The organism is Streptomyces phaeoluteigriseus (assembly GCF_001896135.2).
GTDB lineage: Bacteria > Actinomycetota > Actinomycetes > Streptomycetales > Streptomycetaceae > Streptomyces > Streptomyces phaeoluteigriseus.
The window spans coordinates 588,239-644,916 of sequence record NZ_MPOH02000009.1; the positions used below are offsets into that span (position 1 = coordinate 588,239).

Sequence of the window (56,678 nt, forward strand, 5' to 3'; positions counted from 1 at the left end):
CCCCCGAGCCCCTGCTTCCCCCGACCTCCTTCGCCCGCTTCACCCCTCCAGCTTCGCGACCGCCGCGGCCACCTGAGCCGACCGCCGCTCCGGGGACCGGGCGCGGAGCACGCCGAGCATGGCGAGATAGCGGTCGGTGCGGCCCAGGCGGTCGAAGGCGGCGCGGGCCCGCGGACTGCGCTCCAGGGCGGCCGCGAGTTCCGCTGGGACGGTGGCGTCCTGCTGCGAGGCGTACGCCGCCGCCCACCGGCCGTCGGCCTGTGCCGCCGTCACCTCGGCGAGACCGGCGGGCCGCATCCGCCCGGCCGCGGTCAGCTCCTCCACCCGGTGCACGTTGACCGCGGACCAGAGGCTGCCAGGCCTGCGCGGGGTGATCCGCTGGAGGAACGACGCCTCGTCGAGGCCCTTGCGCTGCCCGGTGATCCAGCCGTGGCACAGGGCCACGTCGTTGACCTCGGCTGCGGTGACGGACTCCACTCCGGAACCCTTCTTGGCGACCTGGACCCAGAGGCCGGGGTGGGGCGCCGGGTGCGCGGTGAGCCAGGAGTCCAGGGCGGCGGCGGTGGGGAACGCGAGGGGGGTGACGGGCTCGGTCATGGGGGCAGCATAGGAGCCTTCTAGGACAGCTTCCGTCCTAGAAGTCCCCGGGGTTCCGCCCGGTTCGGGGTCGTCGGATGTGGCCGAATCACACCCCTTGTGCGAAGGCTTACGGCGTTCTCATAATCCGACAACAGATTTGACCTGCCCATGCCAGCAAAAGGCACTTCTTTGTTGCTGTGGTTGTCATGCACGCGTCAATTCTGTGTTTCGGGCACCACCGGATCCCCACACACCCGACCCTCCGACACCGGGTCGACCCCCCACGGAAGGCACCACGTTGAAGAATCTCCTCACCGCGCTCAAGAGACTCGCGGCCGTCGGCGCCGCCGCCCTCGCGATCGCCAGCCTTCAGCCCGTCTCGTCCGCCCAGGCCGCCCCCTCGCCCGTCGTGGGCGGAACCCGCGCCGCGCAGGGCGAGTTCCCGTTCATGGTCCGGCTCTCGATGGGCTGCGGCGCGCGCTCTACACCCAGCAGATCGTGCTCACCGCCGCGCACTGCGTGGGCTCGACCGGCGCCAACACGAGCATCACCGCCACCGCCGGCGTCGTGGACCTCCAGTCCACCACCGGCCGCGTCCAGGTCCGCTCCACGTACGTGTACCGGGCCCCCGGCTACAACGGCAACGGCAAGGACTGGGCGCTCATCAAGCTCGCGCAGCCCATCAACCTGCCGACGCTGAAGATCGCCACCACCACGCAGTACAACACCGGCACCTTCACCGTGGCGGGCTGGGGTTCGGCCACCGAGGGCGGCTCCCAGCAGCGGTACATGCTGAAGGCGACCGTGCCGTTCGTCAGTGACGCAACCTGCCGTTCCTACAGCGGTTACAGCGGCCTGATCGCGAGCGACGAGATCTGCGCCGGATACGCGGCCGGTGGCGTCGACACCTGCCAGGGCGACTCGGGCGGCCCGATGTTCCGCCGGGACGCGGCCAACGCCTGGATCCAGGTCGGCATCGTCAGCTGGGGCATCGGCTGCGCCCGGCCCAACGCACCTGGCGTCTACAGCGAGGTCTCCACGTTCGCCCCGGCCATCGCCTCGGCGGCGGCCTCTCTCTGACCCGCGTCCGACCGACCCCTGCGCATCCCTTCGTACGACGTCCACGGCCGGCGCGTCATCGCCGGGCCCGTGCGCGTGCCGTACCTGTGCCCGCGGTCAGAAGCCTCCGCCGAAGTCCCCTCCGCCTCCGCCGCCGCCGAAGTCCCCTCCCCCGCCGCCGAAGTCGCCGAAGCTGCCGGTGTCGAAGTCCGCGCCGGACACGTCGCCGCCCTCGTAGCCGCCGCCGAAGTCGCCGTAGCCGCTGCCGTAGTCGGAGGCGTAGGCGGGGGTGGCCATCAGGCTGCCGAGCATGGTGCCGACGAGCAGGCCGGGCAGCAGGCCGCCGCCGAAGTAGCCGCCCGCCCAGGGACCGTAGGCCGGGCCCGCCTCCCAGTAGGGGCGGCGGCCGTAGTCGGTGTCGACCTCGCGGACCACGGGATCGCGGCCGTCCGCCAGGCGGGTGCGGTCCGCCGCGCAGACCGGGACCTCGCGGGTGGCGCCGCCGGGCGGGGTCCAGGTGGCGTCGGCGACGGAGGGCCCGTGGCGCGGGTCGAAGAAGCAGGGCGGGCGGCGTTCGGGCAGGGGTTGGCCGGTCCGGCGGGCGGCGAGCCGGGCCAGGGCGAAGCGGCCGTCCTCCAGGGTCTCGGTGACGGGGCGCACGTCCTCCGGTCTCGTCGCGTCGGCCATGGACGACTTGGCCTTCTCGTAGGCGTCGAGGGCGTGCTCGTAGTCGCCGCGCATCGCGTCGTCGGCGCCGGGTTCGGCCGGGTGGAAGTCGAGCCGGTCGAGTTCCTCACCGAAGGCGGTGATGTCCTCGTCGACGACGACCCGGAGCCGTTCGAGGGCGGCCCGCTGCTCGTCCGCGTGCCGCCTGCGGTTGCGTCGTACGAGCGTGTACGCGCCGGCGCCGCCCACTGCGACGAGGACGCCCGCGGTGACCAGGCCCGTCGTCGACACGCCGCCGCCCGAGGAGTCCCAGCCCGCGGGGGCCGAGCCGCCCATGTTGGCGACGGCCCGGTCGGTGAAGGCGTCGAGCTGGGCCGCCGGGTCGTTCTGGCCCTGGACGCTGCTGACGAGGTTGCGCACGGCCGCCGTCGGCAGGACGGAGGAGTCGGCGCGGGCGTCGAAGCGGTCGCCGAGGCGGACCGCGTAGAGGCCGGTCACGCCGGTGGCGGTGCGCAGGTCGCTGAAGAGGTTCTCGGTCGGGTGCCCGGCCGGGAGGACCGCGACGAAGACGGGCTTGTCGGCGTCCTCGATCTTCTTCCGCAGGGCTTGGGCGTCCGCCTGCGAGAACTCGGCGGACGCCGCAGGGTCGACGTAGACGGGGCTCTCGCGCAGGGCCGCGGCGATCGTCGACACACTGGTGTCGGCCGCGGCGCGCGGGGCACCCGCCACCACCAGGGTCAGGGCGGCGAGCGCCAGCGCGAGCAGCAGTCCGGCGAAGCCTCGGGTCGAAAGTGCGACCTTCATACTTCGAAGTTACCCCGAACAGGGGCAAAGTAGGGCAGCCGGAGTGGGATTATGCCTGCGGGACGACGACCGGGCCCCTGCGGGCATCTCGACGTGACGGACGATTCGGGGACTCCGGCGGCTCCGGCCTATTCGGCCGGGGTCACCCCCGCCCGCAGCAGTCCGTAGGTGTAGGCGTCCTCCAGGGCCTGCCAGGACGCGGCGATCACGTTCTCCGCGACACCCACCGTGGACCACTCGCCGCTGCCGTCGGTGGTGGAGATGAGGACGCGGGTCGTGGACTGGGTGCCGTGGACGCCCTCCAGGATGCGGACCTTGTAGTCCACCAGGTCGAGCTTGGCGAGCTGGGGGTAGATCTTCTCCAGGGCCACGCGGAGGGACCGGTCGAGGGCGTTGACCGGGCCGTTGCCCTCGGCGGTGGCGACGATGCGCTCGCCCTTGGCCCACAGTTTGACGGTGGCCTCGTTGGCGTGGCTGCCGTCGGGGCGGTCCTCGACGATGGCCCGCCAGGACTCGACGTCGAAGTACTTCAGGGGCCGGCCCTCGACCTCGGCGCGCAGCAGCAGCTCGAAGCTGGCGTCGGCCGCCTCGTAGGTGTAGCCCTTCAGCTCACGCTCCTTGACCCGGTCGACGACCCGGCCGACCAGTTCGCGGTCGCCGCCGAGGTCGATGCCGAGTTCCTTGCCCTTCAGCTCGACCGAGGCGCGGCCCGCCATGTCGGAGACCAGCATCCGCATGGTGTTGCCGACCAGCTCGGGGTCGATGTGCTGGTACAGGTCCGGGTCGACCTTGATCGCGGAGGCGTGCAGGCCGGCCTTGTGGGCGAAGGCGGAGACACCGACGTACGGCTGGTGCGTGGAGGGCGCGAGGTTGACGACCTCTGCGATGGCGTGCGAGATGCGGGTCATCTCGCGCAGCCGTCCCTCGGGCAGCACCTTCTTGCCGTACTTCAGCTCCAGGGCGGCGACGACCGGGAACAGGTTGGCGTTGCCGACGCGCTCGCCGTAGCCGTTGGCCGTGCACTGCACGTGGGTGGCGCCGGCGTCGACGGCGGCGAGGGTGTTGGCGACCGCGCAGCCGGTGTCGTCCTGGGTGTGGATGCCGAGGCGGGCACCGGTGTCGGCGAGGACGGTGGAGACGACGGCCTGGATCTGCGCGGGGAGCATGCCGCCGTTGGTGTCGCACAGGACGACGACGTCGGCGCCGGCCTCCGCGGCGGCGCGGACGACGGCCTTGGCGTACTCGGGGTTCGCGCGGTAGCCGTCGAAGAAGTGCTCGCAGTCGACGAAGACGCGGCGGCCCTGGCCCTTCAGGAAGGACACGGTGTCACTGACCATCGCCAGGTTCTCGTCGAGCGTGGTGCGCAGGGCCAGCTCCACATGCCGGTCGTGCGACTTGGCGACCAGCGTGATCACGTCGGCGCCCGCGTCGAGCAACGCCTTGACCTGGGGGTCCTCGGAGGCCTTGGCGCCGGCCCGGCGGGTGGCGCCGAAGGCGACGAGCTTGGCGTGCTGGAAGTCGAACTCCTGCCGCGCGCGGGCGAAGAACTCGGTGTCGCGCGGGTTGGCGCCGGGCCAGCCGCCCTCGATGAAGCCGACGCCGAACTCGTCCAGGTGCCGTGCGATCACGAGCTTGTCGGCGACCGTGAGGTTGATGCCCTCGCGCTGGGCGCCGTCGCGCAGGGTGGTGTCGAAGACGTGGAACGAGTCGTCGAGCTCGCTGGTTTCCGTCATGGTCTCAAGGCTCCTGTTTTGGATCTCGGTCTACCGGAATGACCGGCTCCACCGTCCCCCCATGGTCCCTCGCGCTTGTCTCCCGGCTGAAGGTGGGCCAGGAAAACGAAAAACCCCTCGCGGGTAGCGAGAGGTCTGCGCGCGGGTCGAGGACACGATGGCCGCCCGTACCTGGTCGTACGTGGCGGTCACTGCGGACCGGCGCGCCTGCTGCCAATAATCGTGGCGAACGAGAGCACGGGGGGAGTCTGACACAGGGCAGCCCGGCGGTCACCGACTGTCTCAGGATACGAGCAGGGCGTCCGTGACGAACTCCGTCACATGCCCGATGACCTGCTCGCGGTCGGCGCCGCGCAGCCCGACCGCCACATGGATGGAGAAGCCGTCGAGCAGGGCGCGCAGCCGGGCGGCGAACCGGTCGGGGTCGACCGGGCGGAACTCGCCGCGCGAGACGCCCTCGGCGAGCAGCGCCACCAGGTCGCGGTGCCAGGCACCCTCGATTGCCGCCTGCCGGTCGCGGGCGTCCGTGTCGGCGGCAGCGCTCTGCGAGCGGTTCCAGACCTCCAGCCACAGGGTCCAGTGCGGGTCGCGGTGGCCGGCGGGGACGTACAGGTCGACGTAGGCGTCCAGCCGCTCGCGGGCGGTTGCCGGGCCGGTCAGCAGTCGGCCGCGCTCGGCGCCGAGGCGGCCCTCGCTCCACTCCAGGGCCTGGAGGAGGAGTTCGTCCTTGGAGCGGAAGTAGTAGAGGAGGTGCCCGCTGCTCATCCCGACCTCGCGCCCGAGCGCCGCCATGGTGAGCTTCTCCAGGCCGCGCTCGGCGATCATCGCCATGGCGGCGGCGAGGACGTCCGCGCGGGGCGGGGCGTGCCTGCGCTCACGTGCCGCACCGGCCATCGGGCCACCCCACGTCCTCTAGGTCTTCGGCTGCTGTTGGGTGATGCAGTGGATGCCACCGCCACCGGCAAAGATCGTACGGGCGTCGACCAGCGTCACCGTGCGGTCCGGGAACAGCCGGCGGAAGATGCCCGCGGCGATCTCGTCGCGCGGGTCGTCGAAGCCGCACAGGACGACCCCGCCGTTGCAGAGGTAGTGGTTGATGTAGGAGTAGTCGGCCCAGTGGCCGTCGGCCTCCAGGACGGTGGGCGCCGGTACCTCGACGACCTCCAGGCGGCGGCCCCGCGCGTCGGTCCGCGCCTTCAGCAGGCCGATGACCTCCTTCGTCACCTCGTGGTCCGGGTGCGCCGGGTCCGGCTGGTGGTGGGCCACCACCACGCCGGGCCGGGCGAACGCGGCCACGATGTCCACATGGCCCAGGGTGCCGAAGCCGTGCGGGGGGTAGTCGCCGGTGAGGCCGCGGGGCAGCCAGATCGCCTTGCGGGTGCCGAGCTGGGCGTGGATCTCCGCCTCCACCTCCTCCTTCGACCAGTGCGGGTTGCGCTCGGGGCCGAGGTGCACGGTCTCCGTCAGCAGCACCGTCCCCTCGCCGTCGACGTGGATCGCCCCGCCCTCGTTGACCAGCCCCGAGGCGTACGTCTTCGCCCCCGCGAGGTCCGAGACGTACGCGGCGATCTTCGCGTCGTGCTCCCAGCGGGCCCAGTGCTGGGCGCCCCAGCCGTTGAACGTCCAGTCCACGGCGGCCAGTTCACGGCCGTTCGTGAGGAAGGTGGGGCCGATGTCACGCATCCACGCGTCGTCGAGTTCCCGTTCGACGGTGTCGACGCCCGCACCCAGCAGGTCCCTGGCCTTCGCCGACTGGCCCGGTCCGCACACCACCGTCACCGGCTCGAAGCGGCGGACCGTACGGGCCACCGACGCCCAGGCGGCGCGGGAGGCGGCGAGGTCCTCGGGATCGTCGAAGGTGGGGTTGGGGCCGGGCCACGCCATCCAGGTGCGCTCGTGCGGGGTCCATTCGGCCGGCATCCGGAAGCCGTCGGCGGCAGCCTTGCTCATCGGGGAGGTCCTTACAGGAAGTAGAGGCGGTTGAGGGAGACGGAATCGGCCGGCTCCGAGCGGACCGGCTCTCCGTCGAGAGTGACCAGGCCGGTCCGCTGGTCGACGTCCACCGCTCCGGTACGGGAGTTGAGCCGCAGGTCGGCGGGGCCGATACCGCGGGTGCCGCGGACGGCGACCCTGCGACGCCGGGTCGGCATCGTGTCGTTGCCCTGGTCCAGCGCGGCCCGCGCGACGAACGCCACCGAGAGGTCGGCGGGTGTGGCGCCGTACGCGCCGAACTGCGGTCCCAGGACGAGGGGTTCGCAGGTGTCGGTGGCCGCGTTGGGGTCGCCGACGACGCCGTACGCCGGGAAGCCCGACTTGAGGACGAGCTGCGGCTTGGCCCCGAAGTACTCGGGGCGCCACAGCACGATGTCGGCGAGCTTGCCGGTCTCGATGGAGCCGACCTCGTGCGACAGCCCGTGCGCGATGGCCGGGTTGATCGTCAGCTTGGCCATGTAGCGCAGGACGCGCTCGTTGTCGTGCTCGTCCGGGGCGCCGAACTCGGCCTTCATCTTCCCGGCCATGGCGAACGTACGGCGGACGGTCTCGCCGGCCCGGCCCATGCCCTGCGCGTCGGAGGAGGTGATGCCGATCGCGCCCAGGTCGTGCAGGACGTCCTCGGCGCCCATGGTTGCGGCGCGGATGCGGTCGCGGGCCATGGCGGCGTCGCCGGGCAGGTCGGTCTTCAGGTCGTGGACGGAGACGATCATGCCGTAGTGCTCGGCGACCGCGTCCCGGCCGAAGGGCAGGGTGGGGTTGGTGGAGGAGCCGATGACGTTGGCGACGCCCGCCATCTTCAGCACGTTCGGCACGTGTCCGCCGCCGCAGCCCTCGATGTGGAAGGCGTGGATCGTACGGCCCTCCAGCACGCGCAGGGTGTCCTCGACGGACAGGCACTCGTTCAGACCGTCGCTGTGCAGGGCGACCTGGACGTCGTGTTCCTCGGCCACCCGCAACGCCGTGTCCAGCGCCCGGGTGTGGGCGCCCATGTCCTCGTGCACCTTGAATCCGGACGCGCCGCCCTCGGCGAGCGCCTCCACCAGAGGGGCCGGAGAGGAGGACGAACCCCGGCCCAGGAAGCCGATGTTGACCGGCCAGGCGTCGAAGGCGTTGAACGCGTGCCGCAGGGCCCAGGGCGAGTTGACGCCGACGCCCCACACCGGCCCGAACTCCTGCCCGATGACCGTGGTCACGCCGGAGGCCAGCGAGGCCTCCATGATCCGCGGCGACAGCAGGTGGACATGCGTGTCGACGGCACCGGCGGTGGCGATCAACCCCTCGCCGGAGACGATCGAGGTCCCGGTGCCGACGACCACGTCGACCCCGTCGAGGGTGTCGGGGTTCCCGGCCCGCCCGATCGCGCGGATCCGGCCCTCGCGGATGCCGATGGACACCTTCCGGATGCCCTGCACGGCGTCGATCACGACGACATTGCTGATCACGACGTCACAGGTCTCGCGCACCGCCGCGGCCTTGAGATGCAGTCCGTCGCGGGCGGTCTTGCCGAACCCGGCGAGGAACTCGTCGCCGGGGCGCTGGGAGTCGGACTCGACACGGACGACCAGCCCCGAGTCACCGAGCCGGACACGGTCACCCGCGCGCGGCCCGTGCGTGGCGGCGTACTCGTACGGATTCACGGCGTGACTCCCTCGGTCTCGGCCGCCTCGGCCGCCTCGGCCGCCTCGGCCGCCTCGGCCCTGATTGCCCCGGTCCTGACTTCCTCGGTACCGGCCGCCCCGGTCCCGCCTGCCCGGGTCCCGGCTGCCTCGGTGCCGGCCGCCCCGGTCCCGGCCGCCCCGGTCCCGCCTGCCCGGGTCCCGCAGGCCGTGGCCCTGCGCAGGCTCCTCGCGTGCGCCCGGGGCGTCCAGGGGCCCGTCGACCAGTCCGGCGAAGCCGATCGCGATCCGGTCGCCCCCGATGGGGACCAGCCCCACCTCGCCGCGCTCACCCGGCCCGAAGCGGACGGAGGAACCGGCGGGGACGGCGAGCCGCATGCCGTAGGCGGCCGGGCGGTCGAAGTCGAGGCGGGGGTTGGCCTCGAAGAAGTGGAAGTGCGAGGTGACGGAGACGGGCACGGCCGCGGTGTTGGTGACCGTCAGCAGGACCGCCGCCGCCGGCTCGGCGTGTTCGGGCCCCGGCAGCAGCGCGCCGGGGGCCCCGGCGCCGAGACCGCCCCCGATCGGTTCGGAGACCACCGCGAGCCGGGATCCGTCCTCGAAGACGGCCTCGACGTGCACCTCGGTGACGATGTCGGCGACGCCCGGCAGCACGTCGTCGGGGCCGAGGACCGTACGGGCACGCTCGATCGCCTCGGCGAGCCGGGCGCCGTCGCGGGCGGCCTCACAGACGGTGTCCGCGATCAGCGCGGTCGCCTCCGGCACGTTCAGCCGCAGGCCCCGGGCACGGCGGGCGCGGGCCAGTTCGGCGGCACCGAACAGCAGCAGCCGGTCACGTTCCGTCGGGGTCAGTCGCACGCCTCGACACCTCCTCGCATCCCTGAAATTAGAGCGTCGCTCTAAACCAGATTAGCTGAATGCACCAGGGGCTGGAAGAGGTACAGGGCGGATACAGGGCATCTCACATAGAGTGTTGCTCTAAAACGAGGTCGGCACATGAAAGGGCCGCCCCGGACAGGCAGTCCGGGGCGGCCCTTTCGCGCGTCTGGTGCGGTCTAGCCGATCTCGTGCATCCAGCCGTGCCGGTCCTCGGCCGTCCCGCGCTGGATGTCGAGGAGCGCCTCGCGCAGCTTCAGGGTGACCGGGCCGGGCTCGCCGCCGGAGTGCTGCCACTCGCCCCCGGCGCGCTTGACGGTACCGACGGGGGTGATGACCGCGGCCGTACCGCAGGCGAAGACCTCCGTCAGGGTGCCGTCGGCGGCGTCGGCCTGCCACTGCTCGAGGGAGACGCGGCTCTCCTCCGACTCGAAGCCGAGGTCACGGGCGACCTGGAGGAGGGAGTCACGGGTGACGCCCTCCAGGATGGAGCCGGTCAGGGTGGGCGTGACGATCTTGTCGCCGTACACGAAGTACAGGTTCATGCCGCCGAGTTCCTCGATCCAGCGGTGCTCGACCGCGTCGAGGTAGCAGACCTGGTCGCAGCCCTTGGCGGCGGCCTCGGCCTGGGCGAGCAGGGAGGCCGCGTAGTTGCCGCCCGTCTTGGCGTCGCCCATGCCGCCGGGGACGGCGCGGACCCGGTCCTCGGAGACCCAGATGGAGACCGGCTTCACCCCGCCGGCGAAGTAGGCGCCGGCCGGGGAGGCGATGACGAGGAACAGGTACTCGTTGGCGGGCTTCACACCCAGGCCGACCTCGGTCGCGATCATGAAGGGGCGCAGGTAGAGGGACTCCTCGCCGCCGTGCGCGGGCACCCAGTCCTGGTCCTGGCGGATCAGCGCGTCGCAGGCCTCGACGAACGTCTCGACCGGCAGCTCGGGCATGGCGAGGCGACGGGCGGAGCGCTGGAAGCGCTTGGCGTTCTGGTCCGGGCGGAAGGTGGCCACGGAGCCGTCGGGGCGGCGGTACGCCTTGAGGCCCTCGAAGATCTCCTGGGCGTAGTGCAGGACGTTTGTCGCCGGGTCGAGCGGGATCGGCGCGTACGGGACGAGCTGGCCGTCGTGCCAGCCGCGGCCCTCGGTCCACTTGATCGTCACCATGTGGTCGGTGAAGTGGCGGCCGAACCCGGGGTTCGCCAGGATCGCCGTGCGCTCGGCGTCGGAGAGCGGGCCGGCGGAGGGCTTGAGCTCGATCGTGGGCGTCGTCATGAGTGGTTGTCCTTCACCGGTGTTGTAGTGACGGGCCGCTTTCGTTCCTGTACGCCCAGTGCTAGGACGTCCGAGCATTCCCTCACTCCGCGGCTCCGCGTTCGATTATCGCGCGGGATCGGCGGTGGAAGAAACAGGGTGAATGGCGGCCCGGGATCGATGGTGGCACCCGGCGGGGGACATGCGAAAGCCGCCGGGTGCGGATGCGACCCGGCGGCTTCGAATGGTTTCGAGGTGGCGCGGGCGTCAGCCGGCTACTCGTACGGCGAGCGCGTCGCCGATCTCGGTGGTGGAGCGGGCCGGCTTGCCCGTGCGCTCCGCGAGGTCGGCGGAGACCGCGTCCTCGATGCGGGCGGCCTCGGACTCGTGGCCGAGGTGGCGCAGCAGGAGGGCGACGGACAGGACCGTGGCGGTGGGGTCGGCCTTGCCCTGGCCCGCGATGTCCGGGGCCGAGCCGTGCACGGGCTCGAACATGGACGGGAAGTCGCCGGAGGGGTTGATGTTGCCGCTCGCGGCGACACCGATGCCTCCGGAGACGGCCGCGGCGAGGTCGGTGATGATGTCGCCGAAGAGGTTGTCGGTGACGATCACGTCGAAGCGCTGGGGCTGGGTGACCAGGTAGATGGTCGCCGCGTCCACGTGCATGTACTCGGTGGTGACCTCGGGGAACTCCTCGGCCACCTTGTTGAAGACGTTGGTCCACAGGTGACCCGCGAAGGTCAGCACGTTGTTCTTGTGGATCAGCGCGAGCTTCTTGCGGGGGCGGGCCTGGGCGCGGGCGAAGGCGTCCCGCACGACGCGCTCGACACCGAAGGCCGTGTTCACGGAGACCTCGGTGGCGACCTCGTGCTCGGTGCCCTTGCGGATGGTGCCGCCGTTGCCGGTGTACGGGCCCTCGGTGCCTTCACGGACGACCACGAAGTCGATCTCGGGCTCACCCTTGAGGGGAGTCTCCACACCCGGCAGCAGCTTGCTGGGCCGCAGGTTGACGTGGTGGTCGAAGGCGAAGCGGAGCTTGAGCAGGAAGCCGCGCTCCAGGACGCCGGACGGTACCGACGGGTCGCCGATGGCGCCGAGCAGGATCGCGTCGTGCTTCTTGAGCGCGTCGAGATCGGCGTCGGTGAGGGTCTCACCGGTGGCGTGGTAGCGCCGGGCGCCGAAGTCGAACTCCTTGGTCTCCAGCTTCACATCCTGCGGAAGGACGGCGGAGAGGACCTTGAGACCCTCGGCCACGACCTCCTGGCCGATGCCGTCACCGGGGATCACTGCGAGATTGATGCTGCGAGACATGTGAGAACCCTACTCGGCGTCCCATGGGATGACATGGACCGTCCGCGATACGGACACGACAGGCGGCCGGACCGGTGAACGGTCCGGGGTGCGGCGCGGGGCCCGAAGTCCCGTTCGGGGCCCGCACCGCACCCCGTGCGGGAGCGGCTCCCGGTACCTGGGGTGACGGTGACCCTGATTCCGCCGACGGTCGGTCAGTGGCCGGTCTCGCCGCCGTTGTCACGGCGGTCGAGGGCGCGCTGGAGGGCCGCGGCGGCGTTCTTGCGGTCGGACTCGCTGGTGCGGGGGATGTGGCGGACTCGGCGGCGGACAGTCGTCTCGGCCATGGGAAATCGACTCCATTCGAGAACCGGGGAGTGCGGCGGGGATTGCGAGACTCCCCCACTGCGTCAAGGGCGTGGGGGGTGCCCCCAGATGGGCCGGGGAGCGGTGCCCGCAGGGGTTGCCTGCACGGGGCCCGGCTCACGACCGCCATTCGCTTGGTCGAGCGAGACGTTCGGCTCCTACAAAACTAAGGGAGGAGCCCGCGCCTGTCTCTACAATTACTCGGACTTCCTACTATCTGAGACGCGCCCGGAGGCACCCAGGTCACCCCTTGATCGACCATGGGCCGCTTCGCCCGGCTGTCGGGCGCGGGGGCTGGGCACGTCTAGCGTCTGAGGCTTGTCACCCCTGCCGGGACACGCCATGAGTTGGCTCGGGTGCCCTTCACCCACCGGCCGTGCCAAGGAGGACTGCTGCCCGGGCGAGGGCCGGGCGGCAGCGCGGGAACCCGGAGAAGTTCCGGCGCCTCACTCGGCACATCGGCCACTCCGCGGCCCTCGACTCCGACTCACCTCGGCGCGGCGATCGGCACGCTGTGCGCGGCTGAGCCTGTCGCGGAGTCGACTCGGCGGGTCAGCGGATCGGTGGGTCAGCGGACCGGCGGAACGATGGGTCAGTGGCTCGGCGGTCCGCCGGACCGGCGGCTTGGCGGGTCAGCGGCTCGGCGGGCTGGCGGGTCGGCGGACCGGCGGGTCAACGGGCTCGCGAGTCGGCGGGTCAGTGGCCCGGCGGACCGGCGGGTCAGTGGCTCAGCGGGCCGGCCGACCGGCAACTCAGCGGATCAGCGGATCAGCGCCTCAGCGGATCGCCGTGGTGACCGCCTCCCGGAAGCCCTCCGGGTCCTCCGCCCACGGCAGGTGCCCGGCCGTCGGCAGCGTCACCCGGCGTACCACCGGAAGGGCCCGCTCCAGGGAGTCCACGGCCGAACGCGGGCGGATGTCCCGCGCCCCGTCCACGATCACGACGGGGACGTCGAGGGACTCGCAGGCGGTGTACAGCGCGGGCGTGCCCCAGACGCGCTTGCGTTCCTCGTTGAGGACCTTGCTGCACTCGGCGGCCACCCCGAACCAGGGGTCGGCCATCCGCCCGGCGTGTTCCAGGGCCCGCTCGCGGTCCTCGAACTCGACGGACCACTGGAGTACGGCACGCTCCCGCGCCTCCTCGTCGGTGAAGAGGCGACGGCCGGTCAACTCCCGCCAGCGGGCTACCCGTTCGGGGTGCTCACCGAGCCGGGCGAGGAAGTTCTCCCGGTAGGCCGGATGCCAGTCGGCGTCGGGCCCGATGCCGGTCCCGCTGACGTAGATGAGCGTGCTCACCCGCTCCGGGTGCGCGAGCGCGTAGCTCAACGCGAGCTGGGCGCCCCAGGAATGGCCGAGCAGCGTCATTCTCGTCAGGCCGAAGCGGTCGCGCACGGCGTCCAGATCGGCCACGAACCGCTCGGTCGTCCACGGGCCGTCGCTGCGCTGCGAGCGCCCGCAGCCGCGCTGGTCCCAGCGGAACACGGCGGCCCGGTCGGTGAGTTCAGAGCCGACGTCGTCGAACATGTCCCACAGGCCGGGCCCTCCGTGGCACAGCACCAGTGGCTCGCCCTCGCCCGCACGTGCCGTCCACAGCCGTGCCCCGTCGTCGGCCGTCACCTTCTCCTCGGTCCACGTCATACGGCCAGTCTGCCCGCCCGGACACGCCGACGCCAGGTCGGGGAAGACCTGGCCCGTCCGGGGCACGGGGGCTGTCAGCCCATGTGCGGGTAGGTGTAGTCGGTCGGCGGGACCAACGTCTCCTTGATGGCGCGGGTCAGGGTCCAGCGCATCAGGTTCTGCGGGGCGCCGGCCTTGTCGTCGGTACCGGAGGCCCGGCCACCGCCGAAGGGCTGCTGGCCGACCACGGCACCGGTCGACTTGTCGTTGATGTAGAAGTTGCCGGCCGCGTAGCGCAGCTTCTCCATCGTGTAGGCCGCCGCCGCTCGGTCGCCCGCGATGACCGACCCGGTGAGGGCGTAGTCGGACACCGACTCCATCTGCGTGAGCATCTCGTCGTAGCGGTCGTCCTCGTAGACGTGCACGGCGAGGAACGGGCCGAAGTACTCGGTCGTGAAGACCTCGTTCTCCGGGTCGGTGCACTCGACGACGGTCGGGCGCACGAAGTAGCCGACCGAGTCGTCGTAGCTGCCGCCCGCGACGATCGTGCAGGCCGGGTCGGCCTTCGCGCGGTCGATCGCGGCCTTGTTCTTGGCGAAGGCCCGCTCGTCGATGACCGCGCCGAGGAAGTTCGACAGGTCGGTCACGTCACCCATGGTGAGGTAGTCGACCTCGGCGGCGAACTCCTCCTTGAAGCCGGAGTTCCAGATCGACGCCGGGATGTACGCGCGCGAGGTCGCCGAGCACTTCTGGCCCTGGTACTCGAAGGCGCCGCGGGTGAGGGCGGTCTTCAGCACGGCCGGGTCGGCGCTCGGGTGGGCGACGACGAAGTCCTTGCCGCCGGTCTCGCCGACCAGACGCGGGTAGGAGCGGTACTTCTCGATGTTGGCGCCGACGGTCTTCCACAGGTACTGGAAGGTCTTCGTCGAGCCGGTGAAGTGGATGCCGGCCAGGTCGCGGTGTTCGAGGGCGACCTCGGAGACCTCGATGCCGTCGCCGGTGACGAGGTTGATGACGCCCTTGGGCAGCCCGGCCTCCTCCAGCAGCCGCATCAGCAGCACGGCGGAGTGGGTCTGCGTCGGGGACGGCTTCCAGACCACCACGTTGCCCATCAGCGCGGGCGCGGTGGGCAGGTTGCCCGCGATGGCCGTGAAGTTGAACGGCGTGATCGCGTAGACGAAGCCCTCCAGCGGACGGTGGTCCAGCCGGTTCCACACGCCCGGCGAGTTCGCCGGGGGCTGCTCGGCGAGGATCTGGCGGGCGTAGGCGACGTTGAAGCGCCAGAAGTCGACCAGTTCGCAGGGGGTGTCGATCTCGGCCTGCTGGGCGGTCTTCGACTGGCCGAGCATGGTGGAGGCCGCGAGGGTCTCGCGCCAGGGGCCGGCCAGCAGTTCGGCGGCGCGCAGGATGATCGCGGCGCGGTCGTCGAAGGCCATCGCACGCCAGGCGGGCGCGGCGGCGAGGGCCGCGTCGATGGCGTCCTGCGCGTCCTGCCGGGTGGCGTTGGCGTAGGTGCCGAGGCGCGCCTTGTGGTTGTGCGGCTGCACGACGTCGAAGCGCTCGCCGCCGCCCATCCGCTTCTCGCCGCCGATGGTCATCGGCAGGTCGATCGGGTTGTCGGCCAGCTCCTTGAGCCTGGCCTCCAGCCGGACCCGCTCGGGCGAGCCGGGGGCGTAGCCGTGCACCGGCTCGTTGACGGGGGTGGGGACCTGGGTCACAGCGTCCATGATTTCCGTAACTCCTTCGTGAGCGGTGGTGGTTCAGCCCTTGGTGAGCATGCTTGGTACCAGGAACCGCGGACTCGTCGGCTCCTCGGCGGGCCGCCGCAGGCCGCGCCTCCCCGGGGGAGCGCCCCCGGGCCCCCGGCGGAAACCGCGGCACAACCTCATCGCGTCGTCAGCCACGGCTGATCACGCTCCGCAGGAAGAACCGCAGGTTCGCCGGCTTCTCGGCGAGCCGTCGCATGAAGTAGCCGTACCAGTCGGTGCCGTAGGCCGTGTAGACGCGCATGCGGTGACCCTCGGCAGCCAGGCGCAGGTGTTCCTCGCCGCGGATGCCGTACAGCATCTGGAACTCGTACTCGTCGGGCTTGCGGCCGGCCTTGCGGGCCAGTTCCTGGGCGATGGAGATCAGGCGGGGGTCGTGGGAGCCGATCATCGGGTATCCCTCGCCCTCCATCAGCGCGCGCAGGACACGGACGTACGCCTTGTCGATCTCGTGTTTCTGCTGGTAGGCGACCTCGGCGGGCTCCTTGTAGGCGCCCTTCACGAGGCGCACGCGGCTGCCGTCGCCGGCGAGGCGGCGGGCGTCGGCCTCGGTGCGGAAGAGGTAGGCCTGGATGACGCAGCCGGTCTGGGGGTGGTCCTTGCGCAGTTCCTCGTGGATGGCGAACATCGAGTCGAGGGTGGTGTGGTCCTCGGCGTCCAGGGTGACGGTCGTGCCGATGGCGGCGGCGGCCTCGACGACCGGGCGGACGTTGGCGAGGGCCAGCTCGTGGCCGCCCTCCAGCGCCTGGCCGAACATCGACAGCTTGACGGACATCTCGACGCGCTCGCCGAGCTGCAGCTCCTTGAGGCGGTCCACCAGCGTCAGGTAGGCGTCGCGGGCGGCGGCGGCCTGCTCGGGGGTGGTGATGTCCTCGCCGACGACGTCCATCGTCAGCTCCAGGCCGCGCCCGGTCAGCTCCTCGATGATCGGGACGATGTCGTCCACCGTCTCACCGGGGATGAAGCGGTCCACGACCTGCTTCGTCACCGGGGCCGCCGAGATCAGGCGGCGCATCCGGTCGCTGCGCGAGGCGGCGAGAATCACGGGACCCAGCACGGGGCACCTCCACATACCAACCCATACGAGGCCGCTTCCCGACGTTTCGGGAACGGCACGGAGAACCACCGTGAAACCTAAGGATCCCTCCGATCGTCTGCCATCGACAGCTGTCACGCATCCGTGCCGCAGATCTCAGACAGATGTATGAGGAGGCCGCGGGGATGCGGGAGAATGACCGGGTGACGGCGGATTTCAAGGGTGAGTACCAGGAACTGGTCGACGAGATCTCGGAGCTGCTCGGCGCTCCGGCGACCCTGGAGAACCGTGACTTCGAGCTGATCGCCTTCGGCGCCTACGACAGTGAGGACGAGCTGGACGCCGCCGCGCTGGACCCGGTGCGCACGCGGTCGATCCTCACCCGGCGTTCCACTCCGGCGGTGCGGACCTGGTTCGAGGGCTTCGGCATCACGCGGGCCACGGGCCCGGTCCGCATCCCGCCGACCCCGGAGGCCGGCGTCCACCGGGGCCGCATCTGCCTCCCGGTGCGCCATCGCGGGGTCGTCCTCGGCTACGTCTGGCTGCTGGACGGCGGCCAGGGACCCTCGGACGCCCAGTTGGCGGGCGCGATGGAGGTGACGGGCCGGATCGGCGCACTGCTCGCCGACGAGGCCCAGCACGGCGCCGACCTCACCCGCGAACTGCGGGCGGTCCTCACCGCCGACCGGGGCTGGCAGCGGGACATGGCGGTGGCGGAACTGCGCACCGCGCTCGGCACCCGCGCGGACGGCCCTCATACGGTGGTGTGCGTGGCGCCCTGGCCGTCGGCGGACCCGGACGACGCGCCGTCCCTGCGCACCCTGCCGGGCGCGGAGGCCCTGTGCACGGTGCCGTGGGGGGTGAGCGGCCAGTGCCTCGCGGTGCTGGTCCGGCTGCGCTCGACGGACTCCCTGACCGCGGCGACCTCGGCGGCGACACGGTTGCTGGAGCGGACCGGCGGGACGGGCGCGGCCGGGGTCGCGGCGGGGCGGGCCGGTCTCGCGGAGCTGGGGGCGGCCTGGCAGGAGGCGTCGGCGGCGGCACGGGCGGCGCTGGCGGAGTCCCGCCTCGGCCCGACCGCCGAGTGGGCGTCGATCGGCCCCTACCGCCTGCTGACCTCGCTGCCACCGGGCTCCGCCCAGGACCCCGCCGTACAGGCCCTGTTGACGCCCTCTCATCGTGAACTGGCCCGCACGGCCGAGGTGTACCTGGACTGTGCGGGTCAGGCGGGCCGTACGGCCGCGGAGTTGGGCATCCACCGGCAGACGCTGTACTACCGGCTCTCGCGGGTGGAGCAGCTGACGGGCCTGGACCTGGACGACGGCGAGGACCGGCTGCTGCTGCACATGGCGCTCAAGGCACAGCGGCTCTGAGACCTACTTCAGCGGCTCCTGCGACCCACTACGTCAGCGGCCCTGACACCTGCGACGTCAGCGGCCCCGAGACCTGCGCCGTTCGCCGGCACGCCCCTCTCCCCGTCGTCACGGACCCCGCTACTGAAAACGATTGTCATCGTGTTACGGTCGGCGCACCCCTTGAACTTTTGACGACCCCTCCCCGGAGTGTTCCGTGCGCCTGCCCGCCCGCCGCCTGCTCCCCGTACCGGCCATCGCGGCCGCCTCCGCGCTGCTCACCGGCTGCTTCTCCGGCGACGGGACCACCGAGGGGTCCGGCGGCGCGGACGGAAAGCGGCTGCGGCTCGCGATGATGCAGCCGCCGCGCTCGGGCCTGTCCCCGCTGTCCGACGACGCCTTCAAGCTCTCGCGCTGGTCGACCGCCGAGACCCTGGTCAAGCTGGACACGGCCGGTGACGCCCAGCCCGCGCTCGCCACCTCCTGGCAGCGCGACGGCCGGACCTGGAGCTTCGAGATACGCGACGGCGTCACCTTCCACGACGGCACGAAGCTCGACGCCGAGGCCGTCGTACGCTCCCTCACCCGGGCCGCCGGCGCCTCCCCCAAGCCCCGCATCCTGGACGGCGTCGAGCTGACCGCGAAGGCCGCCGACGCCGACACCGTCACCGTGACGACCGCCGCCGAGGACCCGCTGGTCCCGCAGCGGCTCAGCTCGCCGCAGCTGGCGGTCCTCGCCGCGAAGGCGTACACGGGCCAGACCGTGAACCCGGTCGGCGCCGGCACCGGCCCCTTCGAGCTGACGAAGGTCAACGGCACCTCGTCCGCCACCCTCGACCGCTACGACGCGTACTGGGGCGGCAGGGCGAAGGCCCCCGGCATCGACGTGCGGTTCGTGCCCGACGGCACCGCCCGTGCCGCCGCCCTGCGCAGCGGCGAGGCCGACATCGTGGAGGCGGTCCCCGTCTCCCAGGCCGCGCTGCTCGACGAGGACCTCGTCACCGAGGTGCCCATGCCGCGCACCAACACCCTGTACCTCAACACCGGGAAGGGCGCCTTCAAGGACGCCTCGCTGCGCGCCGCCGCCCGCGAGGCGATCGACGCCGAGTCGATCGTGAAGGGCGTCTACGAGGGCCGCGCCGACGTCGCCGAGGGACTGCTCGGCCCGGCGCTGCCGTGGGCGGCCGGGCTGCGCGCGCCGGTCACCCGGGTCGAGGCGGGCGACCCGGCGGGCCGGACCGTCACCATCGGCACCTTCACCGACCGCGCCGAACTCCCCGAGGTCGCCGCCACGCTGCAACAGCAGCTCCAGAAGGCCGGTTTCACGGTGAAGCTGGACGTGCGCGAGTACGCCAACATCGAAGCCGACGCGCTGGCGGGCGAGTTCGACGCGTTCATCCTGTCCCGCGCGACCGTCCTCGACTCCGGTGACCCGGCCGCCTACCTCTACAGCGATTTCGCCTCCGACGGCTCCTTCAACATCGCCCAGCTCCAGGACCCCACGGTGGACGCCGCGTTGCGCGAGGCCGGCGAGACTCCCACCGGTGACGCCCGCCGCGAGGCCGTCATCGCCGCCGAGGCCGCCGTACTCGCGACCGACGCGGCCGTGCCGATGCTGCACGAGCGGGTCATCCAGGGCGACGCGGCCGGGGTCGTCGGCGCCGCCCACGACCCGCGCGAGCGGGAACTCGTCACGGCCGCCACCCACGTCAAGTGAGACTCCCCGCCCGTCGGCCCTGGCCGGGCGCCGCCGGGACGACCCGGTCCCTGTCCCTGCTCGCCATCGTCGCCGCCGTCGGCCTGCTGCCCTGGCTGTCCGGCCGCGACCCCGCCCTGTCCGTGCTGCGGGCGCGCTCCGCCGAGCAGGAACCCACGCGGGAGGCCCTGGACGCCGTACGCCGTGACCTCGGACTGGACGCCGGTCCGCTGTCCCTGCTGGGCGGCTGGGCGGCCGGCCTGGTCCGCGGCGACCTCGGGATCTCCTGGGTGTCCGGCACCGACGTGGGGCCCTCCGTGCTGGCCGGGCTCCAGGTGTCGCTGGCCCTGATGGGCGCGGCGTTCGGCGTGGCGGTGCTGCTCGGCGTCGCGCTCGTGGCGCCGGTGCTGGCGCACGGGCGGGCGTCGGCCGGCGCGGGCTCCGCGATGCTGGCGGCCGTGCCGGAGTTCCTGCTGGCCACGGTCGGGCTGCTGGTGTGCGGGGTGTGGCTGGGCCGGCTGCCGACGTCCGGCTGGGACGGCCCCTCGTCCGATGGTGCTGCCCGCGGTCGCGCTCGGCGTCCCGGCGGGCGGCCTGCTCGGCCGCCTCGTCGCGGACGCGCTGCCGGCCGTCCTGGAGGAGCGGTGGGTCGAGCTGTGGCGGGGCGCCGGAGTGAGCCGCGCCCGTGTCTCGGCCGCCGCGCTGCGCCGCGTGCTGCCGCCCCTGGTCCCGCAGTTCGGCATGGCCGCGGTCGGTCTGACCGGTGGCGCGGTCGCGGTGGAGACGGTGTTCGCGGTCCCCGGCATCGGCCGTACGGCGCTGGGGGCGGCCAAGTCGCAGGACCTTCCCCTGCTCCAGGGCGCGGTCCTGGCCCTGCTGCTCCTCGGCCTGGCCGCCGGCGCGCTGGCGGCGCTCGTACGGCGGCGGCTCCTGGGCCCCGCCCTGCGGGACGCCTCGCTGGCGCTGCCGCCGCCCCTGCCGGTCCGCGCCCACCCCGCGATTCCGCTGACCCTGGCCGCGCTGCTCGCCACGGCGATCGGCTGGGGCCTGCTGCGCGACCCGTACGCGGTGAACACCGCTGCGCGGCTGGCCCCGCCCTGCTGGGCGCACCCCCTCGGCACCGACGGACTCGGCCGCGACGTCCTGGCCCGCCTCGGACACGGCGCCGCGTCGACGGTGGGCACGGCGGTGGCCGTCTGCCTGCTCAGCCTGGTCCTCTCCCTCGCGCTGGGCTTCCTGCCCGGGGTCGCGGCCGGGGCGGCCGACATCGCCAACGCGCTGCCCCCGGTGATCGTCGGCATCCTCGTCGCGGCCGTCTCGGGCCCCGGCACCGGCGGAGCGGCCCTCTCGGTGGCCCTGATCTCCTGGCCGCCGCTGGCCGCGCACGCGGCGGCGCTGGTGCAGGAGGTGCGGGCGTCGGGATTCCTCACCGCCCAACGGGCCATCGGCGCGCCCCCGTGGTGGATCCTCACCCGGCACGTCCTGCCCACGGTGGCCGCGCCCGTCGCCCGGCACGCCCTCCTCCGCCTGCCCGGCATCGCCCTCGCGCTGGCCTCCCTGGGCTTCCTCGGCCTGGGCGCCCAGCCCCCGGCCCCGGAGTGGGGACTCCTCCTGGACGAGTCCCGCGCCTACGTGGAACGCGCCCCGTGGGCCGCCCTGTCCCCGGCGATCGCCCTGGCCCTGCTGGCGGGGCTGGCGGTGTCGGGGGCGGCGTACGCGCAGGGTGTCGCCCGAAGTCCGCGGAAGGAGGCTCCCGTTGGAGTCTGAGGTGACGCAGGCGCCGCCGGTGCGGCACAGCGGCCTGCTCTCGGTCCGTGACCTCCGTGTCTCCTTCGGCGGCACCGAGGCCGTCCGCGGTGTCTCCTTCGACGTCCGCCCCCGTGAGGTCCTCGCGCTGGTCGGGGAGTCGGGGGCGGGCAAGTCCCTCACCGCGCGGGCCCTGCTCGGGATGCTCCCCCGGGGCGCGGCCATGAGCGGGGAGATCCGGCTGGACGGTTGCGCGGACCTCGCCGCCGCCCGGGGCCGCCGCATCTCGCTCGTGCCGCAGGACGCCCTGTCCGCGCTCTCCCCCGTGCACCCCGTCGGCGACCAGCTCGCCGCCGCCGTACGGTCGCTGCACCGCGTCTCCCGCGCCGAGGCGCGAGCCCGTGCCGTCGCCGCGCTGGACCGGGTGGGCATCCCGGACGCCGTCCGCCGGGCGCGGGCGTATCCGCACGAGTACTCCGGCGGGATGCGCCAGCGGGCGGTGATCGCGATGGCGATGCTGGGCGAACCGGATCTGGTGGTCGCCGACGAGCCGACCACCGCGCTGGACGCCGAGCGCCGCGAGCAGGTCCTGCGGGTGCTCGCCGAACAGCGCGAGCGGCCGGTGCCGCACTGCTCCTCGTCACCCACGACCTGGACGTCGTACGCGGCCACGCGGACCGCGTGCTGGTGATGTACGCGGGACGGACGAGCGAACTCGGCCCCGTGGCACAGGTGTTGAACCGCCCGCGCGCCCCCTACACCGCCGGGCTCCTCGCCTCCCTCCCCCAGGACGGCGTCCGGCGCCGCAGGAGGCTGCCCGCCCTCCCCGGCACGCCTCCGACGCCGGGCGCCCCGCCACCCGGCTGCGCCTTCGCGCCCCGCTGCCCGCTGGCGGTGGACGTGTGCCGTACCGAGGAACCGGAGCCGCGGACGGTGGACGGACGGCTCGTCGCCTGCCACCGGGCCGAGCAGGTCCCCGCCGACACCGCCACGCTGTTCGGGGAAGGACGACCGGCATGACCGCACCACTGCTCGACGTGCGCGATCTCGTGGTCCGCTACGGGACCGTGACCGCCGTGGACGGCGTCTCCTTCGCCCTGGAGGCGGGCGAGACCCTCGCCCTCGACGGCCCGTCCGGCTGCGGCAAGTCGACCACGGCCCTCGCCGTCCTCCAGCTGCGCCGCCCCGATGCGGGTGAAGTCCGCTTCGAGGGACTGGAGTTGACGGCCCTCACCGAACGCGAGCTGCGTCCCCTGCGCCCCCGGATGCAGCCGGTCTTCCAGGACCCCTACGGCTCCCTCAACCCCCGCCACCGCATCCGCGACGCGGTGGCGGAACCCCTGAAGGTCCAGGGCCGCTGGAGCGACGCCGACGCCCGCACGCGTGGCCGGACTCCTCGACCGCGTCGGTCTCGCCCCGTCGTACGGCGACCGCCGCCCCCACGAACTCTCCGGCGGGCAGTGCCAGCGCGCCGGCATCGCCCGCGCGCTCGCCTCCGAGCCGCGCCTGCTGGTCCTCGACGAACCGGTGTCGGCCCTGGACCCGTCGGTCCGCGCGGGGGTGCTGAACCTGCTGGCCGACCTCCAGGACGATCTGGGGCTCGGCTACCTGTTCATCTGCCACGACCGTGCGGTGGTACGGCACTTCGCGGACCGGGTGGTGCGGATGCGCGACGGGCGGGTCAGCCCTTCGCCGCCGCCACGATGATCTGGCGCAGCCCATCCGCGAGCTGGTCCGCCTCGGGTGCGGTCTTCGGATCGAAGGACCACTGCGCGATGAGGCCGGTCATCAGGGTCACGTAGAACCGGCCTACGGTGTCCGCGGTCTCGTCGGACACGTCCTCCTCACGACCGCCCATGAGCAGCGGGATCAGGCCGCGCCCGGCCTCCCGCTGGGCCCGCGCCAGATGGTCGCGGACCTCGGGCAGCTGGTCGCCCATGACGAGGATCTCCATGCTGAGCCGCCACAGCGAGCCGGGCTCCCGCATGGTGCCGATGATGTTCGCCCAGACCGAGCGGAAGCGTTCGAGCGAGCCGGGCTCCCCCGCCGGTCCCGCGCCGTCGCTCCCCTCGAAGGCGTCGCCCATCCCCTCGACCAGTGAGACGTAGGCCTGCGCCAGGAGCGCGTCCTTCGAGCCGTAGTGGTAGCCGATCGAGGCCAGGTTGGTCCCCGACTCCTTGACGACGTCCCGCGCGGTGGTGCGCGCGAACCCCTTCTCCAGCAGGCAGCGTTTGGCGCCCTCGAGCAGATCCTCACGGTGTCCCATGCCGTCAGCGTACCCCTCGATCCATACAGCCGTCCTAGACGCACGACTTATACAGTTGTTCTAGACAGACGTATAAGACGCTCGTACAGTCACCGTCATGACGAACTCGACGAGCACTCCACCCGGCCCCCGCGCCGGGCGCCGCGAATGGACCGCCCTCGGCGTGCTGATGCTTCCGCTGCTCCTGGTCTCCATGGACGTCTCCGTCCTCTACTTCGCCGTCCCGGCGATCAGCGCCGACCTGGAGCCGACCGGCACCCAACAGCTGTGGATCTTCGACATCTACGGCTTCGTCCTGGCGGGCCTGCTCATGACGATGGGCTCGCTCGGCGACCGCATCGGCCGCCGCCGGCTGCTGCTGATCGGCGCGGCCGCGTTCGGCGCCGCCTCCCTGACCGCGGCCTACGCCGACAGCGCCGAGACCCTGATCCTGGCCCGCGCCGTCCTCGGCATCGGCGGCGCGACCCTGATGCCGTCCACGATGGCGCTGATCCGCACGATGTTCACCGACGCCGGCCAGCGGGCCAGGGCGATCGCGGTGTGGTCCGGCGTGATGACGGCGGGAGTCGCCCTCGGCTCGGTGCTGAGCGGCGTCCTGGTCGAGTACTTCTGGTGGGGCTCGGTCTTCCTGGTCAACCTGCCCGCGATGGTCCTGCTGCTGGTCCTCGGCCCGATCCTGCTCCCCGAGTCCCGCGACCCGGACCCCGGCCGCTTCGACTGGCCGAGCGTCCCCCTCTCCATGGCCGCCGTCCTCCCCGTGGTCTACGGCCTCAAGGAGATCCCCTCCGAGGGCTGGAACGTGCGCTACGTCCTCTCCGTCACCGTCGGCCTGCTGTTCGCCGCGCTGTTCGTCCACCGCCAGCGCACCACGGCCTCCCCGATGATCTCCCCGGCCCTGTTCCGCGGCCGTGGCTTCGCCCCCGCGGTGACCCTGAACCTGGTCTCAGCGTTCGGGATGATGGGCTCGGCCTACTTCACCACCCAGTACATCCAGTCGGTGCTCGGCAAGAGCGCGCTGGAGGCGGCCCTGTGGGCGCTGCTTCCCTCGGTGCCGATCGGCGCCGCGGCCCCGCTGGCGACCCGGCTCGTGCAGAAGGGCGTGGACCGCGCCCACGTGATCACGGCCGGCTTCGCGATCGCCGCGAGCGGCTACGGCGTGCTGGCCCTGGCCGGCCCGGATTCGATGTGGCTGGTGCTGGTCGCGTGCGGGGTCCTCGCGTCCGGCATCGTGATGGTGATGTCCCAGATCATGGACCTCGCGCTGGGCACCGCTCCCGTGGAACGGGCGGGCACCGCCTCCTCCCTGATGGAGACCGGCACGGAGTTCGGCGGCGCCCTCGGCATGGCCGTCCTCGGCTCCGTCGGCACGGCGGTCTACCGCCACGAGATGCCGTCCTCGGCCCCGGACGTCGCGAGGGAGACGCTGGGCGGGGCGCTGACGGTCGCCGATCAGGTGCCGGGGCTGGCGACGGCGGCCCGGGAGGCGTTCACCAGCGGGATGAACGGCGCGGCGGTCGCCGGGGCGGTGCTGCTGGCGGGGGCGGCGGGCCTGGCCGCGGTGACGCTGCGGGGGGTGCGGGCGCACAGCGAAACGCCGACGAGCCGAGTACCCTCAGCCCGTCCGGCGTTTGAGGACGAGGCCGTTCAGGCCGAAGCGGGGCTCCGGGGGCGGCCGCCCCCGGACACGCGCACCTCGGTCGACGGCAACGTCAGACCAGGTTCACCGCACGCGCGGACGTCGCGCCGATCTCCTCGGCGACCTCCGCCAGGACCCCCGCCGGGACCGAGTCGTCCACGGTGAGGACGGCAAGCGCCTCCCCGCCGACCGCCGCGCGGGCGACCTGCATGCCGGCGATGTTGATCCCGGCCTCGCCGAGGATGCGGCCCACGGTGCCGACGACACCCGGACGGTCCTCGTACCGCAGCACGACCATGTGGTCGGCGAGCGCGAGATCCACGTCGTACTCGCCGACGGCGACGATCTTCTGCAGGTGCTTGGGACCGGCCAGCGTGCCGGACACCGACACCTCCTCGCCGCTGCTGAGCGTGCCGCGCACGGTGACCACGTTGCGGTGGTCGGCCGACTCCGAGCTGGTCGTCAGCCGCACCTCCACGCCGCGCTCCTGGGCGAACAGCGGGGCGTTGACGTACGACACGGTCTCGTCGACGACGTCCTCGAAGACACCCTTGAGGGCTGACAGCTCCAGCACCTTCACGTCGTGCTGGGTGATCTCGCCGTAGACCTCCACGTCGAGGCGGACGGCGACCTCACCGGCGAGCGCGGTGAAGATGCGGCCGAGGCGCTCCGCGAGGGGCAGGCCCGGCTTGACGTCCTCGGCGATGACGCCGCCCTGGACGTTCACCGCGTCCGGGACCAGCTCACCGGCGAGGGCGAGACGCACCGAGCGGGCGACGGCGATACCGGCCTTCTCCTGCGCCTCGTCGGTGGAGGCACCGAGGTGCGGGGTGGCGACCACCTGGTCGAACTCGAACAGCGGGGAGTCCGTGCAGGGCTCCTTCGCGTACACGTCGAGGCCGGCGCCGGCGACCCGGCCCTCCTTCAGCGCCGAGTACAGCGCCTCCTCGTCGACGATGCCGCCACGGGCCGCGTTGACGATCCGCACGCTCGGCTTGACCTTGCGCAGCGCCTCGTCACCGATCAGGCCGACCGTCTCGGGGGTCTTGGGCAGGTGGACGGTGATGAAGTCGGAGACCTCGAGCAGCTCGTCCAGCGACAGGACCTTGACGCCCATCTGCGCGGCGCGCGCGGGCTGCACGTAGGGGTCGTAGGCGACGACCTTCATGCCGAAGCCCGACATGCGCTGGGCGACGAGCGCGCCGATGCGGCCGAGGCCCACGACGCCGAGGGTCTTCTCGGCCAGCTCCACGCCGGTGTACTTGCTCCGCTTCCACTCGCCGTTCTTCAGTGCGGCGTTGGCCTGCGGAATGTGGCGGGCGGTGGCGAGCAGGAGACCGCACGCCAGCTCGGCGGCGGTCACGATGTTCGAGGTGGGGGCGTTGACGACCATCACGCCGGCCTTGGTGGCGGCGGAGACGTCGACGTTGTCCAGGCCGACGCCGGCTCGCGCGACGACCTTCAGCTTCCTCGCGGCGGCGATCGCCTCGGCGTCCACCTTGGTGGCGGAGCGGATCAGGATCGCGTCGACGTCGGCGATGGCCGGGAGCAGTTCGGCTCGATCCGCTCCGTTGCAGTGCCGGATCTCGAAGTCCGGGCCGAGTGCGTCCACGGTCGCGGGCGACAGCTCTTCAGCGATGAGTACGACAGGTTTCGAGCTCACGTGAGTCCTCACAAGTCCAAAGCGTGCGGACGGCCGTCCCGACGGCCGCAGGCGGAGGAGGGGCTAGCCGCGTGGAAGACGCACGACGCTGTGGGCCTGACGCGTATGTGTGCAGCAGTGTAGTGGCGCGGCGAGGAGCGTCTTGCGCCTCAGCGGAAGGATCACCCGTCCGTGGCTGGACGGGTTGGACAACACCATGACACACGGCGTTACCCGGGGTTAACCCAAGAGGGCCGGAGCGATTCGCTCCGGCCCGGCGTGAGGCTTACGCCTCCTCGTCGACCCAGCTCATCAGCTTGCGCAGCTGCTTGCCGGTGGTCTCCAGCAGGTGCTCGGAGTCGGCCGTCTTGTACTCGTTGTACTTCTTCAGACCGCCGTGGTACTCGTCCATCCAGTTCTGGGCGAAGGTGCCGTCCTGGATCTCGGCGAGGACCTGCTTCATCTCGGCCTTGGTGGCGTCCGTGATGATGCGCGGGCCGGTGACGTAGTCGCCCCACTCGGCGGTCTCGGAGACCGACCAGCGCATCTTCTCCAGGCCGCCCTCGTACATGAGGTCCACGATCAGCTTCAGCTCGTGGAGGCACTCGAAGTAGGCGATCTCCGGCTGGTAGCCGGCCTCGACCAGGGTCTCGAAGCCCGCCTTGACCAGCGCCGAGGTGCCACCGCACAGCACGGCCTGCTCACCGAACAGGTCGGTCTCGGTCTCTTCGGTGAAGGTCGTCTTGATGACACCGGCGCGGGTGCCGCCGATGGCCTTGGCGTACGACAGGGCCAGCGCGAAGGCGTTGCCGGTGGCGTCCTGCTCGACGGCCGCGATCGCGGGGACGCCGCGGCCCTCCTCGTACTGACGGCGGACCAGGTGGCCCGGACCCTTCGGGGCGACCAGGGCGACGTCCACGCCGGCCGGGGCCTTGATGAAGCCGAAGCGGACGTTGAAGCCGTGGGCGAAGAACAGCGCGTCGCCGTCCTTCAGGTTCGGGGCGATGGACTCCTCGTAGACCTGGGCCTGGATCGGGTCCGGGATCAGGATCATGATGAGGTCGGCCTCGGCGGCGGCCTCCGCCGGGCTCACCACGCGCAGGCCCTGCTCCTCGGCCTTGGCCTTGGACTTGGAGCCCTCGTGCAGACCGACCCGCACGTCGACACCGGAGTCGCGCAGCGACAGCGCGTGGGCGTGGCCCTGGCTGCCGTAGCCGATGACCGCGACCTTGCGGCCCTGGATGATGGACAGGTCGGCGTCAGCGTCGTAGAACAGCTCGGCCACTTTGGGTTCTCTCCTTGGTGTGCAGGTGTTGCGTCCCACCGTATGACGGCGGGCGGAAGGGAGGTCTCGGGGTCTCGGTATACGGGCGGCCGGTGCGGCCGGCCGCCCGGTTCCGTCGTTACGCCGACCGGTCGAGTGCGCGCAGCGACCGGTCGGTGATCGAACGGGAGCCGCGGCCGATCGCGATCGTGCCGGACTGGACCAGCTCCTTGATGCCGTACGGCTCCAGCATCTTGAGCATGGCGGTGAGCTTGTCGCTGCCGCCGGTGGCCTCGATGGTGACGGCCTCCGGGGAGACGTCCACGGTCTTGGCGCGGAACAGCTGGACGATCTCGACGATCTGGGAGCGCGTCTCGTTGTCGGCGCGCACCTTCACCAGAACGAGTTCGCGCTGAACGGCCGATCCGGGTTCCAGCTCGACGATCTTCAGCACGTTGACGAGCTTGTTGAGCTGCTTGGTGACCTGCTCGAGCGGCAGTTCCTCGATCACGTTCACCACGATGGTGATGCGCGAGATCTCGGGGTGCTCGGTGACACCGACCGCGAGCGAGTCGATGTTGAAGCCGCGGCGGGAGAACAGGGCGGCGATCCGGGCGAGGATGCCGGGCGTGTTCTCCACCAGGACGGAGAGCGTGTGCTTGGACATGTCTCTTGGGTCTTCCTCGCTCAGTCGTCTTCGTTGTCGCCGAAGTCGGGGCGGACGTCCCGTGCGGCCATGATCTCGTCGTTGGAGGTGCCGGCGGCGACCATCGGCCACACCATCGCGTCCTCGTGGACGATGAAGTCCACGACGACGGGGCGGTCGTTGACGGAGTTCGCCTCTTCGATGACCTTGTCCAGGTCGGCCGGGTCCTCACAGCGGATCGCGTAGCAGCCCATGGCCTCCGACAGCTTCACGAAGTCGGGGACGCGGGTGCCGGCGCTCGGCTGCTTGCCGTCGGCGTCGGGGCCGCTGTGCAGCACGGTGTTGGAGTAGCGCTGGTTGTAGAAGAGGGTCTGCCACTGGCGGACCATCCCGAGCGCGCCGTTGTTGATGATGGCGACCTTGATCGGGATGTTGTTCAGGGCGCAGGTGGTCAGTTCCTGATTGGTCATCTGGAAGCAGCCGTCGCCGTCGATCGCCCAGACGGTCTTCGAGGGGACGCCCGCCTTGGCGCCCATCGCGGCCGGGACCGCGTAGCCCATCGTGCCGGCGCCGCCGGAGTTCAGCCAGGTGGCGGGCTTCTCGTACTGGATGAAGTGCGCGGCCCACATCTGGTGCTGGCCGACGCCCGCCGCGAACACCGTGCCCTCGGGCGCGAGCTGCCCGATGCGCTCGATGACCTGTTGCGGGGAGAGCGAGCCGTCCGCGGGCTGGTCGTAGCCCAGCGGGTAGGTCTCGCGCCAGCGGCTGAGGTCCTTCCACCAGGCGGTGTAGTCGCCCGGGCCGCTCTCGGTGTGCTCCTTCTGGACGGCCTGGATCAGGTCGGCGAGGACCTCGCGGGCGTCGCCCACGATCGGCACGTCGGCGGCGCGGTTCTTGCCGATCTCGGCCGGGTCGACGTCCGCGTGGACGATCTTGGCGTACGGCGCGAAGCTGTCGAGCTTTCCGGTGACGCGGTCGTCGAAGCGGGCGCCGAGGGCGACGATCAGGTCGGCCTTCTGGAGTCCGGTGACGGCGGCCACGGAGCCGTGCATGCCGGGCATGCCCACGTGCAGCGGGTGGGTGTCGGGGAACGCGCCCAGCGCCATCAGGGTGGTGGTGACGGGCGCGCCGGTCAGCTCGGCGAGGACCTTCAGCTCGGCGGTCGCCTGGGCCTTGAGGACGCCGCCGCCGACGTAGAGGATCGGCCGCTTGGCGGCGGTGATCAGCTTGGCGGCCTCGCGGATCTGCTTGGCGTGCGGCTTGGTCACCGGGCGGTATCCGGGCAGGTCCATGGTCGGCGGCCAGGAGAAGGTGGTCCGCGCCTGGAGGGCGTCCTTGGCGATGTCGACCAGGACCGGGCCGGGGCGGCCGGTGGAGGCGATGTGGAAGGCCTGCGCGATGACGCGCGGGATGTCCTCGGCCTTGGTGACCAGGAAGTTGTGCTTGGTGATCGGCATGGTGATGCCGACGATGTCCGCCTCCTGGAAGGCGTCCGTGCCGATCGCCTTGGAGGCGACCTGGCCGGTGATCGCGACCATCGGCACCGAGTCCATGTGGGCGTCGGCGATCGGGGTGACCAGGTTGGTGGCGCCGGGGCCGGAGGTGGCCATGCAGACGCCGACCTTGCCGGTGGCCTGCGCGTAGCCGGTGGCGGCGTGGCCCGCGCCCTGCTCGTGGCGGACCAGGATGTGACGGACCCTCGTGGAGTCCATCAGCGGGTCGTAGGCGGGAAGGATCGCACCGCCGGGAATGCCGAATACCGTGTCGGCGCCGACCTCCTCGAGAGAACGGATGAGGGACTGCGCACCCGTCACGTGCTCGACGGACGCGGAGTGCTGTCCTCCGGATCGGGGCCGCGGCTGCGGGTGATGGGCCCCGGTGGCCTGCTCGGTCATCGGCATTCTCTTCTCGATGCTGAGGGTTTTTGCGAGGTTTGTACGGTGTTCGACTTCTGGACTGCAGGTGCTGGTGCAACAAAAAACCCCTCGTGCCAAAAGGCAAGCGAGGGGAGCGCGCCGGTGTGGTCGCTGGGGATTCCGGATCGTCCTCCGGTGCGTCCCAGCTCAGCCGACGCGCTGTCCAAGTACGAGAATTCGGGTGCGCATGGCATTGACCCTCCCCCCGGCACGCACCGACTGTCAAGTGGGTGGGACGGGGGTCTCATCATGTGAACGGAGAGCCGTCCCACCGCCGAGGTTCCCTCCTCCCAGGACGGCCTGGACACCCGCGGTGCGGGCCCCCGCGCCGCCCCCGGCGAACACGGGCTCGGCGGGCCCGTGCGGCACCGGGCAGCTGCCCCGGCCGAGCGCCCGGCGCAGCCGGTACTCGTCGAGCGGTCCGGCGAACGCCATGCCCTGCCCGTGCGTGCAGCCCATCGCGCGCAGGGCGACGACCTGCTCGGGCAGGTCCACACCCTCGGCCACGGACTGGAGCCCGAGATCTCCGGCGATCCGCAGCAGCCCACTGGTGATCTTGTGCAGCCGGGCGGACTCCACGACCCCCTCGACCAGTCCGCGGTCGAGTTTCAGTACGTCGGCGGGGAGCCGGCGCAGAGCCGTTATGGCCACGCCGCCGCCGAAGCCGTCCAGCGCGATCCGGACACCCAGGCGCCTCAGTGCGGCGAGCCGGCGCTCCAGGTCGTCCAGGGACACCCCGGCATCGATGTCGGACAGCTCTATCACCAGCGACCCGGACGGCAGCCCGTGGCGGGTCAGCAGGGCCTCCACGGAGCCCAGCGGCAGCGACCGGTCCAGCAGCCGCCGGGCGGCCAGCTGGACCACCACCGGTACGTTCAGTCCGGTCGCGGCCCGGTCGGCGGCCTGCTCGGCGGCCTGCTCCAGCACCCAGCGGCCCAGCTCGGCGGTCCGGTCGCCCTCGTCCGCCACCCGGAGGAACTCGGCGGGCGTGAAGAGCACACCCTGGGAGGACCGCCACCGGGGCTGCGCGGCGACCGACGAGATCCGGCCGTCGTCCAGCCGCACCACGGGCTGGTGCAGCAGCGCGAACTCCCCGTCGTGCAACGCGGCCCGCAGCCGCGTCGCCAGCTCCGCCTTGCGTACGACGTCCTGCTGCATCTGCGGCTTGTACAGCTCGACCCGGCCCTTGCCGCCCGCCTTGGCCCGGTACATCGCGAGGTCGGCGTTGCGCAGCAGTTCGCCGGCGCCGAGCCCCGCCTCGGCGAAGGCCACGCCGATGGAGGCGGCGACCCGCACCTCGTTGCCGTCGATCAGATAGGGCTGGGAGAGCGTGATCCGCAGCCGGTCGGCCAGCTCCAGTATGTGGCCCTCGCGGGCGCCGCGGTCGCGGGTGCCGTCGCCGACGATCAGGGCGGCGAACTCGTCACCGCCGAGCCGGGAGGCGGTGTCCCCCTGCCGGACGGCGTCCTGGAGCCTGCGGGCGGCCTGGATGAGGAGTTCGTCCCCGGCCTGGTGGCCGATGGTGTCGTTGACGGCCTTGAAGCCGTCGAGGTCGATGAAGAGGACCGCGGTGTTGCGCAGGGCGATGCCCCGGTCGGAGCTGCGGCGGCCGGAGAGCGCCTGCTGCACGCGCCGGGTGAACAGGGCGCGGTTGGGCAGGTCGGTGAGCGGATCGTGCTCGGCGTTGTGCTGGAGCTGCGCCTGGAGACGGACCCGCTCGGTCACGTCACGGCTGTTGAAGATCAGGCCGCCGTGGTGCCGGTTGACGGTGGACTCGACGTTGAGCCAGCCTCCCCCTCTCTCGGCGTCGCTCGAGCGGGAGGCACCCCCGTCGCCTGCGCGGAAGCGGCACTCGATGCGGGTGGTGGGCTCCTCCTGGGGGCTGGCGGCGAGGAAGCGGCGCACCTCGTGCACCACGCACCCCAGGTCCTCCGGGTGGATGAGGTCGGCCAGTTCGGTGCCCACCAGGTCCTCGGCGGTCCGCCCGTAGACACCTGCGGCGGCCGGGGAGACGTAGCGCAGGACGCCACTGGGGGCGGCGATCATGATGACGTCGCTCGAGCCCTGCACCAGGGAGCGGAAGTGGTTCTCCTTCTGGGCCAGCTCCTGGGTGAGGGTGATGTTGTCGAGCAGCATGATGCCCTGGCGCACCACGAGCGCCAGCACCACGGCGCCGCCGGTGAGGAGGACGACGCGGTCGACACTGCGGCCGTTGAGGACGTTGTAGAGGATCCCCAGGGTGCACACGGCGGCGGCGAGGTAGGGCGTGAGGGCGGCGAGGGAGCCGGTGATCGGGCGGGTGGACGGATAGCGGGTCGGGTCGGCCCCCGGCACGGGTGTCCGCACGGGCTGCCGGGACGGCCGGCTGCCGCTGGGCCGTCCGGGCAGATGCTCGTGCACCACGCGGGTGTGCCCCTCGGCTCCCGCCCTGCGGTGCCGGCCCGCGGCCCAGGGGGCGTAGGCGAGGAGCAGGGAGCCGGCGAACCAGCCGGCGTCCAGGAGCTGGCCGGAACGGTAGTTGTCGTGCATCAGCGGTGAGGTGAACAGGGCGTCGCACATCACGGTCAGCCCGAGGGCGCTGACGGCGGTGTTGACCGCCGTGCGGTTGACGGGCGAGCGCCGGAAGTGCAGCACCAGCACCATGCTGACCAGGGCTATGTCGAGCAGCGGATACGCCAGGGTGAGCGCCGCGGTCGCCACGCTCGGTCCGTCGAGGTCGGCGGCCTGGGCGAGCGCGAGGCTCCAGGAGAGGGTGAGCAGCGAACCGGCGATCAGCCAGGCGTCGAGTGCGAGGCAGACCCAGCCGGCCTTGGTCACGGGCCGGGCGGCGAGCACCAGAAGTCCCACGATCGCCGGTGGCGCGAAGCAGAGGAAGAACAGGTCGGCGAGGCTGGGGCTGGGCACGGGGCGCTCCAGGACCACCTCGTACCACCCCCAGACCAGGTTGCCGAGGGCCGCCATCGCCGAGGAGAACGAGAACAGCAGCCAGGCGGGGCGCAGGCGGACGCGGCGGGTGCGTGAGTAGAGGAAGCAGGACACGGAGGCGGCACCCGCGGCCGCGGAGAGCCCGAAGTCCCCCATGATCAGGGCGACCTGGTCGGAGCCCCAGCCGAGCGCGGAACCGACGGCGTATCCCGCGCACACCAGGGCCAGCAGGAGTTGGTGGACCGTGTTCGATCCGGGGCGCCGAAGGACGGCGGCTTGGTCAGCGGCGCGCCCGCCGGGGCCGGGGCCTGCGCCCGCAGCACTCCGTCGAGGAGGCTCGTGGAGGTCGGCGGCGAACTCACCGGATGCTCCGGGTCCGTGCCGCTCCCGCGTCCCGCACGCCCCGGTGCGCCGGGTGTGCGTGGGAGCGGCGGCCACTGTGCCTGCGGTGGCGACGGCCGGCGTGCCGGCTTCCGTGACCGGCGAGGCCATCGCTTCCGCGCCTGGCCGTGCATCCGGGCCGTCGGCGGCGGCTCCGCCGCGTCGGGTCGTTCGTCCATAGGCCGTGCATCGCCCGTCGCCCCCCTCACAGTCAGATGTCCATCCCCGGCGCCGAACGGTGCACGGCGCAGCCCCTGTCGGGACGATACACCAGTATCGTCACTCAGGGACATAGCTTCTCTACGCTCAGTGACGACCAGCGACTATGCCCGTACGGACCGCGTCCGGAGGACTGCGGAGGGTGCCTGAACCGGATCACACGCGTGCCGTGGCCGTCACGCCTCGTTGGTGGCGCCCGTCGTAAGGATCACGTTGCGCAAGGGCTCCCGGTTCACGAAACGTCCCAACTGATCCGCCAGGAGGCGCTTGGCGCGCGGCAGGAAGGCGGACGTGGGACCGCCGACGTGCGGGCTGATCAGCACGCCCGGCGCCTGCCACAACGGGTGTTCCCGCGGCAGGGGTTCGGGGTCGGTGACGTCCAGGGCGGCGGTCAGCCGGCCGCTCTCCAGCTCCGCGAGCAGGGCCTGGGTGTCGACGACCCCGCCGCGGGCGACGTTGACCAGCAGCGCGCCGTCCTTCATCCGGGCGAGGAAGCCGGCGTCCACCATTCCGCGGGTGGTCCCGGTCAGCGGCGTGGAGAGGATGACGACGTCCGCCTCGGGCAGCAGCGCGGGCAGTTCGGTGAGTGGGTGCACGGGACCGCGCGCCGTAGTGCGTGCGGAGCGCGCGACGCGCGCCACCCGCGCGACCTCGAACGGCGCGAGCCGGTCCTCGATCGCCGAGCCGATCGCGCCGTACCCGACGATGAGGACGTTCCGGTCGGCGAGCGCGGGGCGGAACTCGCTCTGCCAGTGGCCCTGTTGCTGGGCGCGGACGAACGTGGGTATGCCGCGCAGGGAGGCCAGCGTGAGGGTGAGCGCCAGCTCGGCGGTGCTCGCCTCGTGCACCCCGCGCGCGTTGCACAGCCGCACGCCCGGCGGGAGGTCGGCCAGGTGCGCGGTGACGTCGTCGACGCCCGCGGTGAGGGTCTGGACGACGCGGACGTTGCGCATCTCCGCCAGCGGGCGCACCTTCACGGGCTGCCGCTTCATGTAGGGCACGACGTAGAAGACGCAGTCCGCGGGATCGCCCGGGAACTCCTGTTCCCCGGTGGGGCCCCCGTCCCAGAAGAGGGGGTTGAGCCCCTCGGGAAGCCCCTCGATCTCGTCCGGCGGGATGGGAAGCCACAGGTCAGCAGTCATGGTCAGGAGGCTATGTCAGGCACGCGCGCGTGCAGAGGTTAGGTTGGTGGGCCGGGCGAGGGAGGGTCACGAGCAGGTGGAGCGCAGGACGATCGGCGCGGCGGCGCTCGCGGTGGGGGCCGTCGGACTCGGGTGCATGCCGATGAGCTGGGGGTACAGCGGGTCCCGGCAGCGGGGCGACGAGTCGCTGAGGGCCTTGCACCGGGCGCTGGATCTCGGGGTCTCCCTGCTGGACACCGCCGACATGTACGGCCCGTTCACCAACGAGCTGCTGCTGGGGCGGGTGTTGAAGGAACGGCGCGGGGACGCGTTCGTGTCGACCAAGGTCGGGCTGCTGGTCGGCGAGCAGCACATCGTGGCCAACGGCCGGCCCGGCTATGTGAGACGGGCCTGCGACGCCTCTCTGCGTCGGCTCCAGACGGACGTCATCGACCTGTACCAGCTGCACCGCGCGGACCCCGAGGTCCCGGTGGAGGAGACGTGGGGTGCGATGGCCGAGCTGGTGCGGGCGGGCAAGGTGCGGGCGCTGGGTCTGTGCGCGGTCGGCGCGCGGGGCGGGCGCCGTGCGGGCGGGCGGCTGTACGACGCGACGATCCGGCAGCTGAGCCGGGTGCAGCAGGTGTTCCCGGTGAGCGCGGTGGAGGCGGAGCTGTCGGTGTGGTCGCCCGAGGCGCTGGACGCGCTGCTGCCGTGGTGCGAGGCCCGCGGTATCGGGTTTCTGGCGGCCATGCCTCTGGGGAATGGTTTCCTCACCGGCACGCTGACCCCGGGCGAGGGCTTCGAACCCGATGACATGCGGGCCCGGCACCCGCGCTTCACCGCCGAGATGATGGCCGCGAACCAGCCGATCGTCGCCGGTCTGCGCCGGGTGGCCGCCCGGCACGGAGAGGGCGTGACGGCCGCGCAGGTGGCGTTGGCCTGGGTACTGGCGCAGGGGCGGCACGTGGTGCCGGTGCCGGGGGCCAAGCAGGAGCGGTGGGTGGCGCAGAACGCGGGGTCGGCCGGGCTGCGGCTGACCGGGCGGGACCTGGCCGAGGTGGCGGAGCTGCCGACGGCCCAGGGGTCGTGGGACTGAGGACCGCCGGGAGGACGCCGGGAAGCCGGGGCCTTCGCGGAATCGGGTTGCGGAGATCGGGAACTCGAACGGCGCGAGCGGTGTATGACAAGGAGAACCTGTCGCTGGACCGCCGCGTCGAAGGGACCGAGATCGTGCAACGTCGCGCAGTGACGGCCGTACTGGCCGCGAGTGTGCTCCTGCTGACGGCAGGCTGCTCCTCGGACGACCAAGGGTCCCCGGGCGCCGCCCCGAGCCCGTCCCCCAGCCCCACGGCGGCGGGTACGTCCGCGTCGCCGGTCGAGGAGACCCCGCCCGCGAAGGGCACGGTCAAGGTCGTGCGCACCGTCGCCGAGGGTCTGAACACCCCCTGGGGCCTCGCGCCTCTTCCCGAGGGCGGTCTGCTCGTCGCCTCGCGCGACGAGGGGACGATCACCCTGGTCGACGAGGAGAGCGGCAGGAAGACCGAGCTGGGCGAGGTGCCGGGCGTCTCGGCGGCCGGCGAGGGCGGCCTGCTCGGCATCGCCCTCTCCCCGGACTACGCCTCGGACCGCATGGTCTACGCCTACTTCACCTCGGCGTCCGACAACCGCGTCGTCCGCATGCTGTACGACGCCGAGCGGCCCGTCGGCGAGCAGCTGGGCGCGCCGGACACCGTGCTCCGGGGCATCCCCAAGGGCATGATCCACAACGGCGGGCGGATCGCCTTCGGTCCCGACGGACTGCTGTACGTGGGCACCGGCGAGAGCGGACAGCAGGGTCTGTCGCAGGACAAGGAGTCCCTGGGCGGCAAGATCCTGCGGCTGACCCCGGAGGGCGAGCCGGCCCCGGGCAACCCGTTCCCCGACTCCCCGGTGTACTCGTACGGCCACCGCAATGTGCAGGGCCTCGCCTGGGACGCGAAGCAGCGTCTGTTCGCCGCCGAGTTCGGCCAGAACACCTGGGACGAGCTGAACGCGATCGTGCCGGGCGGCAACTACGGCTGGCCGGAGGCCGAGGGCAGGTCCGACGACGCGAAGTACCGCGATCCGCTGGCCCAGTGGGGCACCGACGAGGCCTCGCCCAGCGGTGTCGCCTACGCCGAGGGCTCGATGTGGATGGCGGGACTGAGGGGGCAGCGCCTGTGGCGCGTTCCGCTGAGGGGCACGGCGGCGTCGGCCGACTCGCAGGCGTTCCTGGAGGGCGACCACGGCCGGCTGCGCACCGTGGTCGCGGCGGGCGGCGGCAAGCTGTGGGTGACGACCAGCAACACGGACGGACGGGGCGCGCCGAAGGAGGGCGACGACCGGATCCTGGAGCTGGAGGTGAGCTGAGGGCTTCGCGGGCGGGGCCCGGCTGTCAGGCTGTCAGTCGCGCGATTCCTCGGGCGGGACCGGGTCGGGCGGGGCCGGGTCGGCTGGGCGCACGACGACGACCGTTCCGGACGCGAGGTCTATCGGCCCGTGTCCGGGGCCGGCGTCGCCGACGTCCTGCCTGGTCAGCTCCAGGCGGTTCTGCTCGTCGCGGGTGTGCTTGCGGCCGGGTGCGAACAGTTCGTCGAACATGTTGAACACGGCGCCTCCCCTGCCGGTTCCTGCCAGCGTACGCCTCACCCCACGGGCGGCATCCGGAGAGCCCCGGCGGGGACCTCGGCCGGGAAGAGTCCCAGCCGGTGCGCCACCGCCGCCGCCTCGCCCCGGCCGGAGACGCCGAGCTTGCCCAGGATGTTGGAGACGTGGACGCTCGCCGTCTTGGGCGAGATGAAGAGTGCCTCGGCTATCTGGCGGTTGGTGCGGCCGGCCGAGACCAGTCGCAGGACGTCGCGCTCCCGGCTGGTGAGGCCGAGCGCCTCGACGGGGTCGGTGCCGGCCGGGGCCCCGCGGGGTCCGGGCGTGAGGGGCAGCCGGGCGCGCTGGGCGAGCCCGGCGACCTCGTCACCGAGGGGTCGGGCGCCGAGGTGGGCGGCGACGGCGTGGGCGAGGCGGAGCAGCTCGGCGGCTCGGTCGCGTTCGTCGTCGCCGCCCTCCGTGAGCAGGGCCTCGGCCAGCCGGTACCGGGTGCGGGCCAGGTCGTAGGGGCGCTCCAGCGCCTCGAAGGCGGTGACCGTCTCGGCCCAGTCCCCGGGGCCGCCGCGGCCCTCGGCGCGCAGCAGCTCGGCGCGCAGCCAGAGGTCGTGGGCCTGCCAGACGGGGACGACGGCGACGATCTTCTTGGCGGCTTCCCGGATGCATTCGAGAAGTTCGGCGCGGCCGGGGTCGGCGGCCGGGGCGCGGGCGTCGCCCTCCACGGCGGCCCCGGTGAGGAGCAGCGGCCAGGCGTAGCGCTGGGCGCCGGGTGGGAAGCCCCGGTCGGAGGGCGCGTGCGAGGTGGGCGCGGGCGTCCGGGAGGCGGCCCTCGCCGGCGGCGAGGGCGACGGCGAGCCGGGTGAGGGGCAGGTCGTGCTGGGGCGCACGGTCCTGGGAGCCGAAGTACCCGTGTGCTGCGGCCAGTTGGCGGCCGGTCTCGTCGAGGTCGCCGCGGGCCAGGGCGAGTTCGGCGCGCAGGGCGGCGTGGCCGCCCCGGATGCCCACGCCCTGGCCGATGCGTCCGGCGGCGGCGCAGGCCCGGTCGGCCTCGTCCCAGCGGCCCAGCGACAGCAGGGATTCGGCGAGGTTGCCCCAGACCCACGCCTCCGTCTCGGACAGTCCGTGCCGTCGCGCGTAGGCGATGCCCTCCTCCATGATCGGCAGCGCCTCGCGGGAGCGGCCGACCGCCTCGAGTTCGGAGGGGAGGTTGACGTAGGCGTTCAGCGCGACGGACGGGATGTTCTCCGTGAGGGCCTGGTCCTTGACCTCGTACAGCTCCGTGAGGCCGGGTTCGACATGGCCGGCGTCGACCATGAGGACGCCGAGGATCTGGCGGGCGTCGAGTTCGATCTCGCGGACGCGACCATGCGCGCGTACTCCACGGCGTGCTCGGCGGCGGCGTAGGCGTCGGGTCCGGGGGCGTGCAGCATGGACCAGTTGGCGACATGGGTGAGCACTTCGGCGTGCACCTCGCTGGGCGGCAGGCCGCGCACCAGGTCCTGCGCGGTGGTCAGCTCCTCCCGGCCGCTTCCCCGGCCCAGCGAGCGCACCAGCCGGGAGCGCTGCACCCAGAACCAGGCCCTGCGCAGCGGGTCGTCGTCGTCCTCCAGCAGGCGCAGCGCCCGTTTGGTGATCTTCAGGGCGCGTTCGCGCTCCCCGCACAGCCGGCCGGCGACGGCGGCCTCGGCCATGAGGTCGAGGTAGCGCAGCGGCGTCGTGTCGGGGTCGCAGCCGCAGGCGGGGTAGGCCTCTGCGTAGTCGAGGGGGCGCAGCCGGTTCCGTACGTCCTCGGGGGCGGCGTCCCAGAGTTCCATCGCGCGCTCCAGGAGCCGCAGTTGCTCGCTGTAGGCGTGGCGGGAGCGGGCGGTGACGGAGGCGTCGAGGACGGCGGGGAGGGCCTTGGCCGGGTCGTGGGCGTGGTACCAGTAGCTGGCCAGGCGGGTGACGCGCTCGTCGGCGGGGACGAGTGTCGGGTCGGCCTCCAGGACCTCGGCGTAGCGGCGGTTGAGGCGGGACCGTTCGCCGGGCAGCAGGTCGTCGCCGACGGCCTCGCGGACCAGCGAGTGGCGGAAGCGGTAGCCGTCGCCGGCGGGGGTGGCGAGCAGGATGTTGGCGCCCACGGCGGCACGCAGGGCCTCGATGAGGTCGTCCTCGGCGAGCCGGGCCACGGCGGCGAGCAGCCGGTACTCGACGGTGGAGCCGCCCTCGGCGACGATCCGCGCGACCTTCTGGGCGCTTTCGGGCAGGGCCTCGACGCGGACGAGCAGCAGGTCGCGCAGGGTGTCCGTGAGGCCGGTGCAGCAGCCCTCGTGGGCGGCGACGGCGAGTTCCTCGACGAAGAAGGCGTTGCCGTCGGAGCGTTCGAAGATGTCGTCGACCTGGGCGGGGTCGGGTTCGGCGGCGAGGATGCCGGCGATCTGGCGGCCGACCTCGTCGCGGGTGAGGCGCGCGAGTTCGAGGCGGCGGACGGTGCGCAGCCGGTCGAGTTCGGCGAGCAGGGGGCGCAGCGGGTGGCGGCGGTGGATGTCGTCGGCGCGGTAGGTGGCCAGGACGACGAGGCGGCCGGTGCGCAGGGTGCGCAGCAGATAGGAGAGGAGGTGGCGGGTGGAGGCGTCGGACCAGTGCAGATCCTCCAGGGCCACCACGACGGTGCGGTCGGCGGCGACGCGCTCCAGGAGGCGGGCGGTGAGTTCGAAGAGGCGGGCCATGCTCTCCTCGTCGTGCCGGCCTCCGCTCGTCTCCCCCAGCTCGGGCAGCAGCCGGGCGAGTTCCTCCTCCTGGCCGGCCGCTGCGGCGGCCAGGTCGTCCGGCAGGGCCCGGCGCAGGGCGCGCAGCGCGGTGGAGAACGGGGCGAAGGGCAGCCCGTCGGCGCCGATCTCGACACAGCCGCCGAGTGCGACGACGGCTCCCCGGCGGTCGGCCGCGGTGGCGAACTCCTCGACGAGCCGCGTCTTGCCGACCCCCGCCTCGCCGCCGATCAGCAGCGCCTGCGGCTCGCCCGCGGCGGCGCGGGCGAGCGCGTCGTTCAAAGTGGCCAACTCGTCGGCGCGGCCGACGAAGACGGGGCTGACGGACCTGTTCTCCACGGGGGCGAGCATCGCACGGAGGTGTGACGGCGGCCCAGTTGTTATCGGTGGCCCGGCGGCTGTCGCCGGAGTGGGGGTGGGAGGGCGGCCGACCCCCGTGCGGCCGCCCTGCCGTGCCCCGGTGTTCACGCGGTCCGGGCGAACCGCAGCCGGCGGGGGCGGTGGGTATGCCGTTCACTCTCGGGGGTCTCGGCGCGGGCCGCCGGCTCGGCCTCCCGGCGGGCGGCACGGCGGCCGCGGAGGGCTTCGCGGGCCAGCCGCTCGTCCGCGGCGCGGCGGAGGAGTTCGGCGGAGCGGGCCTGGTGGATCTCGTACTCGTACATGGTGGACGTCCCCTGGAGGTCGGTGGATCCGGCGCCGCTCGGTGCGACGCTCTCGATGCCTCAACCTTCGTCTCCCAGGGGGGTCCGCCACATCGGGAGAGTTCCGCATCTTCGGGGCCGGCCGGGGCCTTAGACGCGCGAGAGGGGCCTCAGTACGGCCGTAAGGTGCTTACGGCCGTCCTAAGACCCCTCGTGAACTGCGGCGACTCAACCGGCGGACGCAGTCCGAGCAGGGCGTCGGTGTACTTGAGGACGGCCAGGAGCAGGCCGATCACGCCGAGCGTGACCCCCGCCCAGGCGACGGACTTGATCCAGGGGGCCTGCACCCTGCCGGGGGTGCCGAAGGCGGGCCGGGCCAGCACCACGACGCCGGTGACGAGCGCGGCCAGCGCGAACAGGCCGGCCCACAGGGCGGTGGTCTGCCAGGCGTCGCCGTAGACGGCCTGGATCTGGTTGGCGACGCTCGCGGTCGACGAGGTCTCCAACTGGCCGACCAGGGTCTGGCGCGCCGAGGCGACGGTCCCGATCCAGCCGCCGCTGAGCGACACCAGGCCGAGCGCCGCGGAGACGACGGCTCCGGCCCCCAGGCCGACACCGGACGGGCGGCTACCCTCGACGACGTCGACGACCTCACCCTCCTCGGTGTCCTCGCTGCTGTCGTCCACGCCGTCGGCGTCCTCGGAGGCCGGCGTCACCTCGTCCTGCGCGTCCGCCTTGGTGACGTCCACCGCCTTCTCGTCGCGCTGCGCCTCGGCGGCCTCTGCGCCCGTCTCGGCGCCGGCCTCGTCAACTGTCTTGGTTCCCATGTCTCGCACCGTACGGACGCTCTCTGAGAGGTTTCTTAATGATCGCTGTGAGCGACACGCGCGCGTGCGGCTCGCCACTCGGGGGCCAGCACGGACCACACTTCCAGGTCGTGCCGCACCCCACGATAGGGGTAGGCCTCGCGCCGTACGCCGTCGCGGGTGAACCCGAGCCGCCGGGCGACGTTGAGGCTGGGCACGTTGCCCGCGGCGGCGACCCACTCGACGCGGTGGATCCCGCGCCGCTCGACGGCGTGGTCGATGAGCACCCGCATCGCGCGCGTGACGAGGCCGCGCCCGGTTCCGGCGGGCTCCAGCCAGCAGCCGACCTCGCAGTTGGCCTGCTCGGCGTCGAAGTTCAGGAAGAGCACACCGCCGACCAGGTCGCCGTCCAGCCAGATGCCGTGCAGCGAGCCGGTGTCGGCGGCCCGCATGTCGGCGTACCGCTGGAGCACCTCGCGTGCACCGGGCACGTCGGTGGCCTTGGCGGCGAACGGGATGTACTGGTTGATGAACTCCCGGCCGCGCTCCAGGTGCGTCAGGAACTCCTCGGCGTGCCAGGGCTCCAGGGGGCGCTGTTCGGCTCCGTCACCCAGCGATATCGCGTACATCCGGCTGCCGCTCCTTCTCCAGTTCCGCCACGACCTCGGTGAGCCTCTCATGGGCGGACCGGCACTCGGGAGGTTCGATGCTGATCCGCGGCAGGCGCCGGTCGAGCCAGCGGGGCAGCCACCAGTTGGCGCCGCCGAGCAGGTGCATCAGCGCGGGTACGAGGAGGGTGCGCAGGACGAACGCGTCGAGGGCGACGGCGGCGGCCAGCGCGATGCCGAACATGGCGATCACGCGGTCGCCGCTGAGGACGAAGGCGAGGAAGACGGAGATCATGATGACCGCGGCGGAGTTGATCACCCGGCTGGTCTCGGCGAGTCCGACGCGCACGGCCCGCCGGTTGTCGCCGGTCTCCAGCCACTCCTCGTACATCCGGCTGACCAGGAAGACCTGGTAGTCCATGGAGAGTCCGAAGAGGACCGAGACCATGATCACGGGGAGGAAGGGTTCGATCGGCCCGGCCCGGCCCAGACCCAGCGGTTCGCTTCCCCAGCCCCACTGGAAGACCGCGACGACGACCCCGAAGGCGGCGGCGACGGCGGCCACGTTCATGACGGCTGCCTTGAGCGGTATGCCGACGGACCGGAAGGCGAGCAGGAGCAGCAGACAGCCGAGGCCGACGACGACGCCGACGAAGAGCGGCAGCTTGCCGACGATGACCTCGGCGAAGTCGTCGTGACCGGCCGTCACCCCGCCCACCTGTACGTCGAGCGAGGTGCCGGCCTCGGCCCGCGGCAGCACCTCGGTGCGCAACAGGTCGACGAGGTCGCTGGTCCGCCGCGACTGCGGCGAGGACTCCGGTACGACGGTGAGGTGCGCGGTGTCGCCGCCCGCGCCATAGGTCACCGCGGTCACGGCGGCCACGCCCTCGGTGCCGCGCAGGGTGGCGTCGAGGTTGTCCAGGGCGAGCCGGTCCGGGGCGCCGTCGACGCGGGTGACCAGGGTCAGCGGGCCGTTGACGCCGGGGCCGAAGCCCGCGGCGAGGAGGTCGTAGGCCTGGCGGGTGGTGGCGGTCTCGGGGCGGTTGCCCTGGTCGGAGGTGCCGAGGCGGAGGGAGAGCGTGGGCACGGCGAGGCCCGCGATCACGACGAGGGCGAGCGCGCCCAGCCGCTTGGGGTGGCGTTCGACGAACGCGACCAGCGGGCGGCGAAGCCGGTCGGCAGCTCCGGTTCCGGCCCGTGTTCGGCGAGGCGGCGCCGCTCTCGGCGGCTGAGGGCGCGCGGGCCGATGAAGGACAGCAGGGCGGGCAGCAGGGTGACGGAGGCGGCGACCGTCAGCACGACGGTGAGGGAGGCGGCGATCGCCACGCCGTTGAGGAAGTCCAGCCGCAGGATCAGCATGCCGAGCAGGGCGATGCACACGGTGACGCCCGCGAAGACGACGGCCCGTCCGGTGGTGGCGACGGCGTTCTCGGCGGCCTCGGCGACCGGCAGACCGCGTTTCAGGCCGCGCCGGTGCCGGGTGACGATGAACAGCGCGTAGTCGATGCCGACGCCGAGCCCGACGAGCATGCCCAGCATGGGCGCGAAGTCGGCGACGGTCATGGCGTGCCCGAGCAGCACGATCCCGGCGTAGGCGGTGCCGACGCCGACGAGGGCGGTGGCGATGGGCAGCAGTGAGGCGGCGAGCGAGCCGAAGGCGAGGAACAGCACGACGGCCGCGACGGCGACACCGACGATCTCGGCGAGGTGCCCGCCGGAGGATTCGGTGAGCGCGATGGCGCTGCCGCCCAGTTCCACCCGGAGTCCCTCGGTCCGCGTCGAGCCGGCGGTGTCGACGACGGCCTGCGCCTCGCCCCGGTCGATGTTCTCGGCGCTGTCCTCGAAGGTGACGGTGGCGTACGCCGTGTGCCCGTCGGCGCTGATCCGCGCGGCACCCTGGTCGTCGTAGGGGCCGGCCACGGAGGCGATGCCCGGGAGGTCGGCGATCCTCGCCAGGGTGCGGGTCATGGTCTGCTCGACGGCGGCGGCGCGGACGGTGCCGGGGTCGGTGTGCCAGACGACGGTGTCGCTGTCACCGCCGAGCCCGGGGAAGCCCTCCGCGAGCAGCCGGGCGGCGCGGCCGGACTCGGTGCCGGGGACGTCGTAGTCGTTGGAGTACGCGGAGCCCGCGATCACCGCGGCGGTGCCGGTCCCGCCGAGCGCGAGGAGCCAGAGGAGGACCGCGACGAGGCGGTGCCGGACACACCACTGTGCAAGGGCTGCCACGAGACGTGCTCCCGGAGACTGTGAAGACCATGTGGGGATCTTTGACCGGGAACAGCCGTACATGAACTGAACAGCCCGCAAAGAACGCAAGAGTAACGCCAGGCCACTCTTGCAGGCATAGGTGATCGTTTGCGAGGTTCGTGGGCTTGCTCACAGGAGTGGGAGAAAGGTCACAGGACCGTCACGACGGCTCTGCCGGGGAGGGGACGTCAGTCCGACTGGTCGCCGACCGCCATCACCATCACCCCGGCGATCAGCAGCCACAGCGCGCGCCGGGTACGGCCGCGCGAGCCCAGCAGCGCGGCGAGCGCACACACGGCGGCGCCCAGGGCGTAGGCGGCGGGCACGAGGGCGGGGGCGGGGGCAGCGGAGGGCGGGGCGGGCCGGTGAGGCGCAGCAGGGCCGCGGCGAGCCGGCGAGGGTGAGCAGGGCGCCGGTGCCGGCCGCGGTCCAGCGGGCCCGCCGGGCGTCCTCACCGGCGAACTCCTCGTCGTCCGCGTCCGCGTCCGCCTCTGCGTCTTCGGGGCCGGGGTGGGGCATGTCGTCCCTGTCGTGCGCCTCGATCGCGTCGGTCCGTATGCCGTCCTGGGTGTCGGAATCGGTACGTCCACTCATGGCGGGCGAGCGTAGCGCCTCGCCCCGGGAGACCGAGAAGGGGGATGCACCGAGGCCGGTGCATCCCCCCAGGGGCAGGGCGCGGGCTCAGCCCTCGCTGACGCCCAGCTTCTCCAGGATCAGTTCCTTGACGCGGGCCGCGTCGGCCTGACCGCGGGTGGCCTTCATGACCGCGCCGACCAGGGCACCGGCCGCGGCGACCTTGCCTCCGCGGATCTTGTCGGCGATGCCCGGGTTGCCGGCGATGGCCTCGTCGACCGCCGTGCCGAGCGCCGAGTCGTCGGAGACGACCTTCAGCCCGCGCTTGTCGACGACCTCGTCCGGGGTGCCCTCGCCCGCGAGGACGCCCTCGATGACCTGACGGGCCAGCTTGTCGTTCAGGTCGCCCTTGCTCACCAGCTCGGCGACGCGGGCGACCTGCTCGGGCGTGATGGCCAGTTCGTCCAGCGTCCGGCCGGACTCGTTGGCGCTGCGGGCCAGTTCGCCCATCCACCACTTGCGGGCGGAGGCGGCGTCGGCACCGGCGTCGATCGTGGTGACGATCAGCTCCAGCGCACCGGCGTTGAGGATCGCCTGCATGTCGGTGGCCGAGATGCCCCAGTCCGCCACCAGGCGGTTGCGGCGGGCCAGCGGCAGCTCGGGCAGCGAGGCGCGGATCTCCTCGACCCACTCGCGGGTGGGGGCCACCGGCACCAGGTCCGGCTCGGGGAAGTACCGGTAGTCCTCGGCCTCCTCCTTCACGCGGCCCGAGGTCGTCGACCCGGTGTCCTCGTGGAAGTGCCGGGTCTCCTGGATGATCGTCCCGCCGCTGTTCAGCACGGCGGCGTGCCGCTGGATCTCGAAGCGGGCCGCGCGCTCCACGGACCGCAGGGAGTTGACGTTCTTCGTCTCCGAGCGGGTGCCGAACTTCTCGCGGCCGTGCGGGCGCAGCGACAGGTTCACGTCGCAGCGCATCTGGCCCATCTCCATGCGGGCCTCGGAGACGCCGAGCGCCTTGATGACCTCGCGCAGTTCGCGGACGTACGCCTTCGCGACCTCGGGGGCGCGCTCGCCCGCGCCCTCGATCGGCTTGGTGACGATCTCGATGAGCGGGATGCCGGCGCGGTTGTAGTCCAGCAGGGAGTGGGACGCGCCGTGGATACGGCCGGTCGCGCCGCCCACATGGGTCGACTTGCCGGTGTCCTCCTCCATGTGGGCGCGCTCGATCTCCACGCGGAAGGTCTCGCCGTCCTCCAGTTGGACGTCGAGGTAGCCGTTGAAGGCGATCGGCTCGTCGTACTGGGAGGTCTGGAAGTTCTTCGGCATGTCCGGATAGAAGTAGTTCTTCCGGGCGAACCGGCACCACTCGGCGATCTCGCAGTTCAGCGCGAGGCCGATCTTGACGGCGGACTCGACGCCGGTCGCGTTGACGACCGGGAGCGCGCCGGGCAGGCCGAGGCAGACCGGGCAGGTCTGCGAGTTGGGCTCGGCACCCAGCTCGGTCGAGCAGCCGCAGAACATCTTGGTCCTGGTGCCGAGTTCGACATGGACCTCGAGGCCCATGACGGGGTCGTACGACGCCAGCGCGTCCTCGTACGACACCAGGTCGGTCGTGGTGGTCACGGTGAAACTTCCCTCTCAGCCCAGCAGGACGTCGTCGTCGCCCAGCCGCTTCAGCTCGCGGTAGAGGATGGCGAGGCCGGTGGCGATGGCGGCGGCGGACACGGCGGCGTCGATCAGGCGGAGCATGTCGCTCTCGGTGCGGGCCAGTTTGGCCTGCTTGGCGACACTGACCGCGCCGAACGCGGTGGTGGCGATGGACAGGTACAGGCCGGACCTGGTCTTCTTGAAGCCCTTGGCCTTGGACATTGTCTTACTCACAGCGACGGAGCCTCCTCGAGCAACGGGTGCCCCCACCTTTCCACGAAGGCGGCCTCGACGGCGGCGCCGACCTTGTACAGCCTGTCGTCCTTGAGCGCCGGGGCGATGATCTGGAGGCCCACCGGGAGGTTGTCCTCCGGGGCGAGACCGCAGGGCAGCGACATGGCCGCGTTGCCCGCCAGGTTGGTCGGGATGGTGCACAGGTCCGCCAGGTACATCGCCATCGGGTCGTCGGCGCGCTCGCCGATCGGGAAGGCGGTGGTGGGCGTCGTCGGCGAGACGATCACGTCGACCTGCTCGAAGGCCTGCTCGAAGTCGCGCGTGATGAGCGTGCGGACTTTCTGGGCCGAGCCGTAGTAGGCGTCGTAGTAGCCGCTCGACAGGGCGTAGGTGCCGAGCATGATGCGGCGCTTGACCTCGGGGCCGAAGCCCGCCTCACGGGTGAGGGAGGTGACCTCCTCGGCGGAGTGCGTGCCGTCGTCGCCGGTGCGGACGCCGTAGCGCAGGCCGTCGAAGCGGGCGAGGTTGGACGAGCACTCGGAGGGCGCGATCAGGTAGTACGCCGACAGCGCCAGGTCGAAGGACGGGCAGTCCAGCTCGACGATCTCGGCGCCCAGTTCCTTCAGGAGCGCGACGGACTCGTCGAACCGCTGGATGACGCCGGCCTGGTAGCCCTCGCCGCGGAACTGCTTGACGACGCCGACGCGCATGCCGGTGACGCTGCCGTTGCGGGCGGCCTCGACGACCGGTGGGACCGGGGCGTCGATGGACGTGGAGTCGAGCGGGTCGTGTCCGGCGATCACCTCGTGCAGCAGGGCCGCGTCCAGGACCGTACGGGCGCAGGGCCCGCCCTGGTCGAGGGAGGAGGAGAAGGCGACCATGCCGAAGCGGGAGACCGCGCCGTACGTCGGCTTCACGCCGACCGTGCCGGTGACGGCGGCCGGCTGGCGGATGGAGCCGCCGGTGTCGGTGCCGATGGCCAGGGGCGCCTCGTAGGAGGCGAGGGCGGCGGAGGAGCCGCCGCCGGAGCCGCCGGGGATGCGGGTGAGGTCCCAGGGGTTGCCGGTGGGGCCGTAGGCGCTGTTCTCCGTCGAGGACCCCATGGCGAACTCGTCCATGTTGGTCTTGCCGAGGATGACCACGTCGGCGGCCTTCAGCCGCTTGGTGAGCGTCGCGTCGTACGGCGGGATCCAGCCTTCGAGGATCTTCGAGCCGACGGTCGTCGGGATGCCCTCGGTGGTGAAGATGTCCTTCAGCGCGAGGGGGACGCCGGCCAGCGGGCCGAGCTTCTCGCCGCGGGCCCGCTTCTCGTCGACGGCGCGGGCCTGGGCCAGCGCGCCCTCACGGTCGACGTGCAGGAAGGCGTGCACCTTCTCGTCGACGGCCTCGATACGGGCCAGGTGGGCCTCGGTGACCTCGACGGCCGTGAGGTCACCGGAGGCGATCCTCGCGGCGATCTCGGCCGCGGTGAGCTTGATGATGTCCGTCATTGCGGTTAGTCCTCCCCCAGGATCTGCGGCACCTTGAAACGCTGCTGCTCCTGGGCCGGGGCGCCGGAGAGCGCCTGCACGGGGGTGAGCGACGGACGGACCTCGTCCGCCCGCATGACGTTCGTCAGCGGGAGCGGGTGCGAGGTCGGCGGTACGTCTTGGTCGGCGACTTCGCTGACGCGGGCGACCGCGCCGATGATGTCGTCCAGCTGTCCCGCGAAGTGGTCTAGCTCTTCGGGCTTCAGCTCCAGACGCGCCAGCCGGGCGAGGTGGGCGACCTCCTCGCGCGTGATGCCAGGCATGCAGCGTTCCTCTGGGGTGAGTGTGTGTGGTTCGGGGTCCAATCCTATGGGGCTGGGGCGCGTACCGGTTAAACGGTTTGCCGGGAGGCCCTCGTCGGCCGCGTCCGTCCCGTGCCGCACCGGCCGCGCAGCGGTTGTCGTGGGGGTCCTGGACCTCCACGGGACCGACTCTCGGGGCCGGCTTCCCCCCTACGGCGGACGCGCCGGAGGCGGCGGAAGCAGTCGAAGCGTTCGACGCCCACCCCGGCGCGCTGACGACGAGCAGGTCGGCGGTGCTGCCGGGGGCGGCGGCGAAGGCGTACGGCTTGCCCGGCGGGACGACCACGAGGTCGCCGCGGCCCGCGGTGACGGTGCCCTCGCCGGAGAGGACCTGGGCCCTCTCACCGTCGGGCGGCAGAACATCTCGGCGGATTCGTGGCGCAGGTGCGCCCCGGCTCGTCGGCGCCCTCGGGCGAGCGGACGCGCACGGCGGACAGCGCGCCGCCTGAGGCGCTGCTGTCGGCGAGCGGCCCGGCGACGGCCGGATCGGTCGCGCCGGCCTGCCCGTGGGGTGACTCTCCGCCGGGGGCGGGAGGACGCGTCCGGCTCCCTCGCTGACTCGGCCGACGGTGACGGTGGTCCGGCGCCGATCCGCACGACACCGCGGCGGTGCGGTGCGTTCCGAGAGCGGCGGGCCCCTGGCCTCGACCGTTGGACGGAGCACCGAAAGATTACCTAGCGGCGCTAGAGCCACTGCTAAACTCACGCCATGTCGATCCAGACGCGCCGGGAGCGCGAACGAGCGGAGCGCGAACAGCTGATCGTCAAGGCCGCGCGGGAACTGGCGGAGGCCGAGGGCTGGGACGCGGTCACCACCCGTCGACTGGCGGCCGAGATCGAGTACAGCCAGCCGGTCCTCTACAGCCACTTCAAGGGCAAGGACGCGATCATGGCGGCGGTCGCGGTGGAGGGCTGCGCCGAACTGGCCCTGGAACTGCGGGCGGCACGGGCGGCGGCGACCGGCTCCCGGGAGTCCCTGGCGGCGATCGGCGCGGCCTACACGGCCTTCGCCCGCCGGCGCCCCGCGCTCTACGACGCCATGTTCACGCACATGGTCGGACTCCCCTTCGCCACCCCGCAGGCCCCGCCGGCCCTGCAGGAGGCCTTCGGCGAAATCCTCTCGGCCGTGCGCCCGGTGACGGCCCCCGGCGAGGACCCCGGCCTCCTGACGGAGACCTACTGGGCCTGCCTGCACGGCCTCACCACCCTGATGCGCAGCGGCCGCCTCCCGGAGAAGGCCCACGACCAGAGACTCCAGTTGCTGATCGACCACTTCGCGGCAGGTACGGAGGCGGGCCGGGCGACGACGGGGCGTCCCCCCGCCTGAGAGGTCACACCTCAGCGGGCCGTACGGGTCGGCGGGTGGATCAGTCCTCGGCGGGCGGGTGGATCAGTCCTCGGCGGCAGCGGCGGGCAGCGCCGCCGCGGGCCGCTGCCAGCCCCGCGCCCCGCGGGCCCGCAGCCACGCCGTGGTCTCCTCCGGAGGCATCGCCGCCGCGACCAGCCATCCCTGTACGGCGTCGCAGCCGAGGTCACGCAGCCGCTCCCACGTCTCGTCGTCCTCGACGCCCTCCGCGACGACGAGCAGCCCGAGGGAGTGCGCGAGGTCGACCGTGCAGCGCACGATCTCCGCGTCCTCGGTGTCCACCGCGAGCCTGGCCACGAACGACCGGTCGATCTTCAGCTCGCTCACCGGCAGCCGCCGTAGGTGGACGAGCGAGGAGTAGCCGGTGCCGAAGTCGTCGAGGGACATCTTCACGCCGTGTCCGGTCAGCGCGTTGAGGGTGTCGGCGGCACGCTGCGGGTCCTCCAGGAGGACGTGTTCCGTGATCTCGAGCTGGAGCGCCGCCGCGGGCACCCCGTGCCGCGCCAGCCGGGCGGCCACGGAGCCGGCGAAGCCGGGGGTGTGCACGTCGCGCGGGGAGACGTTGACCGCGACGGGGACGTACAGCCCCTGGGCGCGCCACCGGGCGACCTGCGCGAGGGCCGTGTCCAGCACGTACTCGGTGAGGTGGGGCATCAGCCCGGAGGACTCGGCGATCGCTATGAACTCGTCCGGCGGCACCTTCCCCCGCTCGGGGTGCACCCACCGCACCAGGGCCTCGAGCCCGGCGACCTGTCCGTCGAAACGGACCTTCGGCTGGTAGTGCAGCTGGACCTCGTGCGCGTCGAGCGCGCGTCGCAGGTCGCCCAGCAGACCGAGCCGGTCGGGTGTGTTGGAGTCGCGCTTGGACTCGTAGACCTCGACGCCCGTACGGTCCCGTTTCGCCTGGTACATCGCCACGTCCGCCCGCCGCAGCAGTCCCTCCGCGTCGAGCGCGTGGTCGGGGAAGATGGCGACTCCGGCGCTGGCCTCCAGGACGAGGGTGAGCCCGTCGAGGTCGAGGGGGGAGCTGAGGTGGGCCACGATTCCCCGGGCGACGCGGGTCGCGGAGGTGGTGGAGTCGGCGACGGGCAGTAAGACGGCGAACTCGTCACCGCCGAGCCGCGCGACCTCGGCCCCGCGCGGCAGGGAGAGCCGGAGCCGGTCGGCTATCTGGAGGAGCAGCCGGTCCCCGGCGAGATGGCCGAGCGTGTCGTTGACCGACCGGAACCGGTCGAGGTCGATCAGCATCAGTGCGGCGCGGGCGCCGATCCGCTCGGCGTCGTCGAGGGCGGTCCAGATCCGCTCGCCGAGCCACTGGCGGTTGGGCAGTCCGGTGAGCGGGTCGCGCAACTGTTCCTCGGCGCGGGCCCGGGCCATCCACAGCGTGGAGTCGAGGGCGATGAGCGGGATGGCGAACAGCGGCAGCAGGATCGGCTTGGCGACGGCGACGACGCACACCAGCGGGGCTATCCCCAGCAGGGCGACCGCGACCAGTCCCTGTCTGAGCAGCGCCGTACGGACGACGGTGGGCAGACTGCCGGCCCGGGGCGTGTGCAGGTACCAGAGCAGGATGCGGGTGACGGCGAGGTAGGCGACGGCGACCAGCACCACCTGGGGTGCGGTGTAGACCGTCCAGGTGTCCGGGGTCCACGGCCGCTCGACGGACGGCACCCGCCCGCACGCGGCCAGCAGCAACGCGCCCGCGCCGATGCCGAGGATGTCCACCGCGCCGTGCAGGACGCCCTGCCGCCAGCGGTGGCTGCGGGCTATGCCGACCAGGACGACGACGGTGAGGCTGACCAGGCCGGCGGGCAGCCAGCCGTAGAGCAGCAGGACGGCGAGGGTGAGGGCGGCTCCGGAGCCGGTGCCGCCCCACCAGCGGGCCCGGCCCAGCATGACGAGGTGTCCGACGATGACGCCGGTCAGCAGGGCCAGCGACCAGCCGACGGTGCCGGACGGGAACAGCGCGTGGCTGGAGGTGAAGGCCCGGTAGAAGGCGGCGCCGAGGGCGAACCCGGCCCCCGCGACGACGGCCGCGGGGAGCGCGGGCCAGGACAGGTGCCGTTCCGCGTCGCCGTCGTACGATCCGGAGGAATGGGGGCCGGGCGGGGACGGGGCGGTGGCGCGGGGGGCCGTCCGGGTGAGCGGGTCACCGGTGCGGGTCGGTTGGCCCGGCGGCCGCTCTGACCACGCCACCCACCGGCTGCCCCACCAGGCGTCGGTGACCCGGCGCCGGGGCAGCCCAGTGTCCGGGGCGGCGCTCTCGGTCGGTTCCATTCCCGTCCCTCTCACAGCCGGCGGTGCCCACGCCACGCGGTCCGCTGCCCGACAGCCTTTCGCCGGAGCCGCGTTGGAAGACCCTTCCCCTGCTCGTCAGGAGCGGGGTGCTGCCCCGACCCCAACGGGGCAGGGCGGGCGCACCTCTCAACAGTAGGCCGCGGAGGGCTTCCACGGGCAGCGGTCGTCGACGGTTGCCCGATTGCGTCCCCGCCGCCCGTAAGGATCCGGTATGCGCCGATCGGGTGGCCTTCGGCCGCCGGTTCTCACGACTCGGGGACCGGCAGGGCGACTTCGGCGGCCGCCTCCGCCCCTTGTTCGAGGAGGACCGTGAAGCCGTCCTCGTCCAGCACCGGAACCTTCAGCTGCATGGCCTTGTCGTACTTCGATCCGGGACTGTCACCCACAACGACGAACGAGGTCTTCTTCGAGACCGATCCGGTCACCTTCGCCCCGCGGCTCTGCAGGGCGTCCTTGGCGCCGTCCCGGGTGAAGTGCTCCAGGGTGCCGGTGACCACGACGGTGAGGCCTTCCAGCGGGCGCGGGCCCTCGTCCTCGCCGGAGCCCTCCTCCTCCATGCGGACGCCGGCGGCCTTCCACTTGCGGATGATCTCGCGGTGCCAGTCCTCGGCGAACCACTCCTTGAGGGAGGCCGCGATGATCGGGCCGACCCCGTCGGTCCCGGCCAGCTCCTCCTCGCTCGCCTGTTCGATGCGGTCGATGGAGCGGAACTCGCGGGCCAGCGCCTCGGCCGCGACCGGCCCCACGTGCCGGATGGACAGGCCGGTGAGGATGCGGACCAGCGGGCGCTCCTTGGCGGCCGCGATGGTGTCCAGCATGGCGAGCGCGTTCTTCTTCGGCTCGCCCTGCTGGTTGGCGAAGACGGTGACGATCTTCTCCTCGCCGGTCTTCGGGTCCCGCTTGGGCAGTCCGCTGTTCTGGTCGAGGACGTACGCCTTGATGGGCAGCAGTTGCTCGATGGTGAGGTCGAACAGGTCGCCCTCGTCGGTCAGCGGCGGCTGCTCGGGCTCCAGCGGCTTGGTCAGGGCCGCGGCGGAGACGTACCCGAAGTGGTCGATGTCCAGGGCCTTGCGGCCGGCGAGGTAGAAGAGGCGCTCGCGCAACTGGGCCGGGCACGCGCGGGCGTTGGGGCAGCGCAGGTCGACGTCGCCCTCCTTCATCGGCCGCAGCGGGGTGCCGCACTCGGGGCACTCCGACGGCATGACGAACTCGCGCTCGCTGCCGTCCCGCAGGTCGGCGACCGGACCGAGGATCTCCGGGATGACGTCACCCGCCTTGCGCAGCACCACGGTGTCGCCGATGAGGACGCCCTTGGCCTTGACGACGTCCTGGTTGTGCAGGGTCGCGAACTCGACCTCGGAACCTGCCACGGTCACCGGCTCGACCTGGGCGTACGGCGTGACGCGGCCGGTGCGGCCCACGCCCACGCGGATGTTGAGGAGCTTGGTGTTGACCTCCTCCGGCGCGTACTTGTACGCGATCGCCCAGCGCGGCGCGCGGGCCGTGGAGCCGAGCCGCCCCTGAAGCCGGATCTCGTCGAGCTTGACGACGACACCGTCGATCTCGTGCTCCACGGAGTGCCGGTTCTCGCCGTAGTACGCGATGAACGCCCGTACGCCGTCGAGGTCGTCGACCACCTTGTTGTGCCGGGAGGTGGGCAGGCCCCAGGCCTTGAGGAGGTCGTACGCCTCGGAGAGGCGGGTGAGGCCCTCGTACCCCTCCAGCGCGCCGATGCCGTGGACCACCATGTGCAGGGGGCGGTTGGCGGTGACGCGCGGGTCCTTCTGGCGCAGCGAACCGGCCGCCGCGTTGCGCGGATTGGCGAAGGGCTTGTCGCCGGCCTCGACCAGACGGGCGTTCAGCTCCTCGAACTTCTCCATCGGGAAGTAGACCTCGCCGCGGATCTCGACGAGGGACGGGACGCCGTGTCCGGTCAGCCGGTCCGGGATCTCCGCGATGGTCCGCACGTTGGGCGTGATGTCCTCGCCGGTCCGGCCGTCGCCGCGGGTGGCCGCGCGGGTCAGCCGGCCGTTCTCGTACGTCAGGTTGACGGCGAGTCCGTCGACCTTCAGCTCGCACAGGAAGTGGTACGCGGAGGTGCCGACGTCCTTGTGGACGCGCTCGGCCCAGGCGGCCAGCTCCAGATCGTCGAAGGCGTTGTCCAGCGACAGCATGCGCTCGCGGTGCTGGACGGCGGTGAACTCCGTCTCGTACGCCCCCGCGACCTTCTGGGTCGGCGAGTCCGGGGTGCGCAGCTCGGGGTACTGCTCCTCCAGCGCCTCCAGGGAGCGCAGGAGGCGGTCGAACTCCGCGTCACTGACGACGGGGGCGTCCTTCACGTAGTACCGGAAGCGGTGCTCCTCGATCTGCTCAGCGAGCTGCGCGTGCTTCTCCCGCGCCTCCGAGGGCACCGTCGTCTCCGCTTGCCTGTCGCCGGCCACCGTGTTGTCCTCCCGTTACTCTGGGTTGTCCGCGAGGGATCTCGCCGCCCGGACGCAGTGGGCGAGCGCTTCCCGCGCGTACGCGGGCGAAGCCCCCGCGAGACCGCACGCCGGGGTGACCGTCACGGCCTCCGCGAGAAGGTCCGGTCGCAGCCCCAGCCTGCGCCACAGCGTCCTGACACCCATGACGCTACCGGCAGGGTCCGACAATGCCGTGTCCGTCCCCGGCACGACACCGACGAACAGCCGGGTACCGGCTTCGACCGCCTCGCCGATCGTGTCGTCGTCACGCTCGGTGAGGAGCGAGAAGTCGAACGACACGGCCGCCGCTCCGGCCCGGCGCAGAAGGGCGAACGGGACGTCCGGCGCGCACGAGTGCACGACGACGGGGCCGCCGTCGTGCACCCCCGCGACCTCGCGGAGCGTGGCCTCGACGACCTGCCGGTCCACGGCGCGGTACGTGCGGTAGCCGCTGGCGGACCTGACGTGGCCGCGCAGTACGTCGGTGAGGGAGGGTTCGTCGAGTTGCAGGACGACCTGGGCGCCGGGGACACGGCGCTGCACCTCGGCGAGATGCAGACGCAGTCCCTCCGCGAGGGAGGAGGCGAGGTCGCGGCAGGCGCCGGGGTCGGAGAGGGCGGCCTCGCCGTTCCTCGTCTCCAGGGCGGCGGCGAGGGTCCACGGGCCGACGGCCTGCACCTTCACCTGGCCCTCGTACCCCTGGGTGGCCTCCTCCAGGGCGTCGAGGTCCTCCCGCAGCCACGACCTGGCCCGCCGGGTGTCCCTGCCGGGGTGGTCACCGAGGCGCCAGCCACTGGGCTCCACGCGCGCGTACAGCTCGACGAGCATGCCGGCGGTGCGGCCGATCATGTCGGCGCCGGGGCCCCTGGCGGGCAGCTCGGCGAGAAACGGAAACTCTTCGAAGGACCCGGTGACCGTCCTGGCGGCCTCCCTGGCATCACCGCCGGGCATGGACCCGATCCCCGTGGCGGACCCGAACCTGAAATATGCGTTCACGAACCGAAGCCTACGTATCCGATCAGGGCAGGATCCCCGGCCCACCCGACACCCGAGGCCGCACCTCCGCCGCCCCGACCCCCACCCACCCCAGGGCCGACCTCCCGGCACCGGTCGGACACTCAGGCCCGCCCGACGACCGAG

At 72.3% G+C, this 56,678-nt stretch carries 38 protein-coding genes and 7 pseudogenes; 11 read left to right on the top strand and 34 right to left on the bottom strand.

The genetic code is table 11. The features are described 5' to 3' along the window. Positions 1 to 39 precede the first annotated feature (39 nt). Complete coding sequence (locus tag BM536_RS10340) at positions 40 to 597, bottom strand: YdeI/OmpD-associated family protein (RefSeq protein ID WP_094102830.1); 558 nt, start codon at positions 595 to 597, stop codon at positions 40 to 42. 280 nt (positions 598 to 877) lie between these two features. Here BM536_RS10340 and BM536_RS10345 point away from each other — a divergent pair. Next, positions 878 to 1,659: pseudogene (locus BM536_RS10345) on the top strand (serine protease). 96 nt (positions 1,660 to 1,755) lie between these two features. On the opposite strand, the gene BM536_RS10350 reads toward BM536_RS10345, so the two are convergent. The 12 genes and pseudogenes from BM536_RS10350 to BM536_RS10405 all read right to left on the bottom strand — a co-directional run bounded on the left by BM536_RS10350 (position 1,756) and on the right by BM536_RS10405 (position 16,670). Further along, the gene (locus BM536_RS10350) at positions 1,756 to 3,108 is read right to left on the bottom strand and encodes a hypothetical protein (protein WP_094102831.1); all 1,353 of its coding nucleotides are present in this window, start codon (positions 3,106 to 3,108) and stop codon (positions 1,756 to 1,758) included. A gap of 128 nt (positions 3,109 to 3,236) precedes the next feature. Then, entirely contained in the window at positions 3,237 to 4,841 is a 1,605-nt protein-coding gene (gene cimA, locus BM536_RS10355) for a citramalate synthase (protein ID WP_073499280.1), read from the bottom strand. A 282-nt stretch (positions 4,842 to 5,123) separates the two neighbouring features. Next, positions 5,124 to 5,735, bottom strand: coding sequence for a TetR/AcrR family transcriptional regulator (locus tag BM536_RS10365; protein WP_073499278.1), 612 nt, complete (start codon positions 5,733 to 5,735; stop codon positions 5,124 to 5,126). Between the two features lie 18 nt (positions 5,736 to 5,753). Continuing rightward, positions 5,754 to 6,791 carry an agmatine deiminase family protein gene (locus BM536_RS10370; RefSeq protein WP_073499276.1) on the bottom strand — a complete coding sequence of 346 codons (1,038 nt, stop codon included), beginning with the start codon at positions 6,789 to 6,791 and terminating at the stop codon, positions 5,754 to 5,756. Between the two features lie 11 nt (positions 6,792 to 6,802). Continuing rightward, entirely contained in the window at positions 6,803 to 8,473 is a 1,671-nt protein-coding gene (locus BM536_RS10375) for an urease subunit alpha (RefSeq protein ID WP_073499274.1), read from the bottom strand. 213 nt (positions 8,474 to 8,686) lie between these two features. Then, positions 8,687 to 9,310: pseudogene (gene ureA, locus BM536_RS42675) on the bottom strand (urease subunit gamma); the annotation flags it as partial. Between the two features lie 197 nt (positions 9,311 to 9,507). Further along, positions 9,508 to 10,596, bottom strand: coding sequence for a branched-chain amino acid aminotransferase (locus BM536_RS10380; protein WP_073500011.1), 1,089 nt, complete (start codon positions 10,594 to 10,596; stop codon positions 9,508 to 9,510). Positions 10,597 to 10,842: 246 nt separating this feature from the next. Further along, on the bottom strand, positions 10,843 to 11,886 hold the full coding sequence (locus BM536_RS10385) for a 3-isopropylmalate dehydrogenase (RefSeq protein WP_073500009.1): 1,044 nt from the start codon (positions 11,884 to 11,886) through the stop codon (positions 10,843 to 10,845). A 194-nt stretch (positions 11,887 to 12,080) separates the two neighbouring features. Beyond that, on the bottom strand, positions 12,081 to 12,212 hold the full coding sequence (locus BM536_RS43960) for a hypothetical protein (protein ID WP_094102833.1): 132 nt from the start codon (positions 12,210 to 12,212) through the stop codon (positions 12,081 to 12,083). A 795-nt stretch (positions 12,213 to 13,007) separates the two neighbouring features. Next, on the bottom strand, positions 13,008 to 13,868 hold the full coding sequence (locus tag BM536_RS10395; protein ID WP_073494445.1) for an alpha/beta fold hydrolase: 861 nt from the start codon (positions 13,866 to 13,868) through the stop codon (positions 13,008 to 13,010). A 74-nt stretch (positions 13,869 to 13,942) separates the two neighbouring features. After that, positions 13,943 to 15,574: an L-glutamate gamma-semialdehyde dehydrogenase gene (pruA, locus tag BM536_RS10400; protein ID WP_073494443.1), complete on the bottom strand. Its 1,632-nt coding sequence runs from the start codon at positions 15,572 to 15,574 to the stop codon at positions 13,943 to 13,945. Between the two features lie 169 nt (positions 15,575 to 15,743). Then, complete coding sequence (locus BM536_RS10405; RefSeq protein ID WP_073494442.1) at positions 15,744 to 16,670, bottom strand: proline dehydrogenase family protein; 927 nt, start codon at positions 16,668 to 16,670, stop codon at positions 15,744 to 15,746. A gap of 164 nt (positions 16,671 to 16,834) precedes the next feature. Here BM536_RS10405 and BM536_RS10410 point away from each other — a divergent pair, with 164 nt between their 5' ends. From BM536_RS10410 to BM536_RS10430, 6 genes and pseudogenes are all read left to right on the top strand, one after another. Continuing rightward, positions 16,835 to 18,022 (top strand): PucR family transcriptional regulator, encoded by a 1,188-nt coding sequence (locus tag BM536_RS10410; protein ID WP_094102834.1) that lies wholly within the window; start codon positions 16,835 to 16,837, stop codon positions 18,020 to 18,022. Positions 18,023 to 18,218: 196 nt separating this feature from the next. Then, a complete protein-coding gene (locus tag BM536_RS10415; protein ID WP_094102835.1) occupies positions 18,219 to 19,718 on the top strand; it encodes an ABC transporter substrate-binding protein in 1,500 nt (499 codons plus the stop codon). Continuing rightward, positions 19,715 to 21,464, top strand: a pseudogene (locus BM536_RS10420) (ABC transporter permease subunit). The gene BM536_RS10415 and the pseudogene BM536_RS10420 overlap by 4 nt, the downstream one beginning before the upstream one ends. Beyond that, a complete protein-coding gene (locus BM536_RS42680) occupies positions 21,454 to 22,134 on the top strand; it encodes an ATP-binding cassette domain-containing protein (protein WP_245873354.1) in 681 nt (226 codons plus the stop codon). The pseudogene BM536_RS10420 and the gene BM536_RS42680 overlap by 11 nt, the downstream one beginning before the upstream one ends. A gap of 32 nt (positions 22,135 to 22,166) precedes the next feature. Further along, positions 22,167 to 22,463 carry an oligopeptide/dipeptide ABC transporter ATP-binding protein gene (locus BM536_RS42685; protein ID WP_245873356.1) on the top strand — a complete coding sequence of 99 codons (297 nt, stop codon included), beginning with the start codon at positions 22,167 to 22,169 and terminating at the stop codon, positions 22,461 to 22,463. Further along, positions 22,460 to 23,150 (top strand): annotated as a pseudogene (locus BM536_RS10430) (ATP-binding cassette domain-containing protein). Before BM536_RS42685 ends, BM536_RS10430 begins: the two are co-directional and overlap by 4 nt. Here the strand turns inward: BM536_RS10430 and BM536_RS10435 are convergent. Beyond that, positions 23,125 to 23,709 (bottom strand): TetR/AcrR family transcriptional regulator, encoded by a 585-nt coding sequence (locus BM536_RS10435; protein WP_073494436.1) that lies wholly within the window; start codon positions 23,707 to 23,709, stop codon positions 23,125 to 23,127. The pseudogene BM536_RS10430 and the gene BM536_RS10435 sit on opposite strands and share 26 nt — an antisense overlap. A gap of 97 nt (positions 23,710 to 23,806) precedes the next feature. Between BM536_RS10435 and BM536_RS10440 the strand changes: the two genes are divergently transcribed. After that, the gene (locus tag BM536_RS10440) at positions 23,807 to 25,510 is read left to right on the top strand and encodes an MFS transporter (RefSeq protein WP_107439575.1); all 1,704 of its coding nucleotides are present in this window, start codon (positions 23,807 to 23,809) and stop codon (positions 25,508 to 25,510) included. On the opposite strand, the gene serA is transcribed toward BM536_RS10440, so the two are convergent. The 6 genes from serA to BM536_RS10470 form a co-directional block, all read right to left on the bottom strand. Further along, positions 25,419 to 27,008, bottom strand: coding sequence for a phosphoglycerate dehydrogenase (gene serA, locus BM536_RS10445; RefSeq protein ID WP_073494434.1), 1,590 nt, complete (start codon positions 27,006 to 27,008; stop codon positions 25,419 to 25,421). The genes BM536_RS10440 and serA overlap by 92 nt on opposite strands. A 265-nt stretch (positions 27,009 to 27,273) precedes the next feature. After that, positions 27,274 to 28,272 carry a ketol-acid reductoisomerase gene (gene ilvC, locus BM536_RS10450; RefSeq protein WP_073494432.1) on the bottom strand — a complete coding sequence of 333 codons (999 nt, stop codon included), beginning with the start codon at positions 28,270 to 28,272 and terminating at the stop codon, positions 27,274 to 27,276. 118 nt (positions 28,273 to 28,390) lie between these two features. Beyond that, positions 28,391 to 28,918 carry an acetolactate synthase small subunit gene (gene ilvN / locus BM536_RS10455; protein WP_073494430.1) on the bottom strand — a complete coding sequence of 176 codons (528 nt, stop codon included), beginning with the start codon at positions 28,916 to 28,918 and terminating at the stop codon, positions 28,391 to 28,393. Positions 28,919 to 28,938: 20 nt separating this feature from the next. Next, entirely contained in the window at positions 28,939 to 30,792 is a 1,854-nt protein-coding gene (locus BM536_RS10460) for an acetolactate synthase large subunit (protein ID WP_094102873.1), read from the bottom strand. 243 nt (positions 30,793 to 31,035) lie between these two features. Next, positions 31,036 to 34,230, bottom strand: coding sequence for a putative bifunctional diguanylate cyclase/phosphodiesterase (locus BM536_RS10465; protein WP_281258558.1), 3,195 nt, complete (start codon positions 34,228 to 34,230; stop codon positions 31,036 to 31,038). Between the two features lie 284 nt (positions 34,231 to 34,514). Beyond that, positions 34,515 to 35,480, bottom strand: a complete 966-nt coding sequence (locus BM536_RS10470) for a 2-hydroxyacid dehydrogenase (RefSeq protein WP_211362859.1) — start codon at positions 35,478 to 35,480, stop codon at positions 34,515 to 34,517. A gap of 76 nt (positions 35,481 to 35,556) precedes the next feature. Between BM536_RS10470 and BM536_RS10475 the strand changes: the two genes are divergently transcribed. Next, on the top strand, positions 35,557 to 36,555 hold the full coding sequence (locus BM536_RS10475; RefSeq protein WP_073494424.1) for an aldo/keto reductase: 999 nt from the start codon (positions 35,557 to 35,559) through the stop codon (positions 36,553 to 36,555). 149 nt (positions 36,556 to 36,704) lie between these two features. Continuing rightward, positions 36,705 to 37,847, top strand: a complete 1,143-nt coding sequence (locus BM536_RS10480; protein ID WP_073494447.1) for a PQQ-dependent sugar dehydrogenase — start codon at positions 36,705 to 36,707, stop codon at positions 37,845 to 37,847. A 33-nt stretch (positions 37,848 to 37,880) separates the two neighbouring features. Here the strand turns inward: BM536_RS10480 and BM536_RS10485 are convergent, their stop codons facing one another. The 11 genes and pseudogenes from BM536_RS10485 to gatC form a co-directional block, all read right to left on the bottom strand. Continuing rightward, positions 37,881 to 38,087 (bottom strand): DUF6191 domain-containing protein, encoded by a 207-nt coding sequence (locus BM536_RS10485; RefSeq protein WP_073494422.1) that lies wholly within the window; start codon positions 38,085 to 38,087, stop codon positions 37,881 to 37,883. A gap of 35 nt (positions 38,088 to 38,122) precedes the next feature. Further along, positions 38,123 to 41,176: pseudogene (locus tag BM536_RS10490) on the bottom strand (helix-turn-helix transcriptional regulator). Between the two features lie 113 nt (positions 41,177 to 41,289). Further along, positions 41,290 to 41,487, bottom strand: a complete 198-nt coding sequence (locus BM536_RS10495) for a hypothetical protein (protein ID WP_094102836.1) — start codon at positions 41,485 to 41,487, stop codon at positions 41,290 to 41,292. A gap of 149 nt (positions 41,488 to 41,636) precedes the next feature. Continuing rightward, complete coding sequence (locus BM536_RS10500) at positions 41,637 to 42,293, bottom strand: hypothetical protein (RefSeq protein ID WP_245873358.1); 657 nt, start codon at positions 42,291 to 42,293, stop codon at positions 41,637 to 41,639. A 35-nt stretch (positions 42,294 to 42,328) separates the two neighbouring features. Continuing rightward, entirely contained in the window at positions 42,329 to 42,901 is a 573-nt protein-coding gene (locus BM536_RS10505) for a GNAT family N-acetyltransferase (protein WP_073494420.1), read from the bottom strand. Continuing rightward, positions 42,879 to 45,106 (bottom strand): annotated as a pseudogene (locus tag BM536_RS10510) (MMPL family transporter). The gene BM536_RS10505 and the pseudogene BM536_RS10510 overlap by 23 nt, the downstream one beginning before the upstream one ends. A 209-nt stretch (positions 45,107 to 45,315) precedes the next feature. Next, a pseudogene (locus BM536_RS10515) lies at positions 45,316 to 45,721 on the bottom strand (hypothetical protein). A gap of 87 nt (positions 45,722 to 45,808) precedes the next feature. Further along, positions 45,809 to 47,323, bottom strand: coding sequence for an Asp-tRNA(Asn)/Glu-tRNA(Gln) amidotransferase subunit GatB (gene gatB / locus BM536_RS10520; protein WP_073498638.1), 1,515 nt, complete (start codon positions 47,321 to 47,323; stop codon positions 45,809 to 45,811). A 15-nt stretch (positions 47,324 to 47,338) separates the two neighbouring features. Further along, on the bottom strand, positions 47,339 to 47,569 hold the full coding sequence (locus BM536_RS10525; RefSeq protein WP_073498636.1) for a hypothetical protein: 231 nt from the start codon (positions 47,567 to 47,569) through the stop codon (positions 47,339 to 47,341). A gap of 8 nt (positions 47,570 to 47,577) precedes the next feature. After that, complete coding sequence (gatA, locus tag BM536_RS10530) at positions 47,578 to 49,071, bottom strand: Asp-tRNA(Asn)/Glu-tRNA(Gln) amidotransferase subunit GatA (RefSeq protein ID WP_073498634.1); 1,494 nt, start codon at positions 49,069 to 49,071, stop codon at positions 47,578 to 47,580. A 5-nt stretch (positions 49,072 to 49,076) separates the two neighbouring features. Then, positions 49,077 to 49,373: an Asp-tRNA(Asn)/Glu-tRNA(Gln) amidotransferase subunit GatC gene (gene gatC, locus BM536_RS10535; protein ID WP_073498632.1), complete on the bottom strand. Its 297-nt coding sequence runs from the start codon at positions 49,371 to 49,373 to the stop codon at positions 49,077 to 49,079. A gap of 748 nt (positions 49,374 to 50,121) precedes the next feature. Here gatC and BM536_RS10540 point away from each other — a divergent pair. Beyond that, positions 50,122 to 50,739 carry a TetR/AcrR family transcriptional regulator gene (locus tag BM536_RS10540; RefSeq protein ID WP_073498631.1) on the top strand — a complete coding sequence of 206 codons (618 nt, stop codon included), beginning with the start codon at positions 50,122 to 50,124 and terminating at the stop codon, positions 50,737 to 50,739. A 63-nt stretch (positions 50,740 to 50,802) separates the two neighbouring features. Here BM536_RS10540 and BM536_RS10545 read toward each other — a convergent pair whose 3' ends face one another. The 3 genes from BM536_RS10545 to BM536_RS10555 all read right to left on the bottom strand — a co-directional run bounded on the left by BM536_RS10545 (position 50,803) and on the right by BM536_RS10555 (position 56,534). After that, positions 50,803 to 53,055 carry a putative bifunctional diguanylate cyclase/phosphodiesterase gene (locus BM536_RS10545; RefSeq protein ID WP_094102837.1) on the bottom strand — a complete coding sequence of 751 codons (2,253 nt, stop codon included), beginning with the start codon at positions 53,053 to 53,055 and terminating at the stop codon, positions 50,803 to 50,805. Between the two features lie 266 nt (positions 53,056 to 53,321). Next, the gene (ligA, locus tag BM536_RS10550) at positions 53,322 to 55,517 is read right to left on the bottom strand and encodes an NAD-dependent DNA ligase LigA (RefSeq protein ID WP_073498627.1); all 2,196 of its coding nucleotides are present in this window, start codon (positions 55,515 to 55,517) and stop codon (positions 53,322 to 53,324) included. A gap of 15 nt (positions 55,518 to 55,532) precedes the next feature. Next, positions 55,533 to 56,534, bottom strand: coding sequence for a methionine synthase (locus BM536_RS10555; protein ID WP_281258559.1), 1,002 nt, complete (start codon positions 56,532 to 56,534; stop codon positions 55,533 to 55,535). Positions 56,535 to 56,678 lie beyond the last annotated feature (144 nt).

Bases quoted from the DNA above. Each gene is read 5' to 3' on its own strand.
- BM536_RS10385 (WP_073500009.1), bottom strand. From the start codon at position 11,886: ATGTCTCGCAGCATCAATCTCGCAGTGATCCCCGGTGACGGCATCGGC.
- BM536_RS10370 (WP_073499276.1), bottom strand. From the start codon at position 6,791: ATGAGCAAGGCTGCCGCCGACGGCTTCCGGATGCCGGCCGAATGGACC.
- ilvN (WP_073494430.1), bottom strand. From the start codon at position 28,918: ATGTCCAAGCACACGCTCTCCGTCCTGGTGGAGAACACGCCCGGCATC.
- BM536_RS10440 (WP_107439575.1), top strand. From the start codon at position 23,807: ATGACGAACTCGACGAGCACTCCACCCGGCCCCCGCGCCGGGCGCCGC.
- BM536_RS10505 (WP_073494420.1), bottom strand. From the start codon at position 42,901: ATGTACGCGATATCGCTGGGTGACGGAGCCGAACAGCGCCCCCTGGAG.
- BM536_RS10350 (WP_094102831.1), bottom strand. From the start codon at position 3,108: ATGAAGGTCGCACTTTCGACCCGAGGCTTCGCCGGACTGCTGCTCGCG.
- BM536_RS10540 (WP_073498631.1), top strand. From the start codon at position 50,122: ATGTCGATCCAGACGCGCCGGGAGCGCGAACGAGCGGAGCGCGAACAG.
- BM536_RS10465 (WP_281258558.1), bottom strand. From the start codon at position 34,230: ATGGCCTCGCCGGTCACGGAAGCCGGCACGCCGGCCGTCGCCACCGCA.
- BM536_RS10460 (WP_094102873.1), bottom strand. From the start codon at position 30,792: ATGACCGAGCAGGCCACCGGGGCCCATCACCCGCAGCCGCGGCCCCGA.
- cimA (WP_073499280.1), bottom strand. From the start codon at position 4,841: ATGACGGAAACCAGCGAGCTCGACGACTCGTTCCACGTCTTCGACACC.
- BM536_RS10525 (WP_073498636.1), bottom strand. From the start codon at position 47,569: ATGTCCAAGGCCAAGGGCTTCAAGAAGACCAGGTCCGGCCTGTACCTG.
- gatA (WP_073498634.1), bottom strand. From the start codon at position 49,071: ATGACGGACATCATCAAGCTCACCGCGGCCGAGATCGCCGCGAGGATC.
- BM536_RS10470 (WP_211362859.1), bottom strand. From the start codon at position 35,480: ATGACTGCTGACCTGTGGCTTCCCATCCCGCCGGACGAGATCGAGGGG.
- BM536_RS10410 (WP_094102834.1), top strand. From the start codon at position 16,835: ATGCGGGAGAATGACCGGGTGACGGCGGATTTCAAGGGTGAGTACCAG.
- pruA (WP_073494443.1), bottom strand. From the start codon at position 15,574: ATGGACGCTGTGACCCAGGTCCCCACCCCCGTCAACGAGCCGGTGCAC.
- BM536_RS10340 (WP_094102830.1), bottom strand. From the start codon at position 597: ATGACCGAGCCCGTCACCCCCCTCGCGTTCCCCACCGCCGCCGCCCTG.
- BM536_RS10500 (WP_245873358.1), bottom strand. From the start codon at position 42,293: ATGGGAACCAAGACAGTTGACGAGGCCGGCGCCGAGACGGGCGCAGAG.
- BM536_RS43960 (WP_094102833.1), bottom strand. From the start codon at position 12,212: ATGGCCGAGACGACTGTCCGCCGCCGAGTCCGCCACATCCCCCGCACC.
- BM536_RS10545 (WP_094102837.1), bottom strand. From the start codon at position 53,055: ATGGAACCGACCGAGAGCGCCGCCCCGGACACTGGGCTGCCCCGGCGC.
- BM536_RS10380 (WP_073500011.1), bottom strand. From the start codon at position 10,596: ATGACGACGCCCACGATCGAGCTCAAGCCCTCCGCCGGCCCGCTCTCC.
- BM536_RS10365 (WP_073499278.1), bottom strand. From the start codon at position 5,735: ATGGCCGGTGCGGCACGTGAGCGCAGGCACGCCCCGCCCCGCGCGGAC.
- gatC (WP_073498632.1), bottom strand. From the start codon at position 49,373: ATGCCTGGCATCACGCGCGAGGAGGTCGCCCACCTCGCCCGGCTGGCG.
- BM536_RS10435 (WP_073494436.1), bottom strand. From the start codon at position 23,709: ATGGGACACCGTGAGGATCTGCTCGAGGGCGCCAAACGCTGCCTGCTG.
- BM536_RS10395 (WP_073494445.1), bottom strand. From the start codon at position 13,868: ATGACGTGGACCGAGGAGAAGGTGACGGCCGACGACGGGGCACGGCTG.
- BM536_RS10495 (WP_094102836.1), bottom strand. From the start codon at position 41,487: ATGTACGAGTACGAGATCCACCAGGCCCGCTCCGCCGAACTCCTCCGC.